Annotated in this window: 53 protein-coding genes and 1 pseudogene (2 of these 54 only partly in view); 29 read left to right on the forward strand and 25 right to left on the reverse strand. The window is 45.2% G+C overall.

Annotated features, from left to right (window positions below; translation table 11 throughout):
• The 6 genes and pseudogenes from FCL46_RS27350 to FCL46_RS27375 all read left to right on the forward strand — a co-directional run.
• Positions 1-76: the 3' end of an amylo-alpha-1,6-glucosidase gene (locus FCL46_RS27350; protein ID WP_176371630.1), read on the forward strand. The gene continues 2,090 nt to the left of window position 1, outside the view; 76 of the gene's 2,166 nt are visible here — the last part of the coding sequence; its start codon lies off the left edge, out of view; its stop codon occupies positions 74-76.
• A 138-nt stretch (positions 77-214) separates the two neighbouring features.
• Positions 215-433, forward strand: a pseudogene (locus FCL46_RS27355) (patatin-like phospholipase family protein); the annotation flags it as partial.
• A 213-nt stretch (positions 434-646) separates the two neighbouring features.
• The gene (locus FCL46_RS27360) at positions 647-844 is read left to right on the forward strand and encodes a hypothetical protein (protein ID WP_136808185.1); all 198 of its coding nucleotides are present in this window, start codon (positions 647-649) and stop codon (positions 842-844) included.
• Positions 845-948: 104 nt separating this feature from the next.
• Entirely contained in the window at positions 949-1,395 is a 447-nt protein-coding gene (locus FCL46_RS27365; RefSeq protein WP_136808184.1) for an Hsp20/alpha crystallin family protein, read from the forward strand.
• Between the two features lie 195 nt (positions 1,396-1,590).
• On the forward strand, positions 1,591-1,977 hold the full coding sequence (locus FCL46_RS27370) for an Hsp20/alpha crystallin family protein (RefSeq protein ID WP_136808183.1): 387 nt from the start codon (positions 1,591-1,593) through the stop codon (positions 1,975-1,977).
• Between the two features lie 22 nt (positions 1,978-1,999).
• Positions 2,000-2,563, forward strand: coding sequence for an Hsp20/alpha crystallin family protein (locus FCL46_RS27375; RefSeq protein ID WP_136808182.1), 564 nt, complete (start codon positions 2,000-2,002; stop codon positions 2,561-2,563).
• Between the two features lie 157 nt (positions 2,564-2,720).
• On the opposite strand, the gene FCL46_RS27380 is transcribed toward FCL46_RS27375, so the two are convergent.
• The 5 genes from FCL46_RS27380 to FCL46_RS27400 form a co-directional block, all read right to left on the reverse strand.
• The gene (locus FCL46_RS27380; protein WP_136808181.1) at positions 2,721-3,422 is read right to left on the reverse strand and encodes an ABC transporter ATP-binding protein; all 702 of its coding nucleotides are present in this window, start codon (positions 3,420-3,422) and stop codon (positions 2,721-2,723) included.
• Positions 3,422-4,171, reverse strand: coding sequence for an ABC transporter ATP-binding protein (locus tag FCL46_RS27385; protein WP_136808180.1), 750 nt, complete (start codon positions 4,169-4,171; stop codon positions 3,422-3,424). The genes FCL46_RS27380 and FCL46_RS27385 overlap by 1 nt, the downstream gene beginning before the upstream one ends.
• Before the next feature lie 2 nt (positions 4,172-4,173).
• On the reverse strand, positions 4,174-5,157 hold the full coding sequence (locus tag FCL46_RS27390) for a branched-chain amino acid ABC transporter permease (RefSeq protein WP_136808179.1): 984 nt from the start codon (positions 5,155-5,157) through the stop codon (positions 4,174-4,176).
• Between the two features lie 90 nt (positions 5,158-5,247).
• A complete protein-coding gene (locus FCL46_RS27395; protein ID WP_136808178.1) occupies positions 5,248-6,162 on the reverse strand; it encodes a branched-chain amino acid ABC transporter permease in 915 nt (304 codons plus the stop codon).
• Positions 6,163-6,259: 97 nt separating this feature from the next.
• Positions 6,260-7,423 carry an ABC transporter substrate-binding protein gene (locus FCL46_RS27400; RefSeq protein WP_136808177.1) on the reverse strand — a complete coding sequence of 388 codons (1,164 nt, stop codon included), beginning with the start codon at positions 7,421-7,423 and terminating at the stop codon, positions 6,260-6,262.
• Between the two features lie 853 nt (positions 7,424-8,276).
• Here FCL46_RS27400 and FCL46_RS27405 point away from each other — a divergent pair.
• The 5 genes from FCL46_RS27405 to FCL46_RS27425 all read left to right on the forward strand — a co-directional run bounded on the left by FCL46_RS27405 (position 8,277) and on the right by FCL46_RS27425 (position 12,211).
• A complete protein-coding gene (locus FCL46_RS27405) occupies positions 8,277-9,185 on the forward strand; it encodes a radical SAM protein (RefSeq protein WP_136808176.1) in 909 nt (302 codons plus the stop codon).
• Positions 9,186-9,711: 526 nt separating this feature from the next.
• On the forward strand, positions 9,712-10,188 hold the full coding sequence (locus FCL46_RS27410) for an RNA polymerase sigma factor (RefSeq protein WP_136808175.1): 477 nt from the start codon (positions 9,712-9,714) through the stop codon (positions 10,186-10,188).
• Positions 10,185-10,766, forward strand: a complete 582-nt coding sequence (locus tag FCL46_RS27415; RefSeq protein WP_136808174.1) for an early set domain-containing protein — start codon at positions 10,185-10,187, stop codon at positions 10,764-10,766. Before FCL46_RS27410 ends, FCL46_RS27415 begins: the two co-directional genes overlap by 4 nt.
• A gap of 8 nt (positions 10,767-10,774) precedes the next feature.
• The gene (locus FCL46_RS27420; protein ID WP_136808173.1) at positions 10,775-11,092 is read left to right on the forward strand and encodes a hypothetical protein; all 318 of its coding nucleotides are present in this window, start codon (positions 10,775-10,777) and stop codon (positions 11,090-11,092) included.
• 60 nt (positions 11,093-11,152) lie between these two features.
• Positions 11,153-12,211, forward strand: a complete 1,059-nt coding sequence (locus FCL46_RS27425; RefSeq protein WP_176371631.1) for a hypothetical protein — start codon at positions 11,153-11,155, stop codon at positions 12,209-12,211.
• Between the two features lie 491 nt (positions 12,212-12,702).
• On the opposite strand, the gene FCL46_RS27430 is transcribed toward FCL46_RS27425, so the two are convergent.
• From FCL46_RS27430 to FCL46_RS27450, 5 genes are all read right to left on the reverse strand, one after another.
• Positions 12,703-13,218: a GNAT family N-acetyltransferase gene (locus FCL46_RS27430; RefSeq protein WP_136808172.1), complete on the reverse strand. Its 516-nt coding sequence runs from the start codon at positions 13,216-13,218 to the stop codon at positions 12,703-12,705.
• A 39-nt stretch (positions 13,219-13,257) separates the two neighbouring features.
• Entirely contained in the window at positions 13,258-14,055 is a 798-nt protein-coding gene (surE, locus tag FCL46_RS27435) for a 5'/3'-nucleotidase SurE (RefSeq protein ID WP_136808171.1), read from the reverse strand.
• 74 nt (positions 14,056-14,129) lie between these two features.
• Entirely contained in the window at positions 14,130-14,486 is a 357-nt protein-coding gene (locus FCL46_RS27440; RefSeq protein WP_136808170.1) for an MmcQ/YjbR family DNA-binding protein, read from the reverse strand.
• A gap of 249 nt (positions 14,487-14,735) precedes the next feature.
• Positions 14,736-15,311 (reverse strand): rubrerythrin, encoded by a 576-nt coding sequence (rbr, locus tag FCL46_RS27445; RefSeq protein WP_136808169.1) that lies wholly within the window; start codon positions 15,309-15,311, stop codon positions 14,736-14,738.
• Between the two features lie 14 nt (positions 15,312-15,325).
• Complete coding sequence (locus tag FCL46_RS27450; RefSeq protein ID WP_136808168.1) at positions 15,326-15,517, reverse strand: ferredoxin; 192 nt, start codon at positions 15,515-15,517, stop codon at positions 15,326-15,328.
• Between the two features lie 285 nt (positions 15,518-15,802).
• Here FCL46_RS27450 and FCL46_RS27455 point away from each other — a divergent pair, with 285 nt between their 5' ends.
• Complete coding sequence (locus tag FCL46_RS27455) at positions 15,803-16,753, forward strand: hypothetical protein (protein ID WP_136808167.1); 951 nt, start codon at positions 15,803-15,805, stop codon at positions 16,751-16,753.
• A 205-nt stretch (positions 16,754-16,958) separates the two neighbouring features.
• Positions 16,959-18,209, forward strand: coding sequence for a Coenzyme F420 hydrogenase/dehydrogenase, beta subunit C-terminal domain (locus tag FCL46_RS27460; protein WP_136808166.1), 1,251 nt, complete (start codon positions 16,959-16,961; stop codon positions 18,207-18,209).
• A gap of 52 nt (positions 18,210-18,261) precedes the next feature.
• Here the strand turns inward: FCL46_RS27460 and FCL46_RS27465 are convergent, their stop codons facing one another.
• On the reverse strand, positions 18,262-21,183 hold the full coding sequence (locus FCL46_RS27465; RefSeq protein ID WP_136808165.1) for an insulinase family protein: 2,922 nt from the start codon (positions 21,181-21,183) through the stop codon (positions 18,262-18,264).
• Between the two features lie 77 nt (positions 21,184-21,260).
• Positions 21,261-21,710 (reverse strand): D-aminoacyl-tRNA deacylase, encoded by a 450-nt coding sequence (gene dtd / locus FCL46_RS27470; RefSeq protein ID WP_136808164.1) that lies wholly within the window; start codon positions 21,708-21,710, stop codon positions 21,261-21,263.
• Between the two features lie 92 nt (positions 21,711-21,802).
• On the opposite strand from dtd, the gene FCL46_RS27475 reads away from it, so the two are divergent.
• Positions 21,803-21,946, forward strand: a complete 144-nt coding sequence (locus FCL46_RS27475; RefSeq protein WP_153307126.1) for a hypothetical protein — start codon at positions 21,803-21,805, stop codon at positions 21,944-21,946.
• 153 nt (positions 21,947-22,099) lie between these two features.
• Positions 22,100-22,498: a roadblock/LC7 domain-containing protein gene (locus FCL46_RS27480; protein ID WP_136808163.1), complete on the forward strand. Its 399-nt coding sequence runs from the start codon at positions 22,100-22,102 to the stop codon at positions 22,496-22,498.
• Between the two features lie 221 nt (positions 22,499-22,719).
• Here FCL46_RS27480 and FCL46_RS27485 read toward each other — a convergent pair whose 3' ends face one another.
• The 5 genes from FCL46_RS27485 to FCL46_RS27505 all read right to left on the reverse strand — a co-directional run bounded on the left by FCL46_RS27485 (position 22,720) and on the right by FCL46_RS27505 (position 28,935).
• Positions 22,720-24,081 (reverse strand): response regulator, encoded by a 1,362-nt coding sequence (locus tag FCL46_RS27485; RefSeq protein ID WP_167505911.1) that lies wholly within the window; start codon positions 24,079-24,081, stop codon positions 22,720-22,722.
• Positions 24,082-24,358: 277 nt separating this feature from the next.
• Entirely contained in the window at positions 24,359-25,663 is a 1,305-nt protein-coding gene (locus tag FCL46_RS27490) for a sigma-54-dependent transcriptional regulator (protein ID WP_136808161.1), read from the reverse strand.
• A complete protein-coding gene (locus FCL46_RS27495; protein ID WP_136808160.1) occupies positions 25,663-27,351 on the reverse strand; it encodes an ATP-binding protein in 1,689 nt (562 codons plus the stop codon). Before FCL46_RS27495 ends, FCL46_RS27490 begins: the two co-directional genes overlap by 1 nt.
• A 293-nt stretch (positions 27,352-27,644) precedes the next feature.
• The gene (locus FCL46_RS27500; protein ID WP_136808159.1) at positions 27,645-28,085 is read right to left on the reverse strand and encodes a MarR family winged helix-turn-helix transcriptional regulator; all 441 of its coding nucleotides are present in this window, start codon (positions 28,083-28,085) and stop codon (positions 27,645-27,647) included.
• Between the two features lie 91 nt (positions 28,086-28,176).
• Positions 28,177-28,935, reverse strand: a complete 759-nt coding sequence (locus FCL46_RS27505; RefSeq protein ID WP_136808158.1) for an urease accessory protein UreH domain-containing protein — start codon at positions 28,933-28,935, stop codon at positions 28,177-28,179.
• 393 nt (positions 28,936-29,328) lie between these two features.
• Between FCL46_RS27505 and FCL46_RS27510 the strand changes: the two genes are divergently transcribed.
• The 4 genes from FCL46_RS27510 (at position 29,329) to FCL46_RS27525 (ending at position 33,054) form a co-directional block, all read left to right on the forward strand.
• Positions 29,329-30,267: a helix-turn-helix transcriptional regulator gene (locus FCL46_RS27510; protein WP_136808157.1), complete on the forward strand. Its 939-nt coding sequence runs from the start codon at positions 29,329-29,331 to the stop codon at positions 30,265-30,267.
• 4 nt (positions 30,268-30,271) lie between these two features.
• Positions 30,272-31,168: an ABC transporter substrate-binding protein gene (locus tag FCL46_RS27515; protein WP_136808156.1), complete on the forward strand. Its 897-nt coding sequence runs from the start codon at positions 30,272-30,274 to the stop codon at positions 31,166-31,168.
• Between the two features lie 166 nt (positions 31,169-31,334).
• Positions 31,335-32,039: an ABC transporter permease gene (locus FCL46_RS27520; RefSeq protein ID WP_136808155.1), complete on the forward strand. Its 705-nt coding sequence runs from the start codon at positions 31,335-31,337 to the stop codon at positions 32,037-32,039.
• The gene (locus FCL46_RS27525; protein ID WP_136808154.1) at positions 32,029-33,054 is read left to right on the forward strand and encodes an ABC transporter ATP-binding protein; all 1,026 of its coding nucleotides are present in this window, start codon (positions 32,029-32,031) and stop codon (positions 33,052-33,054) included. The genes FCL46_RS27520 and FCL46_RS27525 overlap by 11 nt, the downstream gene beginning before the upstream one ends.
• A 62-nt stretch (positions 33,055-33,116) precedes the next feature.
• On the opposite strand, the gene FCL46_RS27530 is transcribed toward FCL46_RS27525, so the two are convergent.
• Positions 33,117-33,560: a hypothetical protein gene (locus FCL46_RS27530; protein WP_136808153.1), complete on the reverse strand. Its 444-nt coding sequence runs from the start codon at positions 33,558-33,560 to the stop codon at positions 33,117-33,119.
• 443 nt (positions 33,561-34,003) lie between these two features.
• Here FCL46_RS27530 and FCL46_RS27535 point away from each other — a divergent pair, with 443 nt between their 5' ends.
• The 3 genes from FCL46_RS27535 to FCL46_RS27545 are packed head-to-tail and all read left to right on the forward strand — an operon-like array spanning position 34,004 to position 37,739.
• The gene (locus tag FCL46_RS27535; protein WP_167505910.1) at positions 34,004-34,894 is read left to right on the forward strand and encodes an ethylbenzene dehydrogenase-related protein; all 891 of its coding nucleotides are present in this window, start codon (positions 34,004-34,006) and stop codon (positions 34,892-34,894) included.
• A gap of 11 nt (positions 34,895-34,905) precedes the next feature.
• Positions 34,906-35,808, forward strand: coding sequence for a phosphate/phosphite/phosphonate ABC transporter substrate-binding protein (locus FCL46_RS27540; RefSeq protein ID WP_136808151.1), 903 nt, complete (start codon positions 34,906-34,908; stop codon positions 35,806-35,808).
• Positions 35,805-37,739 (forward strand): ATP-binding protein, encoded by a 1,935-nt coding sequence (locus FCL46_RS27545; RefSeq protein ID WP_136808150.1) that lies wholly within the window; start codon positions 35,805-35,807, stop codon positions 37,737-37,739. Before FCL46_RS27540 ends, FCL46_RS27545 begins: the two co-directional genes overlap by 4 nt.
• Positions 37,740-37,950: 211 nt before the next feature.
• Here the strand turns inward: FCL46_RS27545 and FCL46_RS27550 are convergent, their stop codons facing one another.
• The 4 genes from FCL46_RS27550 to FCL46_RS27565 all read right to left on the reverse strand — a co-directional run bounded on the left by FCL46_RS27550 (position 37,951) and on the right by FCL46_RS27565 (position 44,243).
• The gene (locus FCL46_RS27550) at positions 37,951-38,202 is read right to left on the reverse strand and encodes a hypothetical protein (RefSeq protein WP_136808149.1); all 252 of its coding nucleotides are present in this window, start codon (positions 38,200-38,202) and stop codon (positions 37,951-37,953) included.
• Between the two features lie 185 nt (positions 38,203-38,387).
• Entirely contained in the window at positions 38,388-41,513 is a 3,126-nt protein-coding gene (locus FCL46_RS27555; protein ID WP_228723299.1) for an efflux RND transporter permease subunit, read from the reverse strand.
• Entirely contained in the window at positions 41,503-42,831 is a 1,329-nt protein-coding gene (locus tag FCL46_RS27560; RefSeq protein WP_167505909.1) for an efflux RND transporter periplasmic adaptor subunit, read from the reverse strand. The genes FCL46_RS27555 and FCL46_RS27560 overlap by 11 nt, the downstream gene beginning before the upstream one ends.
• A 56-nt stretch (positions 42,832-42,887) precedes the next feature.
• Positions 42,888-44,243, reverse strand: a complete 1,356-nt coding sequence (locus FCL46_RS27565) for a TolC family protein (protein WP_136808147.1) — start codon at positions 44,241-44,243, stop codon at positions 42,888-42,890.
• 252 nt (positions 44,244-44,495) lie between these two features.
• On the opposite strand from FCL46_RS27565, the gene FCL46_RS27570 reads away from it, so the two are divergent.
• The 3 genes from FCL46_RS27570 to FCL46_RS27580 all read left to right on the forward strand — a co-directional run bounded on the left by FCL46_RS27570 (position 44,496) and on the right by FCL46_RS27580 (position 48,458).
• A complete protein-coding gene (locus tag FCL46_RS27570) occupies positions 44,496-45,932 on the forward strand; it encodes an ATP-binding protein (RefSeq protein WP_136808146.1) in 1,437 nt (478 codons plus the stop codon).
• Positions 45,933-45,934: 2 nt separating this feature from the next.
• Positions 45,935-46,618, forward strand: a complete 684-nt coding sequence (locus tag FCL46_RS27575) for a response regulator (RefSeq protein WP_136808145.1) — start codon at positions 45,935-45,937, stop codon at positions 46,616-46,618.
• A 514-nt stretch (positions 46,619-47,132) separates the two neighbouring features.
• Positions 47,133-48,458, forward strand: coding sequence for a DUF945 family protein (locus FCL46_RS27580; protein WP_167505908.1), 1,326 nt, complete (start codon positions 47,133-47,135; stop codon positions 48,456-48,458).
• Between the two features lie 204 nt (positions 48,459-48,662).
• On the opposite strand, the gene queF is transcribed toward FCL46_RS27580, so the two are convergent.
• The 3 genes from queF to FCL46_RS27595 all read right to left on the reverse strand — a co-directional run bounded on the left by queF (position 48,663) and on the right by FCL46_RS27595 (position 51,798).
• Positions 48,663-49,490 carry an NADPH-dependent 7-cyano-7-deazaguanine reductase QueF gene (queF, locus tag FCL46_RS27585; protein ID WP_136808143.1) on the reverse strand — a complete coding sequence of 276 codons (828 nt, stop codon included), beginning with the start codon at positions 49,488-49,490 and terminating at the stop codon, positions 48,663-48,665.
• Between the two features lie 153 nt (positions 49,491-49,643).
• Positions 49,644-50,303 carry a 7-cyano-7-deazaguanine synthase QueC gene (gene queC, locus FCL46_RS27590; RefSeq protein ID WP_136808142.1) on the reverse strand — a complete coding sequence of 220 codons (660 nt, stop codon included), beginning with the start codon at positions 50,301-50,303 and terminating at the stop codon, positions 49,644-49,646.
• Positions 50,304-50,787: 484 nt separating this feature from the next.
• A complete protein-coding gene (locus tag FCL46_RS27595) occupies positions 50,788-51,798 on the reverse strand; it encodes a DnaJ domain-containing protein (RefSeq protein ID WP_136808141.1) in 1,011 nt (336 codons plus the stop codon).
• Positions 51,799-52,412: 614 nt separating this feature from the next.
• Here FCL46_RS27595 and FCL46_RS27600 point away from each other — a divergent pair.
• The 4 genes from FCL46_RS27600 to FCL46_RS27615 form a co-directional block, all read left to right on the forward strand.
• Positions 52,413-54,104: a potassium channel family protein gene (locus FCL46_RS27600; RefSeq protein WP_136808140.1), complete on the forward strand. Its 1,692-nt coding sequence runs from the start codon at positions 52,413-52,415 to the stop codon at positions 54,102-54,104.
• 134 nt (positions 54,105-54,238) lie between these two features.
• On the forward strand, positions 54,239-55,450 hold the full coding sequence (locus tag FCL46_RS27605) for an ABC transporter substrate-binding protein (protein ID WP_136808139.1): 1,212 nt from the start codon (positions 54,239-54,241) through the stop codon (positions 55,448-55,450).
• A gap of 65 nt (positions 55,451-55,515) precedes the next feature.
• Entirely contained in the window at positions 55,516-57,177 is a 1,662-nt protein-coding gene (locus tag FCL46_RS27610; protein WP_136808138.1) for an ABC transporter permease, read from the forward strand.
• Positions 57,178-57,184: 7 nt separating this feature from the next.
• Positions 57,185-57,671, forward strand: the 5' portion of a protein-coding gene (locus FCL46_RS27615; RefSeq protein WP_136808137.1) for an ATP-binding cassette domain-containing protein. The gene runs 152 nt beyond the window's last position; 487 of the gene's 639 nt are visible here — the first part of the coding sequence; it begins with the start codon at positions 57,185-57,187; its stop codon lies off the right edge, out of view.

Genomic DNA, 57,671 nt, shown 5'->3' on the forward strand with positions numbered 1-57,671 from the left:
ACAGCGCAATCTGCATAAGGCTGGTGTTCATCTTATTAGAAAAACAGGAGATGTCGAAGTGGCAGTAGTTATGTGATGATTAATCCAAAGGCTGAGAACGATACATGTTCTTTGTAGAGAAAAACGACTATGTCATCTCCAAAAAACGTCGGGCTTGTTCTTGGCTGTGGGGCCTCCTGTGGCTGGGCTCATATAGGTGCCATTGAAGCACTTGAGGAAGCTGGAAACTGATCTTGAGAGAGGAGAAAAAGGTGTTCTTAAAACAGGTAGCCTTGTCGAGGCTCTCAGAGCCACAATGTCCTATCCCGGACTTTTTGCACCAGCATGCATTAAAGGACGTTGGTTTGTGGACGGTGGTGTGGTTGATCCTGTACCTGTAGGAGCCGCACGAGCAATGGGTGCCGGAGTTGTTATAGCAGTAGACCTGAATAGCAGAATAGTCTCACGTAATGCCGATTTACATCCTGTTGTCTCTATAGAAAAAGTACAAGAACCACTCCGGGGAGGAAACAAATAGAACTTCGAACTTATTGAAAAGATACTGACGTTTTACGAGCGATACGAAGAAACATTTAAGGAGAAAAGCATTACACACTTTAACCTGCATAGTCGATCATTGTATGTGATTGATATTATTCAAACAATCATGACATCAATCAGTATCATGCAAGAACGGATAACCCGTATAAATCTGGCTGTAGACCGCGCAGACATCTTGATTCAGCCACGACTTGGAGAGCTGAAAATGATGAATTTTGATCAGGTCGAACACGCTATAGAGGAAGGCTATCTGGGGGTAAAAGAGAAACTCGAAGACATTAAAACACTCATGGCATCACTTTGACCGGTGCCTTAGTGAGAATTTCCAGTGGTATTGCGATTAAGAATATGCCTACCCGTCAGGTGGTGCGTATTAAACCACCATAAAATCAATAAGGAGGTACTATCATGTTGACGCTATGGAGTGATATCAATCGAATGTTCAGGACTGTGGATCTTCTTCAGGACAGTATCAACGGGATGCTCTCCGAGCTTAACCGGTCGTATCGTCTTGGAACCGGCCTAACTTCAGAAAGGGGGATGGTGAGAACTAATCTTTACGATCTTGGTGGTAAATTTGAGATCATAGCAGAGGTTCCCGGATCTACCAAAGACGATTTGAATATTAAAATTCAGGGAAACTATCTTGAGTTGAGCGGGGAGAAAAAATCAGACATTCCAGAAGGCTACTCAACCCACCGGATGGAAAGAGAGACAGGGACATTCACCAGAAGTTTTACTCTGCCAGCCGATGTAAACGTTGATGGTGTTGAAGCAACAGTGAAAAATGGGATGCTCCGACTGGTACTGCCAAAGTCAGAAGCTGCTAAACCTCGACAGATTACTATTTCGTAGAGCGTGTAACTACATCATGTATCCGGGAGCCTGTCCGAGAATGGCCTTTATAGGGAGTTTCGCTTCGGAAATTTCAAAAAATGCTGTTGGTAATATCATTTGAATAGCAGTACGTAGTTTGTGAAAATATCCCGATTTTGACCAAAAGTCTAATTCTCGAATACCCCCTGGTAAATTTCAAATGGAGGTTGTGTCATGAGTAATACATCTGAAATAATGAAAAGAGAGGAAACAACCCCTGAAAAGACCCGTCAATTGGATACAGTCAGCCCTAATGTAGATATATTTGAGAATGATGACGAGATCCTTCTTCACGCTGATATGCCTGGAGTAAATAAAGAGAACGTATCAATTAATATCGATAATGGCAAATTGACACTCAGTAGCACGAGGCAGCTTGAAACACAAGGCGCAGCGACGTGGGAAGAGTTAGGTGATGTCGAGTATTACAGGGTTTTCTCAATACCACAGTCTATAGATATATCTCAGGTCAATGCTGTATTGAGTAATGGGGTTCTTCAACTGCACCTGCCTAAATCTGAAACTGCAAAACCCAAACAAATTGAGATCAAGGCAGCCTGAATCAGAGTATAGGAGGCTGGTTATGGACATCAAAAAACTTGCACCATGGAATTGGTTTCAACACGAAGAAGAGAAAAGCACACTTCTTCCTGACAAGGTCTCCCGGATGGGCAGCCAACCGGAAAGATCCTTCAACGATCCGTTTCAGCGTCTTGACGCGATTGATAGAATTTTCGATGAAGCACTGGGAGAATCGAGATGGCCACTACCTGCATTAAATCATCTGCTTACACCGCTTGCCGGATCGGATATGGTTAAGCCGTATATGAATATCGGAGCAAATGATAAGGAGTATACTATCACCGTCGAGGTGCCCGGGGTAAGAGAAAAAGATATAGCTCTTGAGCTCTCCGGTAACTGCCTGGTGATCAAAGGCGAAAAGAAACAGGAAAATGAAGATCGCCAAAAAAATTATTACCGTATGGAGTGCTCATACGGTTCGTTTCGCAGGACATTAACACTCCCTGAAGATGCTGTTGATGAAAAAATCGATGCAACCTTTAAAGATGGGGTACTGACGATATCCATACCGCGGAAAGATCGACCATCCAAAGAATCACGAAAGATACAAATAACAGAACGTTAAAAGAGTGGAGGCTAACCCGGATTTCTCATCAGTTCAGACGGTATCTGGTTCATGAGAAATCCGGGTTTGATCCAAAGGTATACGATGTGATCGGCAGTATTATCGAGTTGTAAATAGGTTTACCTGCATGATGTTTTTGCTGCGTGTCATGAGTATATTACACACCAAGATATCTTGAGCTTAATTCCTTTTCCACCCTAAATTCTGCAGTAGTTCCGCTCCAGACGACTTGCCCTTTTTCCATGATGTAATGACGGCCGGCAATAGCCATCAGCGATTCAAGATTTTTATCAATTACCAGAATAGCTAAGCCTTTTGATTTAAGAATGGTAAGCCCCCTCCAGATCTCTTCACGAATAAGTGGCGCAAGACCTTCAGTGGCTTCATCAAGAATCAGAAGACGTGGGTTAATCATCAGTGCCCTGCCAATAGCGAGCATCTGCTGTTCGCCGCCGGAGAGCTGATTGCCATAATGCTTCAATCGCTCTTTCAGGCGTGGAAATATCACGAAGATATCTTCAATGTCATATGGCTTTTCAGCTTTGTTCCAGTTTGAGGCTGTTGCTACAAGATTTTCATAGACTGTCAGGTTTGGAAAGATCTGTCTGCCTTCGGGGACAAGGCCGATACCAAGGCGTGCGATTTTATAACTGTCCAGTTTTTCTATACGCTTTCCCTGAAAGGTTATTGTTCCGCTCGAGGCCGGGGTTAAACCCATTATAGAACGTATAGTTGTACTTTTCCCCATGCCATTACGACCCAGAAGGGTGACGACTTCCGATGGGTTGATAGAAAGTGAAACCCCGAACAGTACCTGGCTGGAACCGTATGATGTTGTTACTTCGTTCAGTTGCAACATTATGCATCCTCCCCAAGGTATGCTTTTCGCACGAGTGGGTTGGAACGAATCTCGTCGGGTGTGCCGGTGGCGATATTTTCACCATTCACAAGAACAGTTACCCGGTCTGCAAGTGAAAAAACCACATTCATGTCATGCTCTACCAGGAGAATAGTCAACTCTCCTTTCAGGCTGTTGATAAGTTGTGCTAGTGCCACGGTTCCACCCGGTCCCATTCCGGCCATTGGTTCGTCCAGAATAAGTAACTCAGGGTTGCCGATTAGCGCCATACCCACTTCAAGCTGGCGTTTTTCACCATGAGAGAGGTGAGCGGAGATGGTTTCTGCCTTGGCAGTAAGGTCAACACGCTCAAGAGCAAATGGTAACTCTTTTCTTACCTTGTCTGCATTGAATGCTTTGCGCCAGAATCTGAAATTATGATTGTACTGGGCTAGGATGGACAGCACCATATTTTCGGCAACGGTGAGGTCATCGAAAATTGAGGTGATCTGATATGAGCGGGCCAGGCCGAGTCGGGCGCGTTGATACGGTTTAAGTCTGGTGATGGAACTATCGCCAAGCATTATGGTTCCACTATCCGGAAGTATGTCACCGCTCAATTGATTGACCGTTGTTGTTTTGCCTGCACCGTTAGGCCCGATCAGAGCATGGATATGCCCTCGCATTACAGAAAAAGATAAATCATGTGATGCCTTAACTGCGCCGAAGGATTTATTCAGGTGTTGGACATCAAGGAGTATATTGTTCATCGTTATTTTCTCCACCCGATCAGCCAGCCGATTACACCATGTTTGGCAAAGATAACAACGAGTATCAGGATCGGGCCCATAATCACCATCCAGTGTTCGGTATACATAGCCAGCACCTCTTCAAGCAGAAGAAAGAGCGTGGCACCGGCAACAGGGCCGTAGAGTGTGCCGAGACCTCCCAGGAGAACCATGACCATCAACTCTCCGGAAAGTGTCCAGTGCAATAGTCCGGGACTGACATATTCCGATTGATTGGCAAGTAGTGCACCGGCAAGCCCTGCACCTGCTCCGGCAAGAACAAAACAGGCAAGTTTATATCGGTAGGAATGTATTCCAAGTGCATTGAGTCGCCTGTCGTTATTCTTAGAACCACGCAGAACAAGGCCGAATCGCGATCGGGAGAGACGAACGGTAAACACCAGGAATAGGGCAAGAAAGATGAGGCAGAGGTAATAGAAGTGCAGATCGTCGGCCAGGTCAAGACCGGGCAGGGTGACTCTTGAATAGAGCGAAAGGCCGTCATCGCCGCCATATTTCCCTAAAGATATGAAAAAATAATAGAGCATCTGCGCAAAGGCCAGGGTGATCATGATAAAATGCATGCCGGTAGTGCGCAGGCTGAGGGCACCGAAAATCAGAGCAAATATTCCTGCTATTATGACAGCTGCAGGAAAGACAATGAGTGCATTATCGGTTCCCTGTATCAGAAAGGGCCAGGTCAGTAGTGGTTCTGCTTCAAAGCCATGCTGATAGAAAATCCCGACAACATATGCACCGATTCCTACATACGCAGCATGGCCAAGACTCACCAGACCTCCAAAACCTATAAGCAAATCAAGACTTACAGCGGCAATGGCATAAATCAGTATCCGGCTGAAAAGAGAGAGCAAATAGGGTTGATCAGTAAGATTTGCCGCGATTGGTAGAAGCGCAAAGAACAGTGCTCCGATGACGATCACAATAGTATGGCGATTGGGTAATTGCATTAGCCTGAAAATTTCATTGTAGTAGAATTCTGGTTGTTAGTAATTAATCGTTATGCTTTTGTTTATAGGTGTTTTCATGAAATATTCAGGCTAGCTATGTACGGGAAACAATCCGCGGGGTTTCCAGATGAGTATGGCCGCCATAAGGAGGTAGATTGCCATAGACGCAAGTGAGGCTGCTGCACTGTCGGCACTGGACGTTTCAAGGAATAGCTTGAAGATTGTGGGTAAAAATGCCCTTCCAAGGGTGTCGACCATCCCGACAAGCAAGCCGCCGATTACAGCACCTTTAATAGAACCGATTCCTCCAATGACAATCACCACAAAGGTAAGAATAAGAATAGATTCCCCCATGCCGGATTCAACTGCAAGGATGGGACCTGCCATAACACCGGCAAGTCCAGCCAGCAATGCACCAAGCCCGAAAACCAGGGTGTATAATAAGGAAATATTCACCCCAAGAGCCCCGATCATCTCGCGATTAGATGCACCTGCACGAATCCGCATACCAAGTCGGGTGCGGGCAAAGAGATACCAGAGCAGGAGTGCTACAGCGATCCCCGTAACGATAACTGCAAGTCTATAGATTGGATAATAGAGTCCGGGAAGCAGTTCGATGGTTCCTGCAAGCCATGCAGGAACATCCATAAAGAGCGGTTGCCGTCCCCAGATGATTCTGGCCAGTTCGTTAAAAAACATAATCAGGCCGAATGTTGCCAGTACCTGATCAAGGTGCTCACGTTTGTACAAGTGCCTGAGCACAGTGGCTTCGACAATCATACCAACTATTGCCGCAGCGAGAAGAGCAGCGACGATACCCAGCAGAAAGGATCCGGTATAGGCGGCAACAGTGGCACCAACATAGGCACCTACCATATAGAATGAGCCATGAGCCAGATTGATAACCTGCATGATGCCGAAAACCAGTGTCAAACCTGCAGACATCAGAAACAAAGTGATCCCCAACTGAAGACCGTTCAAAATTTGTTCAAGGACTAATATCATTACACTCTACGAAAAAGGAGCCTCAGATGAGGCTCCATAAAGCTTGTGTCACGTCATGTATACGTTGACGCGACGTATATATTATATCATCAGTGAGTTACATTGAGCACTCGGCTGAGTATGCATCTCCATGATTAGAAAAGACCTTTTTGACAGTCTTGTTGGTGTAACCGGACTCAGTTTGAATCACCTCACGGATATACAGATCCTGGATGGGATGCTGATTGTTGCCAAAAGAAAAGTTTCCTCTGACTGAATCAAAATCTGCCTTTTTCACTGCAGCCTTAAATGCATCGAGGTCAGAGAGGTCACCTTTTACAGCAAGAAGGGCACTGGCTATAAGGCGGGCAGTGTCGTAACCCTGAGCTGCATAGAGTGTTGGCATACGATCATATGCAGCCTGATACGCAGCAACGAATTGCTTGTTTGCAGGGTTATCAATGTCGTGGGTCCACTGGGAACCGTTGAGCACACCAAGAGCAGCAGGGCCAACAGCCTTCAGGATACGTTCATCAAATGAAAATGCAGGTCCATAGACTGGAATGGATTCCTGCAGGCCTGACTGTGAATACTGTTTGAGGAAATTAATTCCCATACCGCCCGGCAGAAAGAAAAATACCGCATCAGGCTTTGCTGCACGCAAGGATGCAATCTCTGCTGCATAGTCGGATTGGCCAAGCTTGGTGTAGACTTCTCCGGCAATTTTTCCCTTATAGTAGCGCTTAAATCCGGCGAGATGGTCTTTTCCTGCAGGGTAATTAGGAGCGAGCAGATAGACATTGGAATGCCCGGCTTCTGTAACATATTGGCCGACCACTTCATCAAGATTGTCGTTCTGGTAGGAAACACTGAAGTAGTTTGGGCTGCAGTTTTTACCTGCAAGTTTGGATGGTGCTGCGTTGGTGCTGAGATATACGACGTCATCGCGAACAACTTTTGGTACAACAGCCATAGCAACATTTGAGAAGACGATACCGGTCATGATTTTGACGCCATCTTTTTTAATGAAGCGTTCTGCGATCTGCTTACCTTTTTCAGGTTTACGTGTGTCATCTTCAACCAGCAGCTCTACGGGAATCCCCCCGAGTTTTCCGTCTTCCTGGTTTATCGCCAGCTGGAAACCGTCACGAATATCTTCACCAAGGTATCCTGCTTTGGTGGAAAGTGTTGTAACCATTCCGATTTTGACAGGATCAGCAGCAAGCGCATGCCCGGACATCAGCAGACCTGCAGTAAGTACAGCAGATACGAACTTTTTCATTGGACCGTCCTCATGAGAAAAATTGAGCTACAAAGGATTGTATTACTCGAAAAAAAGGTGGTTACTAAAGAGCGTAACTCGTCAGTAAACCATTTTGATTGTGTATAAAGTGTAGCTTGTAAGATTGTATAAACATCAAGAGACTAGAAAAACACGCGAAAAGATGCAAGCTAAAAAAAGACCTGTGTAAACGTGTCGCCCACTTTTGTTTAATATTAATAGGTAATAACTGGTCAGTTGTGAATTTATGAAGGATTTGGCGGGGTGTGGGTAAATGATGAAAAAAAAGAATGCGGGGGCTGTGATAACCGTGTTTCGGCGTATTCCAAGATGGTATAAAGTTAATCAAAAACAACGAAGTGCTCTTTGTCAGAATACATATTGAAATTGATCGATTCTGTAATCCCAAGAGATCTAACCCGGTTTATTCATCAATACAGGTTTTTGCAGGTTGCGGCACAAGCCACACCATTGTAGTAAATTGGCGCAAGTGGCTTGTAGCGCTGTAGATACTGAAAAAGTGATTAAAATGAAGGTTGGTTTATACTTGTGATTCAAAAACACCCTGTCATTTTGGGTTAATGATTTTATGTTATGAAATCATGCTGATGCTGTTTGTTGGGGAGTGATGAGCAATGTGAATACAATAGAACGAAAAATAGTAACTAATCAGCAGCACCCCACCTGCCCCCGATCGGGACGCTTCGCATAGGCATACTATAGCCAATCGTCCCGCTTGAGGCCATCTGGAGCACTGCTAAACAGTTACGGCCTACAGAAAAGGGTACGTATGAGGTCTTGACTGAATAGTTACGAAAAATATAAAATTAGTTCAGAGAGTAAGACGGATTGTATGCGAAAAATAGCGTTCGGGTATTCGACCCGCTGTAATATACGGTGTGCACATTGTGTGGCTGCAGGAGAGAAACCTGCCAGCACCAAAATGGAACTGAGCCAGGCAAAAAAAATCATCAGGGAGATGGCGGCCGCAGGTGTTGGTGGAATAAGCTTTACCGCCGGTGAACCGCTAATCTATTTTGACGATATTCTGGAACTCATAGATGTGTGCAGTGAAAAGAATATCTACACCAGAGTGGTCACCAACAGCTTCTGGGCCAAAACGCCTGAAATTGCTCTTGATCATGCTCAACAATTAAATGAAAGTGGACTCTGCCAGTTACGACTGAGTTATAGCCGATGGCATCAGGAGCATGTACCTGCTCAGAATGTTCTTAATGCTGCTTGTGCGGCAGCTAAGTCCGGAATTGACTGTTTTGTCTCTTTTGTCACAGATTTCAGCAAGGAAGATGATTCGTATGAACAGTTTCTACGTGATAATAGACTGAAATTCTTCCCGGAACCTGTCATCTATTCGGGGCGGGCGGAAGGGTTTGGCAGAAAATCAATTTTCACCGACTTTCAGGAAAACCGTTGCGCGATGAATCCTTATCTGGCACCAGATCTCACTATGTATGCATGTTGTGATGCTGGGAGTCACTTCACTGCGACCAGTTTTTTTGAGTTGGGAAATCTGGCAAATTCATCCATCGAAGATCTTTTTGCAAAAAGTGAAAATTGCCCACTCTATAACTGCATTCGCAGCATGGGTATTACCACTATTGCTTCGTATGCAGGGCTCAAATCGCGGGAGATCATAACCTATAGAAAGTGTGAACTATGCGAAAAGCTGTTTAATAATCCTGCAAACCTGAAAATGATTGAGAAAGCTGCTTCCGGTGCGTTGCAATACTGGGTCAGGTAGGTCTTCACGGTACGCTTTGAAATTGTTGTTAAGCAGATAAATGTGATAGGCTTTTGGTATATGAAATCGAATTCATCACTTATCATGAGTCGCGGTTGTTCACATATAATTATATGCTTTCATCACCACTATTTTCTCTGTCAGTTGTAACTATTTTCCTGACCAGTCGTTATACCTGTAAAGTGCAACCTATTAGTGTTTGCGATCTTCCCTCTGAAAAAAAGAAGCCGAGTCGCTCAAGGGGGGGGAGGAGAGGCGACTCGGCAAGAAGCTAATCGGGTAGGGTTGAGGTCAGGATATCAACAGGATGTGTAATTTGTATATTACCCCGATTGAAAAGCTTCTAAGATCAGCATGTTATTAATACGCTGTCTATGCATTAGTAAACGTTCGGCAGATAAAAAGGTTACAAAGTATGATGCTCTTTTTCGATTTCTCAAAAGGAAACGAGAGGATATCTGATGATGAGATCACGAGACATTCCCAGGAGGTCGGTGCAGGTGTGAGTTTTCAGGCCGGTGTTTAAGTGAAAAAGTTCACAGAGTTTTATTCTACCCATAAAGATAGGCTGTTTGGGTATCTGCTTAGAAAGACGGGTAACTATCAACTTTCTGCTGATATTATGCAGGAGAGCTTCGTTAAGTATCTGGAGATGTATAAAACCAGGGAACGAAGCACTGCCTTGTTGTTTACAATCAGCAGAAACCTGTTGATCGATCAGTTTAGGAGGCAGAGACCGGAGACGGAATTTAAAGATGAAAAGCATAGCAGCTCTAACGGTCAAGAGCAGCAATACCTCATTCGGGAAGAAGCACGAAGAGTGCTTGATGCTATCCAGCAGCTCGATAAAGAAGATGCAGATATTCTTTCGCTGGTAGTAACAAGTAATCTCTCTTATGCAGAAATAAGTAAGGTGACGAAACTTTCAGAGGCGAATGTGAAAGTACGAGTGCATAGATCGAGATTGAAATTACGAGATATTTTGAAAGAGGTGGAACGATGAAAGAATACCTGATTAGTCAGTTTTTGGATAACGGGCTTAACCTTGATGAAAAGGAGCAATTTGTAGAATCTGTCCGCCATGATGAATTCCACAAAGAGACTATTGAGCTGATACAGCAGGAGAAACTTTTACGAAGCTGTATGGTTGCAGAATACCCTGAGCCATCGAAGGTAACACTTGGACAACGGTTTAGACTGTTTTTTTTCGCCTATCATCCTGCTTGTGCAGGTTTTACTCTCGCAATGCTAATTATTGCTGCAATATTCACATCCAATAGCCGCGATCAGGTGATCATGCCAGCTGAATATTCAAACATTCAGCACAGATTCGTTCTCTATCTTCCTGATGCGGATTCGACCTCGCTTGTAGGCAATTTTTCAAACTGGGAACCGATCCCGATGCAGAAGGTGGATGACTCAGGCTACTGGACGACAAATGTAAATCTTTCGCCGGGAGAGTATCGGTACAGCTATCTCACTGAAGAGGGAAAGAAAATTGCAGATCCGACAATTCTGGATAGGGAATATGACGATTTTGGAGGCGAAAACACCGTTATCAGTATAGGGACTGCAATATGAGGATATTGATGTCTATAGCATTGATTTTTTCTGTGTATATAAGTGGCTGCTCAATGCACACAGTGAAATCCACCGCAACAAACGATGTGAGCTTGAAACTGTTTCGACCATTTGCTGATTGTGTTGATTTTTATTCTTCAGACACAGGGTTTTCTCCCCGGCGGGCAGAGAAAACTATCTGGGGGAATTGGGTTGTGCATGTTCCTGATTCTAAAGAGTTTAAATACTTTTATGTTGTTGATGGCAAGGTGGTCTTGCCTGATTGTGCATTCAAAGAACAGGATGATTTTGGGCGATTTAATTGTGTATATACTATTTCTTTGTAACCTGCAGGTTGCTTGTTCGTTATATGTGTAACGACTCTCCTAAAATCATTGAGGATAGCTATGACTTGCAAAAAAACGATATTGACTGGAATCCTGTTAGTGATGGTTACTGCCGGATCGGTTCTGGCAGATCAACTGCCGGAAAACTGGTCAAACGAGCTTAAACAAAGCACAATAACGCTGATGGCTCAAACCGGGGATCAGACGCAACCGATGCTCATGACAAAAAGTATGGTCCAGGCGCGATATCAGGAACGCCAGATCATTCAGGTCCAGAACCGTATCAAAGCCAGTATAGATGAAGGTCTGCCTGCAGAACCGCTCATGCTGAAAGTACGTGAAGGTCTAGTTAAACAGGTTAATCCTGATCAGATTCTGCAGGCCATGGAGCGCGTGCAGCATAGATATCGGGAAGCTCACAGGCACGCTAAGCACCTGGCTGACGATCAGACCAGAGAAGCCGTATCAGGCTTAATTGCTGATATTGATGCGGCAGGAATGAAAGAGCAGGATCTCGATAAAATAGTTACTTCCCTGAGGGCGCGGCATAGTAAAACAGTTCGGGTAACAACACGTCGTCAACTTAATACCGGATCTCTTGAATTGGCAAGAGACCTTGTCCGGGTTGGTGTTACACCTTCTTTGACTGCGGATGTTGTGAGTGGAATATTAAAGAAAGGTGCCTCGGTTGAAGAGTTAAATGCAATAGCGAATGATCTCAAAGCTAACCGTAATAGAAGAACTGCAAATGAACAGGTGATGCTATGCCTGCAAGCTATTAGGCAGGAGCAAACAGTAGAACAGGTTATGAGTCGCGTAAAAGAACAGACACGAACCAACAATAGTTACGGTTCTTTTTCCGACGGACAGGATAATAGTAATGGTAGTAGCAGGTCCGGCGGAAGTGGTTCGGGTAATCAGAGTGGAAGCGGAAGCGGTGGAAGCTCTGGTGGAAGTGGTGGTTCAGGCGGCTCAGGCGGCTCAGGCGGCTCAGGCGGCTCAGGTGGATCAGGTGGTTCTGGTGGTTCTGGCGGCGGTTCTGGAAGCAGCGGAGGCGGAGGTTCGGGAAGTGGTAGCGGTGGAGGAGGTAGTGCTGCTGGTGGGGGGAGGGGCCGCTAGTAGTTCTGGCGGCGGATCTACCACAGGCAATGACTCTGGCGGCGGCAAGAATTAGCCCCTTTTTTTTTGCCTGAATTTCTGATTTTCAATTATATAGTTGCATCGTGATAAGCTGCTGGAAAGAGCAATGTTTACTTTTATACACCAATGATCAGGAGGTACGCTGATCATTGGTGTTTTTTTTGGGGGGAAAGCTGATTGTTGAGTTGATGGCCCTTTTCGTATCAGGGGTGTCTGCGGCTTTCGCTGCTATATCAAGGCACTCGCACTTGCAACAATACATTGTATACGCACTACATTTTCGGATTGTCCATCTTCACCCCTCAAATTGAAGTAATAGAGATGTAGTGAAATAACATGGAAGTACAGTTTTTTAGGTGATCCCTGCCAAAACATAACAATACCTTTTGGACCTGTTTGTTGAGACGAAACGCACATTCATAAACAACTGCAGCTGTGTTGGCCTTTTTATCTGAATAGATTGAACTTATTTATGTCGAAAGTTGTTGAACAGTTGAGTTATTGGAAAAGACATAATTGGTATGGCTTTCTCCTGATAAATTAAAGTCTGCCAATCCAACGTGTTCAAACCCGATATGTTTGTAAAAGCTGATGGCTGATTCATTATGAACCCAGGTTGTTAACCATAGCGTATCTCCACATGCTTTTTGAGCAGCATTGACCAGCAATTTACCAATACCCTGTTTCTGGAAAAGATGATGAACATACAGGGTTTTTATCTCATTTCCATATCTCTCGGAATTCTCAAATTTTGATACCAGGTTGATAGTTATAAACCCGACGAGGTGATGGGCCTGAAATGCAAGATAGAGTGCATAATCATGGCTTTTATGAAATTTCATGAACTGTTGAGGGGAAAACTCTCTAAGCACATAGTGGGAAATTTTGTCTCGAATTCCAGTTTTTGCATAGGTGTTCAGCCACACCTGAATTGCCAGTGCTGAAAGATTTTCATAATCTGTATGTTCGATTTCTCTGATCTGCATCGCTCTTCTCGGGCAGCCTCCTGGCAGGTGTCTATCGTGTTAAGGAGTTAACATGGAGATGAGTGTTTGTTGCTCAACCCGTGAAGTCATATCAAGGCTGATAGGGGTGACTGATACCACCTTATCTATAGCGAGTGCGTAAATATCCGACTCAGAATTGATATTGTCCTTATCGAATTGTATATTCACCCTGCCGTCACCTAATCTGCTGTTGATTGATCCATTCTCAATGATTTTCGAATAATAATGGCTTCTGGCAAGAGTTGTCAGCTTCCACGGGGTTGAGGGTGATGCGCTGTCGGGTACATCAATTTTGAGAAGATCGACATCATCGGGCATTTTTGAACGCAATAGAGATTGGGCGAATAGGTTGAGAAAATATGAGGATGCCGACCAATCCTGGTCAGTGTAATTATGGTGCGAAGAGACGTCTGTCTGCATTGATATCGCAATTCCTGGCACCCCGAAACTCGCTCCTTCCAGAGCAGCCCCAACTGTCCCGCTGCTCGTGATATTGGTGCCCATATTTTCCCCATAATTAATTCCGGAAATCAGCAAATCAGGTTGTTTGTTGCTGAGTATTGTCCTGAAACCATGACGCACGATAAATGCAGGTGAACAATCGCAATGATAGGCTTCGATCTTTGTTCCGTTGACACTGTAGTCTCGTGCTTCAAGCGCCAGATGTTTCTTGCCGAACAGGCCTCGGCCTGTACCGGTCTGCTGAACACTCGGGGCAAGAATTATTACCTCTCCAAGTGGTAATACGGCTTCTACGGCGGCTCTTAGGCCTGGTGAATCAATACCGTCGTCATTTGTAACGAGTATTTGTGCCATAACGTCCTTTGAAAACTATCAGGTGTTGTATTATTGTTATGTTATATCGAAGATATGCGTTGTGTGTATTGTGCTTACAGTGTCTCAAGATGGGATTTATCTTTCTTTGTGAGTTTATTAACCACCAACGTGTATGAGTCGTCGACAAGATCACAAAGCATTTCCAACGGTAATTCACCCGTGAGTGATATGGTAATCCAATGTTTTTTGCTCATATGGTAACCGGGTATAACGGATTCGAATTGACTGACGAGCATAGCACCATCTTCAGGTATGCACTTAAGCGTAACCCGGGGCACATTCTCATGTTCTGCCAGAAGAGCAAACATTTTACCCATCACTTTGAATACCATAGCCTCGGGGCCAAACGGATAACTGCTCTCTGCCCCTTTAAGGCTGGCAAGATACTTTTCAACAGCTGTTATACTCATAATGCAACCTGTGTAGTGGTGTCGGATAGTAACTGTCTGCAATGTTTTTAGATGTTCTGCGGGGTGAGAACGAGCAGGAACGTTTGAAATCAGAATGTATTGAGGAGAAATCCGGACTAAGGTTACCCAGATGACCCCGGAAAGCTGGAATCATCTGAGTATAGAGCGGGCTGCCCAAAGCTACCCGGGAGTCAGTCGATGTGCAATCCCGGCAGGCGCGGAAGACAATTCTTGCTGCTGCTTGTGCACCTACCAGCTTTTTACGGATAACTCAAAATAGCCTTGTGGGCGGACACACGCCGGACATTTATCCGGTGCTTCGGTACCATAGTGGATGTAACCACATCCGAGGCACTTCCACTTCTGCTCATTATTCCGAAAAAATACCCTGTTGTTATCGATATTGGCCGCCAGTTCCCTGAAAAGCTCCTCATGATGTTGCTCTGCCACACTGATAGCATCAAAGGTGTCGGCGGCGCGGGCAAACCCTTCTTCGTTGGCCACTTTGGCAAAACCTTTGTACATAACATCATGAACATAGAGTTCAAGCTCGGCCGAAGATATCAGGTTTGAACGCGTGTCTTCGATAACGCCAGTCGGAAATGGCCACGTTGTTTCAAGCTCTCCGCCATTGAAGAATTTGAAAAACCTCAGGGCATGTTCATATTCCTGATCGGCTGTCTCATCAAAAAGTCTGGCGATCTGGATATAGCCGTCATCTTCGGCCCGACGTGCAAAAAAATTATATCGAGTTCGAGCCTGTGCCTCTGCAGAAAAAGAAATCAGCAGATTCTTTGCGGTGTTGCTTTCTTTGAATTTTCCCATGATACGACTCAGGGTTATTCGATTATTTCGATTGCATCTGCGCCGCACTCGCTGGCAGCCTTTCGTACGATATCTTCATATTTTTCAGGGATTTCATCAAACTTAACGATTGATAGGAGCTGGTCTTCATCATACTCGAATACGTCTGGACACAGTTTGTTACAGTGTCGATCGCCCATGCATTGACTCGTGATTTTTACTTTCATGTTTATCTCCTGTTGAAGTTATACAGTACATCAAAGTTTATAGAGGACTTCCTGGCGCGATAGATGATTTACCTGCGTGAATCCGGCCAGGTGAAGCCTCACGGCGTGATGTATCATCATCATTCGAAGTTATAGCCTATGGTTGAGAAAAAAGCATTATAGAACACCAATATCTGGTCAGGTTTGTTGTGAGCAGGGATAGCTGGTAATAAAAGACAGCTGGAAAAGAGTGTAGGGCGATACCAAAATAGTAGAAACTAAAGAATTCGTACATATACTATTGGCATGACCGCACTAACCATCTGTTATTCCACACATCGCCCGGAAACACTGGGCCTTACTGCCCGAATCATGCAGACTCATGACTGCATATTTTTAGAAGAACCGACTCATCCTGAATTTCAGGGGATGCTTGCGGGACGTATTGATCCTGAAGTTCACATGATGGAACTCGATCTTGGTTATCCGGTTTTTGCCTTAAAACAATATCGATTGTTACAGTTGCTCAGTCAGGCAGGAAAACAAATCGAACAAGTTGAACCGTACCTTGAGCATCTGGTTGCTATCCAGGAATTTTTTGCAGATGGAAATTCTCCAGCAGATCTGGACAGATCGTCAGAGCAGTACCTTGTGTATTGTAGTGAAAAAGAAGTTACCGGGCTGCTGATAGATTATTACAAGGTTGTGAAAGGCGATGACTTTTGTACCATTCTCAAAAAAATGCAGGAGTTCGCTATAGCAGATGCAGCGCGTTTTTTACTACGGGATTCACTGAGAGCCCGTGAGATTGTGAACCGGTTGCAGTGTGGCAATCATATCTATATAGAATCGGGTTCTATTCATTTAGCCCTGTATAAATACCTCAAAGAGATTATTCCTGATAACTGTTCATTGCATGTCGCTTTTATTGAGCGTGAGGCCATGCGTTATCTCGGCGTAACTGGAAACATGTTTAGCCCGGGAGATGAACTGACACTTTCATATATATTTGGCAAAAAACAGCGTCAGGACCGTCAGGATCTCCTTTGTGCTCAGGCGCTGATCTATTCAAAGCTTGTTCGAAAAGATGAGATACGTCCATCTGATATAGGATATCCACACACTAGAAATGACTTGGAAACCACAAAAATTGTCAGGCAGCTTTCAATAACTGACTGTCGCGAATTGTTTTACAGGATTCGTTCGCATAGCATTGAAGATTCCTGGTCTATTCTAAGAAAATCTACCAAAAATTAGAAGATCATACGATTGTTATAGAAGCAGGATGGTTGAAGAAAGTGTTTCTTGGTATGGGATCTTGAGTAGGAGAATGCATATTTTGTGAAAAACTCCTCAATTGTGACATGTTCTCTCAAATATGAAACCTGACATGTTGAGGATGTCTCTGGTCTGTGGCATTGATGTGTTTGCAGGAGAATCTTTTCTCTATCGGGATTGACTGATGAGTCGTAAGATCCACACAATTCAAGATGTAGTAGACTGGAATCTTTGTGTTGGCTGTGGTGCATGTGTTGCAATGTGCACGCATAACCATGGCACTACATTAGAAGACATTGGCAGTGTAGGAATTCGCCCGAAGTTTACCGGCGATTATTGTAAACACTGCAGTGACTGTCTTTCGATTTGCCCGGGGTACTCCATTGATGCCAGTGAAGTTCGGGACACTGAGCTCGAAACAGCCATTGAAAATCTGCTTGTTGGAACATACCACGCTCTCTATGAAGGCCATTCTGCTGACCCATACATTCGCTATACCGGTTCATCGGGCGGGGTGTTGACATCGCTTGCTGCCTATTGTCTCGAGCAGGAAGGGATGGATTTTGTGCTTCACACGGCTATGAATCCTGATGAACCCTGGAAAAACAGAACTGTAATCAGCAGGAGCCGGGAAGAGCTGATAGCACGAGCAGGTTCACGCTATTGTACATCTTCTCCGTGTGAGTGGCTGGATCGCATTGAAAATAATGATAAGCCATGTGTGTTTATCGGAAAGCCATGTGACGTTGCTGCGCTAACAAAGGCTCGCAGGGTACGACCTGAGCTGGACAGAAAGGTTGGACTTGCCATGTCTTTTTTTTGTGCTGGAACACCATGCTCCGACGCAGTGATGGAGCTCGCCAACACACTTGGAGCTGATACTCAGGATATATCCTCGGTGCATTTTCGCGGGCAGGGGTGGCCGGGGAAGTTCAGGGTGAATAGAGGTCCTGAAAGTGAGCCTATAACCAATACATATATAGATACCTGGAAAAAGCTTTCCAGAAGACGTCCCTTTAGATGTCATATATGCCCTGACGGGATGGGCCAGCTTTCTGATATCGTTTCGGGTGATGCCTGGAACCGGTACACAGGAACGGGTGAGAACCCGGGTTTATCCCATGTGATTGTGAGAACAGCTCATGGTCGTGAGATACTTAAGAAAGCCGAAGATGCGGGATATCTGAATCTTCTTACCATAGAGCCTGATGATATTATCGAGGCACAGGGGCTGGTGTTGCGCCGCACAATGGCTTTCGGTCGAATCGTAGGTATGAAACTTACTGGAGCACCGACCACCGAGTTTAAAAATTTTCATCTCTTGCAGGCGTGGCTGAAAAACAATCCTTCCACTATGCTCATAAGTATTTTCGGAACCCTTAAGAGAATGGCTTTACGAGGGTTATATCGAAAAGGTACATCCTACTACCGCTAAAAAGATGAATCCCCCCGAACCACATTGAAAATCAGATTCGGGGGGGAGTCTGCTAGATTTCAGTCAATTTATCAAAAAGATCCTTATCCGCTTCAATTTTTTTCCGATTACCGATAGTGGCTCTACAACCTTCAGGAGCCATGCGTTTAAATGCCGGAGCAAAGTTGCGGAGATCTTCAACACCGGTTGAAAGAATTTCCTCAATACGGGCATGTTTCTGGGCTGCGTCGATACCGCTTAAAAACTCGTTTCTGGCAGTTGCTCCCTTGCCAGCTGCGCTTTGGTGCGGATCAAAGTTGCCGTAGGTGCCGATAACCAATTGCTGGAGGACTTTCTCGGGGATCTCAAGATTTTCCACAACGCCTGCAACTTCATTATAGGCATCATAGGTTTTTCGTACCTGCGGATCCCGGTAGCTTATAAATGCCAGATTACCTGTTATCTGACTGAACTGAATAAAGCAGCCGTAGGCTCCGCCCATCTGGCGAACAGTGTTCCAGAGAAAATCCCGTGAAAGATAGGTTTTAAGTACCTCAAAATGGCCGTTATATCCGGCACCTCCAGGTAACAGATTTGCTCCCTGAATATTGTAAACAACTTCGGCCGAAGTGATGAATGCTTCATGTCTTGGAATATCAAGAGGTGGTAGTTCAACAGGCGTCACAGGTTTGTCTGCAAGTGCATCTGTCAGGCAGTGGCCGATCTTTGACAGATGAGCCAGCTCCTGGCTATCTGCGGTGACTGCCAGGATAAGATTATTACGGTTAAACAGAGACGAGGCTATATTCTGTAATGTTGCATGAAATTGCTCTTCCTGATTGTCGTAATTCAGTACCAGATTTTTAAGGGCCATGTATGAGGTAAGGCCGCTGAACAGTTCGTTGTAATGGCCGGCTTTACTGAGCTGGGCAAAAACCCGTGCTGAAGCGAGTGAGTAGCCTTCACTCTGTGCAGAATGCTCTGCCCAGGCAAATTCTCTGCCGACAATTTCCCGGATGCGGGCGCGATCTTTCAGAGAGAGGTCGGTGAAGATTTCTGCAACCAGATTAAGTGCTCTTTCAAGATAATCCGGTAAACATTTCATGTGGAGCCAGAAGACCGGTTTGATGGTTTCTGAATTCGTTTTTTTGGAGTACGTGGTCAGCGAGTGGGAGAAGTTACCTGTGCAGGTGGCAATTTCTTTGGCAAACTGACGGTAGTCGAGGCGTTTTGTCCCTAATTCAGTGATGATGGTTCCAAAGAGATCGAGCCACGGTAAAAGGTCAGTAGCCAATGAACTGACATCAAAACCTATATCGAGGTAAGAGATATGATTGGTTGCGAGTTCGCTGACCAGCACCTGCTGATGATTAAACAATTCACTGGGTGTTACTGTGTGAAATTTGATATCACTTGAAAGATCATCCTTGCCGAGCTGGGGAAGCAGCGAAAGTGTTTCCACATCATTAGGCTGCAGTTGAGACTTCATGAGCTCCTGGGTGTGGCTGATCAGGTCGAGTTTTTGCTGTTTAGTGAGTTTTTCGGCATATTCTTCGAGACGTTCTTCCTCAGCTATGCGGGTTAGGGCCTGTTTGTCCGGGTCTGGCACCAGGGTCACTGTTACGGTTGCCTCATTGTCCAGCAGGTATTCTTTAATCAGTTTTTCGAAGTATTTTTCCTCAAGCGCTTTTTTGCGAAGAGATATAATCAGTTCTTCACTGACAAGATTCTCGAACGGGTCAGTACCGTATTTAAGCGCTACCATTGCTTTACCGATAAGATCGAGTCCGCGTTGCGCCTTGCTGATTTCTTCACGCTGATTAAACTCAAATTTATTGAGTTCAGAAAGTACCAGATCATGATCCAGCCCTTTCTCGACCATATCTTTTAATGTGAGATTATAGAGCGTGGTGAAATCGTCGCGGTGTTCAGGCTCACTCCCCACAAGATAACTGATCATGAAGGTCTTAAATGATGAGGATGAAAGGTAAAAACCTCCGAAATCCTTGCACATGCCGCTGGAAACGATAGCGTTTTTAAGTGGAGAACCGTCTGAATTAAAGAGAATGTTGGCAATAACCTGGAAGGCTGCATTCTGTTCACGATCAAGGACAGTTGACACATGGGTGCCTACAGCGAGAAATGTCTTTTCTTTAACTTCCAGTGAATCGACAGCGTAGGTGTCTGTGATGACAACGGGACTTGTGGCCTCTCGTCCTTCTTCAATGGTGGATCGTGTGCCTTTTTCAGGATATACCGAGAGGAAGTTTTTCTGGAGGTACTGAAGTTCCTCATCTAACGGAGCATCCCCATACAGGAAAAAAATACCGTTTGAGGGGTGATAATGGTCTTTATGGAAGTCACAGAATTGCTCATATGAGAGATCAGGAATGTTTTTCGGGTCGCCGCCAGACTCATGGGCATAGGTCGACTCAGGCATCAGTCCACCGAAAATGTGATGGAAAATCAGCCGGATTGGGTCAGAAAAAGCCCCTTTCATCTCATTGTAGACGACTCCCTGGAACTCAAGTGGGGCATCGTTATCTTCCTGATGGTAGTGCCAGCCTTCCTGCTCAAAGGTGGAACGCTCAAGAAGTGGATTGAACACAACATCACAATATACATCCATGATGCTGAAATATTCTTTGAGATTACGTGTTGCGAACGGATAGTAGGTGACATCTGAGCCGGTCATGGCATTTAGAAATGTCATCAGGCCACCTTTATTAATCTCACCAAAGACATCTTTTACAGGGTATTTTTTAGAGCCCATTAATACCGAATGCTCAAGTATGTGGGCAACACCGGTTGAGTCGGTTGGAATTGTATTAAAAGCAACGGAAAACGTTTTATTGGTATCATCGTTTTTTATTGCCAGCAGGGGGCAACCGAGTACTTCATGCTCAAAAAGATACACCTCAGAGTTGATTTCCTCAATTTTTGCACATTTCTGGAGGATGAAGCCGGAATAAGTATTCCCTGTCTTAAAGTTCATAAGCATGTCCTTGTTGAGTTCCGTTAAGTATTTTTCGTACTATTCGTATTGGTATTATTGTGAAAGTGTTACAAAATTTAAAAATTCTTATGCGAATCGAGCATCAGGGTTACGGGCCCGTCATTTACAAGCTTGACCTGCATTGAGGCCTGGAATGTGCCGGTTGCAACAGTAATCCCTCGTGATTGTACTTCTTCAACGAACTGGTGATAAAGTGGTTCAGCAATTGCGGGCGGAGCTGCGGAAGAATAACCGGGCCGTCTGCCTTTTCGACAATCTCCGTACAGCGTGAATTGAGAAATAATAAGCATTTCCCCGCAGATGTCTTTGAGTGATCGGTTCATTTTGCCTTGATCATCTTCAAAAATCCGAAGGTTTATGACCTTGTCTGCCATCCAGGTGATTTCTGCAGGGCCGTCTTCTGCGTGGATGCCAAGTAAGACCACTATTCCCTGGCCGATGGCACCAACTACCTGATTGTCGATTGTTACACTCGCATCTATTGTTCGTTGAACTACTGTTCTCATAAAAGGATATATTGAGTAGATTATCGGATTTCGCACAGAGAAGCCAGACCATAGCACATCATGGTTTGCTTTTATGTATGCAGGTAATATTTTTGAATCTCAAGAAATATAAGGATGATATGGTGGTGCGCAAGACGTCGGCTGGTATACTTTTTAGGGCTGCGACTGTCAATTGCAGAGGGTATGCTGAACAATACGATTTATGGATGGGTGAAGATAAAGAGCGTGAAGAGTAATGGCTGTTGTCAAGCATGTCATGAAATATCATATGGCTGCAGCACCAATGAGGGAAAACAGCTGTTCACTTCGAACCCATACAATGGTATAGTGAGCATGGTTACGCACGGATAGGTTGTGCATTTTACGATTCTGGTAATACAGGAAAAATCATGATCAATAAAATACAAAATCTCATCGAGAGAATGGCTGGCGAGCTTCCAGGAGTCCTGGCTGTCGCAGTTGTAACAATTGAAGACGGTATGTCTATCGCTGAAGCGAGCAGTCGCGAGGGGATTGAAACTGCAGCAGCAGCAGCCTATCTGGCGTCGATTGTCAAATCCAATGCAAAAGCAATAGGGCTACTCGCTGATGATGAGGAAATTGATGATATCCTGGTAACAACCAGCCAGTATCACTTTATCATCCGCCACCAGCCTGATCAGCCGTTTTTTATATTCCTGATGACTTCCAAGGGAACATGGCTTGGAAAAGCGCGTCTGCTTATTAAGAAATATGAAGAGCAGTTTGCAAGTTTTAGTGGATTTCTCGAGAAGCATTACAGTATCTAGCCAGGATTGCTACGTAATACTGTTTTTTTGCAGGTCGAGGCCACACGCAACGCCACTGTAGTAAACTATCGCAAGTGGTTTGTAACGCTTCAACTGCTGAAAACTCTATTGGCCCGGAGGGGGAGCTTCCACGTAAGTTGTCTTGAAAATGTGGATGAGGGGTGATGAACTGGAAAGGTGCCGGAACCTCCAAGGGGGGGGAGGAGATCCCGGCTTTTTGCCTAAAGCTCTGCAGCTTCGGCAATTCTTTTAGAATTCTTCTTGATAGCGATTCGGATCCAGCCAAGATTGGTGTCCTGATCTGCAACGATTACCAGAAACGCCTCAACTCCGACTGGTGCGAACATAACTGGTCCGTTTTCGTACTCGATCATGGTCATGTTCAGGTTGCCCTGGCCCAGCTGATTACCCATAGATTCTGCAGAACCAAAGCCGGAAGATGCAATGGCACCGATCATTTCGGCATCGATGCCCGGGCGGGCAAGACTATCGAGTAAAAAGCCATCACGTCCAACCAGACAGGCAGTGTGTACTCCATCAATGTTCGTAAACTCTGCAAGTATTGCTTGAATATTCGTCATTTTAAGTTCCTCTTCTAATATTTTTGGTTCGTCATCTGATGCAGCAGGTGTGTTGACTGTATCTGATGCGATCTCTAATTCGGGTGTTATGTTTGAGACGGGTTCAGTTTCTGAAACGGGCACAATTTCACTGTCCGGTTCAACATCGGCGTCAAATACGAAATCTGCGGCTGGTTTGATTTCTTCATCAGGATTACTACTTTCTGCAGGTATCTCTGATTCTTCGGAGTCTATTTCCTGTTGTTCGCCTGTTGCGTCCTTTTCAAAAAAATCGTAGTCGAGATCCTTTATTTCGCTTTTTACAGCAGCTTGTGCGGCCTTTTCAGGTGCTATTTCGTCTGATCGGTTTGCCGCCTCAATAAGGAGAGATTCCAACCCTTTTTTTATGCTCACAACAGGTGGTTCGACACCGCGAATGTTTTGCAGTGAGCCGCCCGGGAAAGTCAAAATCTTAAAAAAGGCACTCTCCCCGCTTTCTGACTCACACATTGCGTGGACAACTTCGCCATTTTTAAAGAAGATCATACCTTCTCTATTTTCTGCTTTTACCTTCAGCGCAGCGGTAGACCTGGAAAGTCCGTTGAATTGAACGATATCCATCAGGTCAACGCCGTCGACAGTTCCCTCAAAGCCTTCCTCTGAAGAGAGGATATCCTTAACTATCTGCCTCATGTCCTTTATATCAAAGGGCTTTTCGACAAACCGTAAAGAGCCGCTCATCATTGCCTGATTCTCGTAGGAGTTTGAAGGGTAGGCGGTCATTATGATAACGCCGGTCTGCGGGTAGCTGTTACTGATCTCCACCAGCAGATCCAGACCGTTCATGCCGGGCATGTTAATATCTGTAATAACCAGATCAATTGTCTGATCACTCAGGATTGACAGCGCCCCTTCACCTGACTCAGTAGCAAGGATTTCTACATCGTCCATGCCCTTATTCAGATTTCTCTGAAGCATCCATAGCATGTCAGCTTCATCGTCAACCACCAGCACTTTCTTCACATTGGCACCTCTCTTATGAACAATTTTGCATGGCTTTTTAGAGTCACACATCGTTTTATTGACTTCAAAATACAATTATCCTATCAATAATGTGCATTTGCAAAGTAGGTGCCAGTTTGATGATCGCAGAGAGTATATGCTATAACAAGCAGAAATGATAGACAAAAGAGTGTTTGTTGGGTGGGCAGAGAAAAAAAATTGAGCAGGATGCGGTCAGATTTTGTCCAACTGGTCAGATTCTGATCAGTTGGGGCTGCTGGTCTGGTGAAAAGAAATGTCAGTTTATCTTGTCACGCAGGGTTGTTCTTGAAATATCAAGGATTCGCGCAGCTTTCGACTTGTTGTTGTTGGTATAATTCAACACTGTGCGAACATAATTGCGCTCATTTTCACGCAAGGTTACTAGAGTCTCCGGCTGTTTGGGCTTGAGTGAAGCGGACGGACGAAGACCCGTTGGTGCAAGCCGGTCACTTTTGCAGAAAATGACCTCACGTTCAATAAGGTTACGTAGTTCTCGAATATTACCCGGCCAGTCATAAGCGAGCATGGCATCGCTTGATGAAGGAGTAATTCCTTTGATCTCTTTTTTCTGGTCCCTGCTAAGGCTGCGTAGAAATGAGTTGGCGAGTACCAGGATGTCCTGGCCGCGATCCCGAAGAGGAGGCAGTTCAATAGGGATAACATTAAGCCGGTAATAGAGGTCTTCGCGGAATCGTCCTTTGTCAATTTCACGTTCAATATCTGCGTTTGTTGCTGCAATTATACGAACATTGACATGAATGTCTTTTATGTCACCTACTTTTCTGAAAATCGACTCTTCAATAAGACGCAAGAGTTTTGGTTGAAGAGAGATGGGGAGATTGCCTATCTCGTCGAGGAAGAGTGTGCCGCCATCAGCAACTTCGACAAGCCCTTTTTTTTCAGTGGCAGCATCGGTAAATGCGCCTTTTGTATGGCCAAAGAGCTCTGACTCAATAAGACTTTCAGACAGTGTCCCGCAATCAATTTTCACAAAGACACCATGCTTTTTTGAGCAGGTGTCATGAATGGCACGGGCAACAAGTTCCTTGCCTGTTCCGGTTTCGCCAGTGATGAGCACCGGCGATTCGACATCGGCGGCAGTTTTGATGGTGTCTTTCACCTGAAGCATAGGACTACATGAACCGATGAGTGTATCTATGCTGTGGTTGACGGTGGAAAGGAGTGCCTGTTTTTCGAGCAGGCGGGATTGCATCAATCTGTTCAATACCGATTTGAATTCGATGAGATCAAAAGGTTTAACTATATAATCCACGGCACCTTCACGAAGAGATTGCACCGCAGTTTTGGCATCATTGAGACCGGAGAGCATCACTATTTCGACATCTGCAGAGATTTCTTTAAATTGTGCTATAAGAGTGATGCCATTGCCGTCAGGGAGGCCTATATCGAGAAAAATCAGTTCGATGATGGCCGAGCGCATAATCTCTAGCGCTTCCCTTCCACTGGCAGCGGTACAGACCTGATACCCCTGCCGTTTTACAGCATTGGCAAGTGAAAACTGGATATCCTGCTCATCGTCAACGATCAGTACGGCGCCCATTATTCTCCAACTCGAAAGAACATATTAAAGGTGGTACCTTTTCCTTCCAGGGACTGAAGAGTGATGGCTGCGTCGTTTTCCTGAAGTGTCCGGTATACAATAGAAAGGCCGAGACCGGTGCCTGAGTTTTTGGTGGTAAAAAAAGGTTCAAATGATTTTTCTGCTATCTCAGGAGACATTCCCATGCCGTTATCTGAGAATGTTACCAGAACGTAGCGTTTGCCTGACAACTTCCCGGGGTACTTTCTTTTGAATGCTCCAAGCGCATTGCCGGTAAGATATCTACCGCTGATTTCAATGGTTCCGTCCTGGCGAATAGCATCGGTGGCGTTGAGCATCAGGTTGAGAAAGACTTGTTGCATCTGGTTCGGATCTGCCATGATATCCGGTAGATTTTCAGCAAAACGTACAATAAGCTGGATGGAATTGTTCATCAGTCTGTTGCTGATAAGTGGCCGTATCTCTGTAATAATAGTGTTGAGAGATGTCGGGCGTTTATTGGGGTCAACAGGCCGGGCGTACGAAAAAAATTCGGTTAGGAGCTCATTGAGCCTGTCCACCTGGCGGATGATCCGTTTTGAACATTCGAGCTGAGAACTATTTTCAATTGCATCTTCCTCTATTGACTGGGCCATGATTTTGATCCCGGCCAGCGGATTGCGGACTTCATGGGCAACAGCTGAGGCAATTTCAGCAACAGTGGAGAGTCTGTTCATCTTCTCCATCTCTTTGCGTACATACCGGAGCTCAGTGATATCTGAGAGAGATACTATTACGCCGACCTGATTATTGCGGGAGTCACGACGTGCAGTGGTGGAGTAGCTGAAGATTTTCTCGTCACCATCATCGGTGGCGAGGATAATTTCTTCCAGCTCTTGACCATCTGAACCATCTCCGGATATCGTCATGAGCTTTTTCGCACGAGCCGTACCTATAAGGGTATTGAGATTCTTGCCGTCAATGCTTTTGACAAAGGGTTGAAGGATCTGTCGTGCAGCGCTGTTACTTTTAAGTATGTTTCCTCCGAGATCAGTGACAACCAGGCCGTGATTGAGGCTTTGAATGACTGATTCAGAAAACATCTTCTCTTCGCGCAGGCTGATGATAGATACGCGCAGATCATCTACAAGTTCGGCAAGCTGCTGATCCATCTTCTGGCTTTCAATTACAGTTGCCAGGACATTTGCAATCGACTCAAGAAGCTGCTCGGTTTCAAGTGACAGTTCATGCTCGTTTTTGACATACAGGGAAAGTACACCAATTGATTGTTCATCCTTGATGATCGGAACACAGTAGTGAGCACGATCAATAGGATCTTCAGCCGACTCAGCAGAGAGTGGTGCAATAGATGTGAAAAAATGAATCGCACCGTTGAGCGCAGCACGCCCGCAATGGCATTGGCCGAAAGCAATATTGTCACAGCGTGATACCTGTTGTGGTGTGAGTCCGTGACTGGCCTTCAGGGTGAGGAGTTGAGATTCCTGGTTAACTAAAAAAATGGCCGCCTTTGGTGCAAGGGCAAGGGATTTTTGCGAAGTAAGATAAATGAGAATACGCTCAAGAAGTTCCTGGAAAAGATACGGTGAGAGTGATATCCGCAGGATTTCATTGATTATTATCTGATTGCGAAATTCTCTGGAGTAGGTGTCCTGTATTGAGTAATGCCTCGTGTGTATCTCGTGCTCCATAACTCTCTGCTGGCGAAAATGAAGTCCTCAAAGTCTCAGGTGTTCCCTGATGCGATTGCGAAAATCAATCGTCCCGAGAACGTATAAAGAGGTCGGTTCTGCCTGAAGAAGGCAATGGTTGAAGGTCGCAGTAGTGCCCAGAAACATACATGTTTTTTTCGCGTCTTGTCAATTGGGAAAGAGCGAGTTTATTAGAGAACCATCGAATTATACGAAACAATCAGAAAGAAATATGCGCAAAAGAGATAATCACAGGCACTATTTTGAAAGGGATTATTCAGGGGGAGGAGATCTTACATTCTATTTAGCAGTTTACTCAGAAGGGAAGAGAACATGGTGATTTCTTTGTTGGTCAGACCCTCAGAAATATCTTTTGTGAAATCGTTGTGGAAGCGATCGTGCTGGGCAAAGGCGGCCTGTCCTTTCGCGGTGAGTGCAACAAACCATGAACGTCTGTCTGAGTGATGCGGCTTACGTTCAACCAACCCTTTTCGCTCGAGTTTATCAACAGCAACAGTCAGTGTGCCTGTTGTGACGCCGAGACGCTCGGCGAGTTCTTTCATCCGCATATCCTGGTGATGACCGATTACTTCAATGGTATGCATTTGAGCCGGAGATAATCCACTCCCTTTAACCACAGAATGTTCCCAGGAATTGATTTTGTCATAAAACTCGACAAGTTGATGAGAAAGTTCTTCAACGTGGGCGACATCGTCTGGAGTGGATTGAGACATAATTAATTACCGATTAATGGGTATTACTGGTTTGGCCGGATGTATCATTTGCTTTTTATGTTTCAAGTGAAAAGCTAATGATACACCAGGATTAGGCGGCTAAAGCATTATACAGGCCGTAACCGGAAAATATTACAATAATAATACCGGCACTGCGCATTATAAGAGGTTCTACCCAGTCTTTTTGCAGTCTACCTGCCATTGTAGTGATCTTGAAGATACAGTAGATAACCATTCCTACTGAAATTGCTGTTGCAATCGCATAACTGCCAAAGACCATGGTAGCAGCATAGGTGCTGCCGGAGTTCAGAGCGTATCCATACATTACCGCCGCAGTTGGGCAGGGAATGATCATGTTGACAAAACCTATCCCGAAGAGACTGAGAGCAAGCCATTTGTGTTTCTTTCCCGGATGTTTCTGATGTTTCTCTTCTGGATGATCATGCTCGTGATCGTGCCCGTGACAGTGGTGGTGTCCACATTTATGGTGATTGTGTCCGTGCTCATGATGATCATGGTCATGTGAGTGCTTATGAAGGATCTCAGGATCGTAAAGAAGAACTAGACCAATAAGTATTAGCAGTACCGAGGTGCCGACTTCAACCCAGAAGTTGGCGGCTGGCGGCAGCAGCAGGGATATTGTGCCAAGCGTTGCACCCAGAGCCAAACAGGCGAGTGCTGTGCCTAATACAAAAGAGGCGGTCAATATGCTGACTTTCCTTCCGTTTTTTTCTCCGGTAACAAATGGCGCAAGAACAAGCCAGGAATGACCGCAGGGGTTGACTCCGTGGATAAGCCCAAGGAGGAAGCTCGATTGCAAGGCTGCAATAAACAGTGAATCCATTTCCATAAATATTCTCCATAGTAAATATTAACGGTGAGCACAAAAACACAAAATAGTTTGATAGTCAAGATGTTTGATGATCAAGGTAGTGTTTGGTGAAGGTAATGGAGAAAATCGATTCGAGATAGTTATCTTCGTAGTGGAATGGTGATTTGTGGTTTGTACATTCTTTTATATATGAAAGCAGTAAATGTGATTTTATGGACAAAGGTCGTAAGCTAACAAACCTGAATTTAATAATAAAATATACAATTCCAATTTCAGACAAAATGGATGGTGTCATTATGTGTCATTTATTGTCAGTTACGGTTTTATATTAAGGGTGATATTGACAATAATGGAGTTGTCAGGTTACTGAAGACTGTTTTTGAGATGGGTAAAAATGTAAAGGAAAACCTGATGAACAGTGTTGCATCAAATAAATTTCTGACCACCCGTGAAGTGGCACAACTGCTTAAAGTTAATGAGAAAATGATTTATTCTCTGGTTAACGATAAGGGGTTGCCTGCCACCAAGATTACTGGCAAATGGTTATTCCCGAGAAGGTTAGTGGAAGAATGGCTTGATGCCCATATTTTGAATTACGGGAGTGAGAATTCCGGACTTTCTTCAGAAGACGGAATGCTGCTGATTGCCGGGAGTGATGACCCACTTTTCCAGAAGGTGATAAATCTTTTCCACTCAATGCGAAAAGACACAGTCGTGTTTTTCTCTAATCAGGGAAGTATGGGGGGGATTACCAGCCTTCGTCGCGGGTTGTGCCATATTGGGGTCTGCCATCTTCTGCAGGATGACAATCAGGAATACAATTTTGATTTTGCGGAGCAGGAACTTGACAGAGCGCCGGTATTTGTAAATTTCAGCCAGCGGGAACAGGGGATATTGTTACCGCCGGGAAATCCAAAAGGAATCACGTCAATTGCTGATTTGGCACGAGATGATATGACTATTGCCAATCGAAGCCTGGGGACAGGAACCCGATTACTTTTTGATTATGAAGTTGCACGCTCAGATATCTCGATAAGTGAAATAAGCGGCTACCAAAACGAGGTCTCCAGGCACCTGGACGCAGGACTTGAAGTGCTCTCCGGCCGAGTGGATGCAGCGCCAGCAATTCGGGCTGTTGCCGGAATGCTCGGGCTGGATTTTCTCACACTGAGATGGGAGCGTTTTGATTTGCTGGTTAATCGTGAGCGTTTTTTTGAAAAAGGAATCCAGAATTTTATAAGTTTACTACATGAAAAGGAATTTCGTCAGCTGGCAGGTGAACTTGAAGGATATGATGTCTCCCTGTGCGGAAAGATGATGTTCCCGGATAATTTTAATGATGAGGATTAATACAATGATGATTCGTATGTTTGCAGCTGCAACAGTAGTGATTGCAAGCTGTGTTTTTGCCGCAACTGGTTTTTGTGCTGATAAAGTACTGAAAATGTCAACAACAACCAGTACCCAGTCTTCTGGTCTTCTGGATATTCTGGTGCCTGAGTTGGAAAAAGATACAGGTATCAAATTAAAAGTGATTGCTAAAGGCACCGGTGCTGCAATTCGAGACGGTCAGGACGGTAATGTTGACGTTATCTTTGTTCATGCTAAAGGGCGTGAAATTGCATTCGTTGAAGATGGCTTCGGAACAGAGCGCTATCCGGTAATGCACAACGATTTCGTTCTTATTGGACCAGCAGCTGATAAGGCTGGTGTAAAAGAGGCGAAAAGTGCAGCAGAAGCACTGAAAAAAATTGCAGCAGCCAAAGCAGAATTTATCTCCCGTGGTGATGACAGTGGAACCCACACTAAAGAACAGAATCTTTGGAATACCTGCGGGGTGCCAATGGTTGATCAGACTCTGACCATCATGAAGAAAGGTAAGAAAGCTGATATCAGTATCAAGCGCCCTGAAAATTCAAAGGATTGGTATGCTTCAATTGGCCAGGGAATGGGTAAGACCATCACCTTCGCTGATGAGAAGCAGGCGTATACTATTTCTGACCGGGGAACTTTCATAAAGTATAAATATGGAAAAACCCCGGCGATTGAACTTGAAGTTCTTTCTGAAGGAGACGAATCTCTTGCAAATCCTTACGGCGTTATTCCGGTAAACCCGAACAAGCATGCTCATGTACAGTACGACATGGCTATGGAATTCGTGAACTGGATCACCGGTCCTAAAGGGCAAAAGCTTATTGGTGATTATCGTCTGGTTGGAAAACAACTTTTCTATCCAGATGTGATCAAGTAAAGTGTAGGCTTATATGGTGTCAAAAAGGAGAAGCCATTTGCCGGCTTCTCCTTTTTTTTGTTTAATGTTAATTAGTTTTCTGATGAAAAAAAACTGTGTTATTACTGTTTTCCTGCAGAGAAAACGTGCAGAGACAGGAATACAATGAATTACTGAAGATGGTGTTATGGGGTTACTTCTTGATAGTTTACAATCCGCCTTTCTGTTGCTCATATCTTTAGATGCTGAGTTGTTACTGATTGTCGGGACGTCTTTGAAGGTGAGCGGGCTTTCGACCATTTTTGCTTCGTTGTTCGGGATTCCAATTGGTTTTATCATTGCCCAGTCCCGTTTTTTCGGGAAACGATTTGTACTTACCTGCCTTAATACCCTCCTTGCACTTCCTACAGTTGTAATTGGTCTGGTTGTCTATTCGTTTATTTCAAGGCGTGGAATCCTGGGGCCGCTTGAATTGCTTTATACTCAGAAGGCGATTGTTATTGGCCAGGTTATTCTCATCGTGCCGCTTATAACGTCTCTTACTATCGCTGCAATAAGCCGGATTGATGACCGCTACAGAAAAACTGCGCTGACACTCGGGGCAACCAGGGTGCAGATGGCGCTGATTATAATCAGTGAAGCGCGATTTGGAATCTTTGCAGCTGTTATTGCAGCTTTTGGGCGGGTGATAGCTGAGATCGGTATCTCTATGATGCTTGGTGGAAATGCCAGAGGGTTCACGCGTACGATGACTACTGCTATGGCTCTTGAGTATGATAAAGGTGAGTTTGTCCTTGCAGTTGCATTGGGCTTGACGCTGATGGCAATTGCCTTCGGGGTGAACATGTTATTCCATTTCTTTCAGGGAAGGACCCATATTGATGCTGTATGAGTTGAAAAATATAGTGCGGATTTTTAAAGGAAGAAAAGTCCTTGATATTCCTGCACTAGATATTGAAAGAGGGCAGATATACACCCTTATAGGGCCCAATGGTGCAGGCAAAACGACACTTTTGAATATACTGGCATTCCTCGATGAACCGAGCAGCGGTGAACTCTATTTTGATTCTCAGCGGGTGGCCTTCGGTTCGAGTCAGATGTTGCCTTTTAGAAGACGTGTTGTGCTTCTTGATCAGTATCCGATACTCTTTACAGGCCCAGTCTGGAAGAATGTTGAATATGGTCTCAAAGTTCGCGGGATTGAAGCTACGCGAAGACGTGAAAAAACTCTTGAGATGCTGGACCTTGTTGGTATGAGTAAATTTATAGATGCTGACGCGCATAAATTATCAGGTGGTGAAACGAAGCGGGTTGCATTGGCAAGAGCGCTGGCCATAGAACCTGAAGTTTTGCTTTGTGATGAACCCGGAGCAAATGTTGATAAGGAAAATCAGGAGATCATTCACTCAATTCTGAAAAAGAGCAATTCCCTGGCAGGAACATCTGTTATTTTTTCAACCCATTACCTCTCTCAGGGGCGACGGCTTGCTGACCAGACGTTAATGCTTGAGCATGGAAGACTTTCTGATGTGTTGAATGAAAATTTTGTCAAGGCCGAACTGGTTGAGAAACAGGGGGAGCTCGTTCAGTGCCGGATAGCGGGAAAGGTTGTACTGTCTGTTGATGCAGCTCAGGTGATTGGCGGCGATCGTGAATTCACACTGCGAATAGACCCTGAAAAAGTGCTACTTCTTATAGAAGATGATGGCCAAAAGGGACGAAACAGGATTCCGGGGACTGTCGTGCGTATTAATCAGGATAAAGAACGGATTCGCATTGGTGTGGATGTTGGATTTAAACTTCAGTTTTTTATTTCAATGCAGAAGTATCTGCAGTCTTCACCCATAATTGGTCAAAAGGTTCACGTTGAGCTACCTTTAGATGCTATTAGCTGCAATCATGCTTGAATCGATGATGTTGTATCGTTGAGTGCAGTAAATGAAATGATTTGAAAGTGCCTGAAAATGTACTAAAAAAACGAATGCATCTGTTTGACTTCATTGTGTGATTTCCCACGGCTTGGTGAGGTCTGTTCTAAGCCGTTAATCCACAGAAGTGCTTGTTCATGTGATCGGAACAAGCGTGCTGTTTTAAAGAGGTCGTCGTTAATGATGGCAAGCCACACCCTCATAACTCCATACTGTAAGTCAAGAGGAGCCACATAGGCTATCGATATCTGCTTTAGCCTGGACCGGTTCTCCTCAATATTCATGACCAGCCTTTCTAGTTCTTCATTTGTAATTCCGGATAGGTCGGCGTTAGTGAGGTTGGTAACGATCCGGTTGCAGTCCGTGCTGTCCCGGTCATTTAAAAACCGTTTAAAACAACTGCCGATATCTTCGATTCGTATATCACCGGTATACGAAAAGTAGGCAATTCTCAGAGTCTTATCTATGCGGTAATTACACACCATACACGTCCCTCCGTAGTACAGATTTTTATAGGGTAGTCTGCTGAAAAGGAGCCTGACAGGATCAGGAAGTGCTTAAAGCGGGAGTTTCAAATCTATGAGCGTAGTAAATAACAGGTAAAATACTATTACGCTATTGCACGGCTGTGATGCACTGTCGTCTGCATGTAAGATAGAATGTTGTCCACGTCGATTGAGCTTTAATTTCCGCTTATGTTTCATAAGGAGAAGGCCTGGACATGACGAACAACTATAATTGATATTGAACGAATATCAAAGCACGACCTATGTATATTTCAATTCCGGGGAAAAATATTATGTGAGTGACTGTTTTGATTGTATATAAGAAATGACAGAATCTCACTTAAATACCTTGAGGTCTCTGATGAAAAATGTTGCGGGGAATCTGCAGGCATGATTGTATCTCTGATTATGGAGAGAATCTCATGACTAAATTTCACATGAAAGCGTTTATCTGTTTGATTTCAATTAATATGCTCGTTGTCTGTTTTGTTATGACTGCTGGCGCCGCAGCACTGAAGTCTGTCAGGACCTCCGAAGCTGTCGACATAGATGGTAAAGCAGATGAACCTGGCTGGGGAAAGGCTCCTGCTCTGATTGCACGTGATTCTGTCGCGGCAGTGGATCTGGAGGTACGATCAATGTATAGCGATAAATATATCTATATGTTGTTGCGTTTTAAAGACCCGGATGAAAATCGTTTACATAAAAGCTGGGTGTGGGATCCTTCTGCCGAGGTCTACAAGGTAGGCCATGATAGGGAGGATATCTGTGTAGTTAAATGGTTCATGGAGTTTGAACCTGGAGGTGTGAGCCTGTATGCCGGTTATCCACAGGTTGCAGATATCTGGTACTGGAAAGCAGGGAGGACCGACAAAATTGGTTTTGCTGATGATAAAATACAGTATCTTGAGAGCATCACACAAAAAAGGGCTACGACGATCGTCGGTGCAAACGGTACCTCATTATACCTGACTAGAAAAGGTGATGCAGGTGATGCAGCATATATAAGTAATCTGGTAGTGGATTATACAGGTGACAGTGTTCCTCGTTTTGACAATGTACCACCGACAGGAAGTCGAGCGGATGTCATGGCAAAAGGCGAATGGAGTAATGGGGTATGGACTGTAGAGTTTAAGCGCGCTCTGGATACCGGGCATGAGGATGATCTGGCATTAAATCCCGGCACTATCTATACCTTTGGCGTTTCACGGCTGGAGATTGCAGGGAGGTCAGAGGATAAGACTTCCAGTATGCCATTATACGGGGCTGGTGATATCATATCCGCTCATACGCTGGAGTTCGATCAACAATAAAAAGGTAAGCCATGTTTCATATCAAGTGTTTTCTTGGGCTTGTTGTCGTGGTTGTACTCATGTATACGCCGTTATCGGCTCAGATCACATATGCTGCTGAGTGGCAAAGGGACGTCCTTACCATTGCGTTGGTTCCCGAAAAGAACGAGACAGATCAGTTGCGTAGGTATCGCAGCATAGCAAGTCATCTTTCGACTGAACTTGATATTCGTGTTCGATTACGTCTTGTTGACTATGATAAATTGACTGAAACAATTAACGATCAAAATGCTGATGCAGCATTTTTCGGAAGCCTGGGTTACGTGATGGCCCACAGGTCATCCGGGGTTATACCTTTGGTGCGTCCTGTCTGGGAAAATGGTTCATCCACCTATTCAGGCTATCTGTTTGTACGAAAAGACAGCGATATAGGGTCAGTTTCGGACATGAGAAATAGAAAGCTGGTTCTGGTCAGCAAGAACACTACGGCAGGATATGTGTTCCCTAAAAAGTATTTTGCCGATCGGGGTGTGATTGATCTGGAATCGCACTTCGCTAAAGTGGTGTTTGCCGGGCAGCATGAAAGTGCAGCCTGGGCAGTGTATAGTGGGGAGGCAGACGTGGGGGCGGCAAAAAATCATATATATAACAGTCTGCTAGGTAGTCATCCCGGTTTTGCCGAGCAGATGCTTATCCTTGCCGAATCCGCACCTGTTCCCTCTAACGGCCTTGCTGTGGGAGCTCATCTTGAACAGCCACTGAGAGATGCGATTAAGACCACACTGCTCAATATGCACACAACCGAAGCGGGCAGGAAAAAACTCAAGCTTATTGGTATTCAGCGTTTTATTCTGACAACTGATGCAGATTATAAGCCATGCTATGACATGCTTGAAAAAGAAGAACGTGTTAGTCAACACAGATCAATTGAATGAATCTTTCATACAGGAAATCGCGAATACTCGGTATTTCAGTACTCGTATTGCTTATCGTTGTCATCAGTCTGTTCTCATATCAGGCTATGTTCCGTACTGCCAGCAAGATCAATAACACCATACGTGTAGAAGAGCAAAAGCTGTTACTCTGGTACGATCTTTCACGGTTAATCCATGAGAGTAAATTCGCTCTTCAGCAATATGTTCATGGTGACGCCGAGGTAATTTCCCCTGTGCTGTTGTCATGTGTCAGAGTTTTTAAGGTGCTCGATAATATCGAAAAACTTGGCCAAAATGACAATGTCGAGTTGGAGTATGTGCAGGATATCCGGAGGCTTGCGAAACGTTATCGACAGGCAGTGGTAGGCTATCAAGGTGAGATGGTGGCAGGGTTTGAGGGAGGGAGTTCTGAGTTGCAGATGCGTACCATTGCAATTGACACCAGTGGTACAATTGTCGCTCAGACAGATTCCATAGTTGCTCATATAACAGAAATAATGCAGAGCAATACACAAGAGCTTGCAGCGCGCTCTCTACGTTCCAGTAAACTGCTCGGTGTATTTCTGGCATTCTCAATAGGCATAGCGTTAGCTGTTGCTTTGTGGATGCAATTTGCTCTGGTGAAGCCGCTCAATGAACTGTTGGATGCATTCAGGCGTCTTCGTAAAGGTGATTTTGATACACGTTTGAGTATTCAGGATACGGATGAAATAGGAAAACTCTTTGAGGCTTTTAACAGTACCGCTGAGAGCCTGGGTGTTCAGCGCAGCCAGTTGCGTGAAGCTGTTATCACCGCAGAAAATGCAGCTCGTGCCAAAAGTGAATTTCTGGCAAATATGAGCCATGAAATACGTACACCAATGAATGGTGTACTCGGAATGGCAGAGCTGCTTAAAGATACCGAGCTTAACGAAGAGCAGCGGGGATCTTTGAAAATTATCAGTCAGTCTGGTGAAGCACTCTTAGAAATACTCAACGATATTCTTGATTTTTCAAAAATTGAAGCTGGCAGGCTAGAACTGGAATATGTCGACTTTGATCTCAGTGATCTGGTTGAGGATGTTGCATATCTTCTTGCCCCGCGGGCATACGCGAGGGAGCTTGAGCTTTCGGTCATGATCATGGAAGAATGTCGGGCACATCTGCATGGTGATCCTGAACGACTGAGGCAGGTTCTGACAAATCTTATCGGTAATGCGATAAAATTCACTGAAAAGGGGGAGATTGTTATCCGTGTTTCCTCTGGTCAGGGCGCTATTCATACTCACAGAGTGCATATCGCTGTGACAGATACCGGGATAGGTATTGATGAGCAGAATAAAGAGCGTATGTTTTCAGCGTTTTCCCAGGCTGATGGTTCAACAACCCGTAAATATGGCGGGACTGGGCTGGGCCTTTCTATCAGCAGGCAGCTGGTTAATCTCATGGGCGGGGAGCTTTTCTGTGAGAGCACTCCCGGTGAGGGGTCGACATTTCATTTTTGTATTGAACTTGATGAAGCTCTTCAGGCAAATGATAGGTTTTATCAGGAGCAGACCAGTAGCCTCAGTGGATACAGAGTGCTGGTAATTGATGATAGTGCCACAGAATGTGCCATTATCGCAGGTGCTGCACATGCATGGGGGATGATGACTGATTACGCTGTTTCGGCAGCAGAAGGGCTGGAAAAATTACGTGAGGAAAATAGAAGCGGTAAACCCTATGACTTCGTGTTGATCGACGTGCATTTGCTGGTGATAGAGGGGCTTGAAGTCGTAACGGCTATTAATAACGACAGCGAACTACACAATCTCAAAGTCATTATTCTTACAACAGCACGGTTGCCTGGAGATGCTCAGATGTCTCAAATTCCAGGTGGAGCTGCATATTTGGCCAAACCAATACGGCGTAAGCAGTTACGAGAGACATTATGTACACTTCAACTGACTTGATAGGAGGGGAAGCCTTCCATTATCCATCAGTCCGTATCTGTAGTCAAAAAGAAATGTGATTTCAGCGTTTCTGTTGTAGAGGCGATTGTATTGAAAACGGTATTGAGGTTATATCTCTTTGAACTGATTTCAACGTCATGCCGATTTTCATATCATCCTTAACGGTAGTAAAGAGCTGCCGATAGGGATGATATGAGATGAAAACTGCGGGTTAGCAGTCGCAATCAAATTTACTGCAGGCAATACAATACACTGTGAGGTGCACGGCTTCGGCGAACATCTCGGTGCCGTTTTCAGCATCATATGTTTTTGCCAATGCCATTATTGCTTTATCTCCATCCGCTTGTGAAATGATATCGATCAGCGGTCCAAACTTCTCCTGATATTCCACCTTCTCGTGTTCAGATATGCTCTTTATGTAATCTTCGTAACAGTATTGGATTTTATTGCGTTGTCTTGCCACACCGGACCTCATTGTTAATAAAATGCGTAAGTGATACGCCGTTGTAGATTGTTGGAATATACTACTTACTCATTAGTTCCCGTAGTGGCAAGAAAAGTCAGGTATCTGTTGCCTGAAGTAGATTGTAATGAACCAGCTGTATTTCCTCCAACCGACACTCCACCATGGCTGTTTACTGGTAAGACTCATGAGATCTCCGGGTTAACAGTTACACCGCCAATAGCCTCACGGAGAAATTCCCTGATATTTTCAATAATAAGATAGAGGCACGGGACCAGGATGAGCGTTATTATTGTTGCGAAAAGAATACCGAACCCTAGAGAGAGGGCCATGGGAATCATAAAACGGGCCTGTCTTGAAGTCTCAAAAATCATCGGAGCCAGTCCGCAGAATGTGGTGAGTGTTGTCAGTATCACCGGCCTGTAACGACGCAATGCGGCTGCACGGATTGCATCAAGGGGTGAGAAGCCTTCACGTCGACGTTTGTTGGCATAATCTACAAGAACCAGTGAATCGTTCACCACGATTCCTGAAAGTGCTACTACACCCATCATTGACATCAGGCTGAGGTTGTAGCCCATCAGCAGGTGACCAAGCACGGCTCCCACCATGCCAAACGGAATGGCGATCATTACAATTATAGGCTGGCTGTAACTGCGAAAAGGTATCGCCAGCAGAAAATAGATTGAGATCAGTGAGAATATGAAACCTTGAAAAAGCGATTGAACACTCTCAACTCTACTTGATTGTCGGCCTTTGTACCCATAGGTGATACCGGGGAAAGTGTTTGCAAGTGCAGGCAGGACAGTTGAATTGAGTTTGGCTATGATCTGCGATGACTCGCCTATGGGATCAACATTTGCCTCTACCATCACAGTCCTGCGACCATCTCGTCGGGTGATGCTGGTGTAGGCACGACCACGTTCAACCTCAGCGATATCAGAAAGCGGGACGAAGGTGCCGGCAGTTGTTGCTATCAGCATTGATTCTATATCATATTCACTGACGCGTTGCTCTTCCGGCAACCGGACCCTCACGCTTACTTCATTGGCACCACGTTGCTGCCTGAGAGCAATTGTACCCTGAAAGCTGTCGCGTACCTGTTTGCCGACGTCTGTTGCGCTTAAACCAAGACTGTGGCCTCGTTCGTTAATGGTGAAATTAAACTGTGGTTTTCCTGGCGTGTAACCGTCATCGATATCTTTTACGCTGGGAAAATCCTCTAACTGTCTGGCCAGTTCGGCGCTCGCCTGATCGAGAATGTCGATGTCCCGATGGCTCAGTTCCACCGAGAGGGAGGCCCCGCTTCCGGGCCCGCCTCGATCAGATTCAAAGAGCGAAGATTGCACCCCGACAATAGGACCAACCTCTTGTCGCCAGAGTTTTGTTACATCTCTGGTGGAAAGGGGGCGAACTTCAGGAGATGTAAGATAGGCATAAACTTCTATTTTATCACCGTTGATGAGTGATGATATTCCTTCAACCAGATCTTTATCTCCATGCTCATCACGTACGCGTTCCATTGCACTGACGATCTGGTCGCGAACAGCCGCAAGTTTTGTATAAGGGCTGCCATAGGGCAGAGTGGCGGTAACTACGGCCCTGTCAGATTCAACACGGGGCATGAGGATCATGCTGATTCTGCCGCTGGCGACATAACTAAATGTTACCGCCAGTATGGCGATCAGGACTGCTACGGTCAAAAACTTCAGGTGAAGAACTTTATCGAGAAACGATCCGTATACATTTTCAACAAACCAGGTGAATGATCTGCCAAATGCCTGCTGATACCGTGCAAAGAATTTAAGTATCCGGTTAGGAGACCGTGTAGAACTGTGTGCCAGATGGGCCGGAAGAATCAGCAGAGATTCAATCCATGAAATAAGGAACACAGTGATGACCACAAGGGGAATCACTTTCCATACCTTTCCCATTGTACCCGGTACAAAAAGCAGTGGCATAAAGGCGACGATATTGGTGAGAATTGAGAATGCGATAGGCACCGCTACATCTTTGGCTCCCTCAATGGCAGCATCGACAAAGTGTAACCCGCGTTGTCTGTACTCGTAGATGTTTTCTCCTGCAATGATTGCGTCGTCAACCACGATGCCGAGCGAGACGATAAAGGCAAACATCGAGATCATATTTATTGAGACTCCAAACATCGGCAAAAAGAGTAAGCCGCCGAGAAAGGAGATCGGAATACCCATTGTCACCCAGAAGGCTAGCTTTAACTCAAGAAAGAGACCGAGAAGAACCAATACCAGTACCAGGCCGATGAGGGCATTTTTTAACAGCAGTTCTAAACGCTGCTTATAGATGTCTGATCTGTCACTGGTGATCTTCCAGTCAATACCCGGTGGCAAATCAGCCTCAATTTCAGCCATTGCTTCTTTGGTTGCATCTGAGACTCCAATGGGCGTCTGGGTGCCGACCCGATAGACGCGCAAGGTGAGAGACCGCTGCCTTTCATAGGACGCCTCACTGTTTGAGCTTTCAAATCCTTCATGCACATCGGCAATATCTTCAAGGTAGAGCGTGGTGCCGTTTGTAGTGGTGACAACGGGAATTCTGGCAAATTCGTTGGCCCAGTCTTTACGATTATCAATTCTGAGTAGAATCTCCCCTCCTGAGGTGTCCAGCTTTCCACCTGGAATCTCAACTGAGGACTGGCGTATAATATTTGCCACCGCAGAGAGGGTCAGCCCATGCATACGCAGCTTTTCCATAGGGATTTCAACTACAACTTCGAGATCGCGGGCTCCGCTGATTTCCACCTGGGTAATGTCGGATGCCTGCAACAATCTGTCGCGTACCTGCTCAACGACTTCACGTAATGAGCGTTCCTGCACATCGCCAAAAAAATTAACACGAAGGACCTGCCTTTTGTGTGAGGCCAGGGAAATGACTGCATCTTCAGCATCATCCGGGAATGTGGATATCCTGCCAACCTCCTGCTGTATATCCTGCAGAACCATCTGAGGATTGGCATCATCCATCAGCTCGGCCCTTACTGAGCCATTTCCTTCTCCGGCGGTAGAGGTGACTTCTTTTATGCCGTCAATTCCCTCAATGGCATCTTCAATAGCCAGAACGATTCCCTGCTCGACTTCTTCCGGGCTTGAGCCTGGGTAGGAGACAGATATGGACACCATATCAAGTTCAAATGACGGGAAAACTTCTTTCTTAATCTTGGTAGACATGTAGAGTCCACCGAGAATGAGAAAAATCATGAGGAGATTTGGGGTGACGCGGTTGTGGACCATCCAGCTGATGGGACCGCGTGAATTTTCAGATGTTTTATTCAGCACGTTTCATTCCCCCGCCTTTTTTCATTGTGTTCGAATCAGGCGCACCTTGCCCGGAACCGATCTTATCCTGCTTTGCATTTTTCCCGGGGCCAGGTTTGTCATCTTTAAGGCGGAGAGGGATGCCCTCAATAGGTGAAGGAAGGGACGATGTAACAATGCGCTCCCCGTCCTTTATGGAGTTTTTTATGATCAGTTGATCACGGTTGCGGAAAAGAATAGAAACTTCGTGAATATCAAGTAAACCATCCTTGTCCATGAGCCAGACGTACTTGCCATCATGAACAAAGGCGCGATTGATGCTGATTGCGGATGGAATGGACTTGCCGTCAATCTGAGCCTGCACATACGAGCCAAGAAGTAGCTGCGGTTTACCTTTATTTGCTGCCTTTAAGCTTAACGGATCTTCAACTTCTACAAGGATCTGTGCCATACGCCCCTGCTTTTCAAGAGAAGCGGCCAGCCGGACAACATGACCGATTCTGAAAATTTCCTGATTGTACCTTCCCTGAGAGTAGATGCGCACTTCAGACCCGACCTCGTCACGACTGGAGGGGATATTTACCCATTGTAACTGTTCAACGGGCAGGGAGAGTTGAAGCCAGAATACATCTGTGCCTACAAGATGGGCCAGGATTGTTGATTCGTTAACCCGGGCACCTGTATCAACATCTCTGGAGTCGATAACACCGTTAAACGGCGCGGTTACTGTGGTACGATCGAGATTAAGCTTTGCCTGGTCAAGTTTTGCATCAGCAAAATCTTTTGAGGCTTTAAGCTTAGCCAGTTGCGGTTTTCTGAGGATCAGCGCCTGTTCAACTTTACTGACAGACTCGTTAAGTATCGCAAACTCCTTCTCGGCTATGTATTGGTTACCCATTTCCAGCAGGAGATCACTTTCGGCTTTTGCCGCCTCACTCTCAAGCTGACGAACCACAAGACGATAATCTGCCTGGTCTATTTTCAGAATAGTATCCCCTTCCTGAAAATAACCGCCGGGTATAAACTCTCTGCTTATTTCTGTCACAGCTCCGCTTACGCGTGGTTTTAGGTCAATTTCACGGGCTGGAATCACTTCACCCATTCCTGTTATAACAGTTTGCTGGGTTTCATGAGTAACGCTTTGCACCTCAACCAGTGTGGCAGTGGGGGGCCGTTTTCGGGGTTTCGCTTCAGGAGAAGTCTTAATAAGGTAGATTGTGATAATTATCCCGCAGGCGAGGGCAATGACCGGCAGCAATCCATGGAGAAAAAACGATATAATGCGGTTGGGTTTCCGCTGAATTTCTCCGGGTTTTGTCTGGTTTACGTGTGGTCTCATGTTCATAGTGTTTTTTTATGTATTCGTCGAATTGTGGAGTATTTCGTGTAGTCTGGTTAATTGGCTTGAGATACAGCTTCAGGAACTGATGCATATCCGCCCAGAGCTCTGTATAAACTAATTCGATAGCTTATAAGCTGCTGCCTTGATGAGAGCAGGTTGCGCTGCAGTGATTGTTGTGAGAGTAATGCGGTGAGTACGCGCTGATAATTCTCTATCCCGAGTTTGTAGCGGTCGCGAACGTTTCCGGTTGTTTTGGTCGCAAGATCAAGCTGAACTTCAAGGCTTGCTATAAGCGCTTTTTGTTCCTTCTCTCTGACCAGAGCATCTTCAACTTCACCTATTGCCTCAATAACAGTCTGACCGTATGTGTAGAACTTTTCCTGGGCCGATGCTGTTGTTCGCTCAGCTTCGGCTTTGCGGGACCCTCCATCAAGCAGCGGGCCGACGAGATTTGCACCGAGTGAAGCAAACCAGTTGGAAAAGAGATCACTGGCAGAGCCTGAGGTGTTTAGATCGCCGGAAAGGCTGAGTTTGGGGTATCGGTCTGCGATGGCTGCTGCAACCTTTCTGTCAGCTGAGAGCAGACTGAGATAGCTGCTCTTTATGTCGGGTCTGTTACTGAGCAGATCGAGCGGAAGCCCGGTGTCGGGTAATGGCGGCAGTTCTATAAGTTGCGGTTTTTCGGTAAGGGTAAAGTTCCCGGGGGAGTGACCGGTGAGTATCGCCAACTGGTGGATAAGCAGTTGTATGGTTGCCCGTTGCCGTGCCTGTTCTCCGGACTTTGATTCGATGAGCTGTTTTTGCTGTAGCACATCAGCTATGCTGACCTGACCTGCATTGAATCGTAACTGGATAAGATCAAGCCCGACCCGGTTGACGGCCTGCTGCTGCTTAAGCAGTTCGATCTGGCTGTAACCGGTAGCAAGCTCATACCAGGTAGTTGCAATTTGTGCGGCTATGGAGAGGGCTGCGGTCTGCAGGTCCTTTTCAGAGCTTTGAAGGTCATAGACAGCACTGTCTTCTAATGCCTGCAGTCGTCCCCATAAATCAATTTCGTAGCTGGCAGCAAGACCAAGTAAGAGATTACTCGATGAGCTGGTTGAATTGCTTTTTCGCGTGCGGCTCTCTGATCCGGTTGTCCGGCCCGTAAGCGTTGGGGATAGTGCGGCACCTGCTTTGATAGCGAGTGCCTGGGCCTGTTTGAGTCGTTCACGACTGCCCAGCAGATCCAGATTGTTTGTCAGAGCCTGTTCGATAAGGGCTTGCAAGCCGGGATCATCAATATCATGCCACCAGCTGGGTGACAGAGATTGCTGGCCGCTGAGCGAAAAGTTCTCAGCTATCGGTACCGGATTTGAGCTCACATTAATGTGGGTTGTGGGGGCACAGCCATAGAGCGTGGCCAGCATGAAAGCTCCCAGAAAAAATGATGTTTTGTGTTTAATGGTCACAGGATCTTTCACTCGATTTTTGTTAAGAAAAATTCAATTGATAATAGATATGTTACACACTCTACAATAGTATTAAGGACGAATTGTGTCAGGAATGTGCAAAGAATGTGTAAATATGGAGGGTAGAGTTTTTCCGCAGGTAAAATGCGTAAATTTTGGTAGAAGAGATACAGGTCTTACCCTTTATCGTATGGAGATCCGGTCAAACCTATGAGAATAACACTGCATTACAAACTCTTCGGAGCAATCCTCATTGCGATCCTCACAGTTGTGCTCTATATGACGGTCGTTTTGCAATGGAGCTTTGATCGAGGTTTTCTCGACTATGTGAATACTGCAGAATCTGAACAGTTGCAAAAGATTGCAGTTGATCTTGAACGTTTGTATGCAGAGCGGGAGAATTGGCAGGTTCTGATCGATGATCCGCTGAAAATAGGCATTGCTATTGTCAGTAGCTATCCTGAAGGTGAACTGAAAGAACGTATGCTGAGAAAATTACGTTCACGGAATTTCCAGACGTTACAGCCTTCCAGTGGCCGACTGCCAAAAGATATTCCAGTACATTTTTTCCGTAGAGTGCTGTTACTCGATCAGAACAAAAAGGTGCTTATGGGATTTGAACCGGAAGGGAATCGACGAGATCTTATTCCCTTGCTCCATCAGAACAGTGTCATAGGATATCTTGGGGCATATCCTGCTAAACATCTCTCCGACAGTCATCATCTGGTGTTTGTTGAACAGCAGAAACTCACCCTCATTCTTGTGGCACTTGCTGGAATTCTCATCTCTGCAGGGCTTTCGCTACCTATTTCATATATGCTCACCCGGCCTATCCGCAGACTTGCAATGGCAACCAGGAACCTGGCTTCCGGAAAATATCAAACCCGTGTTGAGGTGCGATCAGCTGATGAATTAGGCCAGCTTTCTCACGATTTTAATGATCTTGCAGAAACTCTCGAGAAGAACAGGATAGCGCGGGGGCAGTGGGTGGCAGATATATCCCATGAATTACGGACGCCAATTTCAATTTTACGCGGAAAAATAGAAGCGCTTCAGGATGGTGTACATGCACCTGGAGTAGATTCATTTAATGGATTGCATCGCGAGGTAATGCATCTGGGTTTACTGGTTGATGATCTGTATCAGCTCTCACTCTCTGATATGGGGGCAATGACCTATAATCGGCGAGATGTCGATCCCTGCTGGGCGCTGGACGAGGCGCTATCTTTACTCGAATCTGAAATTACTGACAAAAAACTGCATATTGATAAGCATATAGGACTTGCTGGCGATGAGATCCTTTTTGCTGATAATGAACGTCTCAAGCAACTGTTTACCAACCTGCTGGCCAATAGTATTCGCTACACCGATTCAGAAGGTCGTATCCGTATTGAAGTCTCTGCCTCCAGTGATTCTCTGATCTATACGATCGAAGACAGTGCTCCCGGTGTATCGGATGAACAGTTGGATAAACTGTTCGAAAGATTATACAGGGTAGAAGGTTCACGCAGCAGGGAGTCAGGCGGGGCAGGGCTTGGTCTGTCAATCTGTGCAAACATCATTAAGGGGCATAATGGTACGATAGAAGCCAAACATTCAACCTTGGGCGGCCTTTGCGTGTATGTAGAGTTGCCCCTTGCAGAGTAACTATGGCTGGAAACGATACAATTCTGATTGTTGAGGATGCGCGTGAACTTGCCGGATTGCTGAGTGACTATCTGGTACAGGCCGGTTTTCAGACGCATTGCCTCCATGATGGGACCAATGTTGTTGGCTGGGTGCAGGAGAATACGCCACGCCTGGTCTTGCTTGACCTTATGTTGCCGGGCAGAGATGGTGTGGAAATCTGCAAAAGTATCCGCGAATTTTCAGATTTGCCTATTATCATGATAACTGCGAGAGTTGAAGAGCAGGACAGGCTCACAGGGCTTGATGTCGGCGCGGATGACTATATCTGTAAACCTTTCAGCCCGCGAGAGGTGGTTGCACGGGTAAAAGCTGTCCTGCGACGGGCAACCAATGGTTTTGATAGAGAACAGTCGCATAACGACTTTCTTCAGCTTGATAAAGATAAATTACAAGCCACCCTCAAAGGACATATCCTCACGCTTACTGTTGTTGAATTTCATTTGCTCTCCCTGCTTGCAGAGCAGCCCGGCAGAGTCTTTTCCCGAAGTCAGCTGATAGAAAAGATTTACCCGGATCAACGTGTGGTGAGTGACCGTACAGTCGACAGCCATGTAAAGAAACTGCGAAAAAAAATGAGTGAAGTACACGATGGTGAGATTATTCACTCAATTTACAGTGCCGGATATAAGTATGAGGTCACTTAGCCTTCATTTCTCATTTTCTGAATTGAGCTGTTTTTTCCATGCGATCGGAGGTGACAGCTTCAGGCTAGTATACCCTGATGTTACTCTGCAACAACCCTGAAATTTTCCCTGTAGTTGGTTGGTGCAAGCCCTGATGTTTATAGAAAGTGCGTCAATCGAGCGTGTGTTTTCGTAGCGATGGCAGCAGGTGATATGTTCGAAGAAATATTTGCATGTTTCAAGCATCAGTCGTGTTGTTTCCACCTTGCCCCTTGACCCGTTGCAGCTGAATTTTAGTTCGATGTTTAAAAAAATTCAAAGAGGTTTTGAGAACAGTTAACTTCCTTTAATCATATGATAATGTTTCATCAATGCTCCTTGCATAATTGTTGCTTAAGGTGCATAAGCCTGATAGGGTGCACATTCCTGGCTTTCCGTAGCCATGATGATGTATCATGATAGCAATGTAATTGCTGCCGGTCTGAACTCTACAATCACCTGCAGCAGGCATAAAAGAACCAATCGAGGAGCATGCATGAAAAAGATAGTTGCAGGACTGGTGTTTATTCTTGTTTTAGCGGGCGTTGGAATGCCGTTTGTAAGTGGCATGATAATGGAGAAAGGTTTCAACCGCTGCATGGAACAGGCTAACTCCATGTATAGTGAAACAGGAACAGGCACAAGGATCGAACTGGTAAGTTATGATAGAGGATTTTCTTCTTCAGAAATTGTCTGGAAAATACATCTTGCTGAGATGAAGACCATATATAAAGTAGATGAAATTATCTTCATCGACCGGGCAAAACATGGTCATACCGGAGTGGTTTCTCAAACGAGCCTTGAGAAAAACGGTTGGTATCAGAATATTGTGAAAGAGAAGTTGGGGGGTGTTGACCCGCTGAATATCAGAACAGATTATTCACTGATGGGTGATATCAATTCTGTAATAAATATTAATGCGTTCTCTGTTGATATTGAAGGTGAGGTATTGAACGTAAAGCCTGCCGAGTTAACTTTTGCTGCAGATCACACGTTTAAGCAGTTTATTTCAAAAGGTGCCTGGCAGGGAGCTAGTGTTGAAGGACAGGTCGATCTGGGTGAGGTTTCTTTTGCTTCAGACATGAAGATGATTTCTGCATTCATATGGGATGGTGATCTCTCTCTTGGTCTCAAAAAACTCGTGGCAAATGATAAAGAGACCCCGGTAAAAATGGAAAATTTGAATGCGAAGTATGCACTTAAATTTAATGAAAAGAACAACACTCTTTCAGTAGATGCTGCCTACGGTTTTGATAGTATCACCATCAAAACAGAATATGTTAATAACGCTTCTGCACATTTAGGGGTGAATGGACTTGATGTCGTGGCATATGAAGAGGCGATGGCACTCTATATGAAGATGGCAGCTACCCTGTTCGACGAACTAGGTAGCATGGAAGAGAATCCGGAGCAGGCTAAGGCCGTTATTGAAGCGAAAATGACCGAGATCAGCTTCCAGATGATGGCTATTTATGAGAAGTTCTTAAAAGGCGGTCTGGAAATCTATGTGAAGGATCTTAAAGCTGAGCTTCCACAGGGAAAGATACACGGGAATTTCATGCTTCGGCTTGAGAAGGACCTGACTATGGCCCAGATGTTCCCTATGATGAATCAGCCGCAGATGATTTTTGACTACATCTCGTTTGCTTCAGATTTTAGTTTGCCGAGCGTTTTGGTAAGCGGTAACCAGCAGTTAACCAACCCGATTTATCCGGGAATGAAAACCGGCCTCTTCGTAGAAGAAGGGGAAAATATGATTCATAAATCGGAGACAAAAGACAAGGCGTTCTTTATAAACGGTGAAAAACTGGTATTGAACTGATCGATCCCTGAATACCAAGAATGTTTCGCAGTACGTTTATAGCGGGATACATGTTGTACATGTATTCCGCTATTTTTTTTCATCACTATTCAAACATACAGGTTATATAATCATCTTGACATGAGTATATAACCGTTTGTATTCTTAGTCCTTAGTCCTTAGTCCTTAGTCCTTAGTCCTTAGTCCTTAGTCCTTAGTCCTTAGTCATTGCCGCGGGTCTCGAATATTTTGCCAGTTTCCTGGATCTGTTGAGCGTACCGGATTTATATCTATTCCACCGCGCCTGGTAAAGCGGGCGGAAACTTCTAACTTTTCAGGTGTGCATCGGTTCTGAATGTCATTAAAAATTCGCTCGACGCACGCTTCATGAAAACCGGTATGTTCCCTGTAGGAAACACAATAACGGAGCAGACCCTCCTGAGATATCGCTTGACCACTGTACTTCACAATAACTGTTGCCCAGTCCGGTTGACCGGTTACCGGGCAGCATGATCTGAAAAGGCGCGTGTAGAGTGTCTGGGTAGTAGAATCACCGTTAGTGGTAAGCAGTGCCGGATCGATCACGTAGCTAAAAGTATCTATTTCAAGGTCATCAAGTAAAGTTCCTGCAGGTCTAGCAGGAGATATAGTACCAAAATCATTTGCTTCGTGGATGGTCACTGAAACTTCAGCTCCGGCAGCCCCCCGCAAATCACGGACAAGTGTTTCATGAAGTGTCTCCGATGATCTGAATCGTGTCATATTTAGGGAGTTGAAATACAACTTCATCGATTTAGATTCAATGAGATTCGGTGAGCAGGCTGGAACCCTGATTTCTGCAATGGCCACTCGTGGCTTGCCTGTTTCATTTAGCCATGATAGCTCGTAATTATTCCAGATGTCCTCGCCAAACCAATCTATGGGGTCGATAGTGATTCCGGCTGCTTCACGACCGAGTGTTCGCGGTATGGGGCAGAGTAGAGAAGGGTCGTACTCGGATGTATAGGAAACCTGTTTGCCAAGTGGGATGGCTATTTCTGAATGTTGTGACATGGGTATTGTTAGATAAAAAGTAATTATTGATGAAATCGTAAAAAGGTCTTTCGAAGTTCTCGAAGTCTGCGCGTATCGAATAGCTAAGTGAAAAAACAACAACGAAGGAGAACGGATTGCTGTGCCCCTTGGGTGCTTTTTACGACGCCATCATTATTGGTGATAAATTGTTGGATCAAGCCCCTTATCTTTTCTGAGTGCAAATTTGCGTTCAACACAGGCGCTACAGGTGCCGCAGTGAATATCTCCACCTTTATAACAGGTCCAGGTTGTGGTGAAGTCGATGCCGAGTTTTCTCCCCAGGTCGCCTATTTCACGTTTGTCCATTCTGGCAAAGGGGAACTCGAGTTGCACTGCGTTATCAGTTCCGCTTAGAACAGCAGTGTTCATTGCCTCATTGAATGCAGGTCTACAGTCAGGATAGATATGATGGTCGCCGGAGTGTGAACCAAGGAGCACTTTAGAGGCGCCGATTGATTCGGCATAGCCAACCGCAATAGCAATCAGTATGCCGTTACGAAACGGGACAACCGTGGATTGCATATTCTCAGCATCGTAGGTTCCATCGGGAATTTCAGTACCCGACTGCAGAAGCGATGAAGAGAAAAGCTGGTCAATAAAGGGCAGTGCCACCTGTTTATGGTCGATACCAAATTGTTTACAACTCATTGCGGCCAATGGTAATTCTTTATCGTTATGTTTGGAGCCGTAATGAAAGCTGAGCGCCGCGACCTTTCGGCCCGAATCTATTTCATGTGCAAGCATTACTGTTGAGTCCATGCCGCCTGAAAGAATGATTACTGAATCAATCATGATGTTCTTCTTTTTTAACGCTTTGTATAAACAGCAAAAGGTTGTGGAAATTTTCCAGAGGGAAAACTGCAGTCCGGTGCTTGCAACAAAGAGAAGCAGAGAAATCTGAAAGGAAATACGAGGTATAGTGCGGGGTTGAGTGCTCTTTCATCTAAGCCACCTTTTTTCCTCTAGGAGCCTGTCGGATTATACCCTTATTCCCCATCTCGGCGTTATTTTCAAAAAATCAATGCTCGCAATATCAACTATATGGCTGTGCTTGATTTTTCGAAAATGCCTTGATCTGTGAAAAAAATGCTATAACCCGACAGTCTCCTAGAAGAGGATTAGTACTGTGAGGGAGAATTTATTATGCGGGTTGCCACTCGTCCGCAATGCTGAATACATCTGTTTTGTGTTTTGCGACTACTGTTAGACTATTCAGCCCATTTCCGTCAAGGGAATTATGTGAACCTGTATATGCTGAAATATGCTGAAGCAGCGCTTAAGGTTGTCCTTTTTGCAGGATGGAATAGATTTCGGTGAGTTCCACAAACTTTTCCTGATCACCGCCCTGGTCAGGATGCAGTTCAAGCGCTTTTTTCCGGTAAAGACGGGTGAGCGTTTTTTTATTCATTTTTTTCAGCTCATCGAAATTGTATCCGAAAATCTCAAGTATTCGCTCACTACTTACTTCGGTCCGTTTTTCCGGCCATCGAAATGTACGGTGATTGTTAATAAATTGACGGACGAAATCATTACCAAAGGTTCTGTTTCTAGGTGAAAAGTCAAAAAACATATAGAGGTAGCGGCGAAGATGCGGGTGTAATGATCCTCTTCCTTCATCGAACTGGAGAAAGAAACGGGAAGAGTTTAGCTCGCAGAGTTCCTCAAGAAAATAATCGGCGATTTGATCTTGCGGCAGCGCTTCGGGCAGAAAGGTTGCGTAAGAGACAGTGAAATGTGTGTGGAGATTAAATATCGCGTAGATGTAGTTGCGGTATTCTCCCGGTTCAAGTCGGTGTTCCATTTGGGTCAGATGATATTCGCGTTCATCACGACTTTGCCTGAATAGCGGCCTGAATACGGTTTCCCGCATGGAGAATAATTTGCTCTGGTCAATGGCCCCATAATAAAGATAATAGAGCCTTCTTCTATCGAATATGTGGATCTGTCTGGATATCTCAGCCCTGTCATTCTCACTTATAGGTTTGGGGATGTCGTAATCAGTTCTGTTAAAGCGGGATAGTCGCTCTCTGGTTTCCCACGGGAGGAAATCCCAAAGGAGTTTTTCCAGAATGGTATCCGGATCTGTTTGTGTGTATTTGCTGATAGCATTTTCAAGCTCACTACTGAAAAAAACGACAACTTCTCCCAGGTTTTCCATATAATCTGAAGGATTTTCCCCCAGATCAAATATGATACGATGTTGAAATGTATTGTTTTCAGTATTCAGATAGGATTGTCGTATCTGGTAGCTTTTTGATGCGCCGTGGGTGATTGTTGCAAGATACATAATGTGTTTTGATATACTATTACTAGAATACAGGTGGCTGATGATCAGGTGCCAGGAGGCTGTCCGAAAATGCACTTTTGCCCCAATTCTTCGTTGTTTAGAAAAGATAATGCTCGAAGATAAGCGAACGACGTGAGACTTCGATATAAAATATATGACAGCGCTTATTATTTAGAAATGCCTCGATTTGTGACAAAATCGCTATTCTGGTCAACCTCATATTAACAATACCGGTAATGCAGAACTGGATCACTTACCAGAAATGTTTTGAAGATAGGAATATAAAGCTACCTATTCCGATGCACTATACAAGAGTACGCTGAGCGTTTTATTTTGAAAAAGGGGCTGTTGTGTCATCGGCAAAATGACATTATCTGTTGAATTATACTTGCTTTTGGGAATGTTTTGAGAATTTCGTTGATTATTAAGCAGTTCCATAATAGCTTCAACCGTTTTGTTCAAAAAATGACAGATGTTCGGGCAATGCGCGGCATTAAACTTTAAATCGTAAGTGCTTACGGGTTGTTAAAACGGGTACGAGGTTGTCTTTCTATTGAATACACCTCTATCCACTTTGCACATGTTTAGCATTATTGATTTCGAATACAGGATTCATGAAATATCTACCTTCTCAACTGCTCTACTTTTTTCAGAATAAAACGACCAAGCGAAACCTTGTGTTATTGGCAAAGTTTGTCGGTTTTCTGATTGGTGTAATTACCCTCTACAGTATACTATTTCATGCACTTATGCTCTATGAGGGGCGTCAATACAGCTGGGTGACCGGTTTTTACTGGGCGCTTACTGTCATGTCGACACTGGGTTTTGGTGATATAACATTTCACAGTGATTTGGGGTTGTTATTTACAATTTTTGTTCTGGTGACCGGTGTGATCTGCATGTTGATCATGCTGCCATTTACATTTATCCAGTTCTTTTATGAACCGTGGCTTGAAGCTCAGGTAAAGAGCAGGACCCCGAAGGAACTACCGGAAGGGACTGCCGGTCATATCATTATCACCAATCTCGATCCCATCACCGAAAAGCTGATCGAGAAACTTAAGCGCAGAAATTATCAGTATGTGCTTGTTGCTGCGGATCAGCAGCAAGGTGGAGAACTACATGACGCAGGCTATAAGGTGGTGATTGGTGAACCGGATGATCCTGGGACATTTGCCCGTTTACGCATCGAGGATGCGGCGATGGTTGTTTCCACCAGCGATGACCTGATGAATACAAATATAGCGTTTACTGTGCGTGAGATTTCAGCTGATGTAATGGTTGTAACATCTGCAGATAACCATCACTCTCTTGATATTCTCAATTTCCCCGGTAATACCCATGTCTTCCAGTTCATGAAAATGCTTGGCCATTCTCTTGCGGAGAGAACCATTGGTCTGGGCAGGGCAGCAACTATTATTAGTAATTTCGATAGCTTGTTGATAGCTGAGATTTCGGCAAAGAGAACAACACTTGCAGGTCTGATGCTTATGCAAACTGACCTGCGGCAGCGTTCCGGTGCGACTATTATCGGTTTGTGGCATAAAGGGAGTTTTGATCCTCCTCAACCAAATACACTTATCAAGGAAAACACCGTACTATTGCTGGCCGGAACAAAAGAGCAGCTTGAGATTTTTGAAAATGTGTATGTGACTGCTGAAGCTGATATTGATCCGGATTCTCCTGTTCTGATACTAGGCGGTGGGCGTGTTGGTATAGCTGCTGCTGAAGAATTGGACAAACATGGAATTGATTATAAAATCATAGAAAAGCGGGCAGTTGTTGCCAGCAGCAGTGAGAAATTTATTCTAGGTGATGCAGCTGATTTAAATATCCTGAAAGAGGCAGGTATAGAGAAGGCGCGGGCTGTTATCGTGACAACACATAACGACGCAATGAATATCTACCTGAGCTTTTATTGCCGACAGTTGAGACCTGATATTCAACTCATATGCAGATCAACCAGTGAACGAAACGTGCAGAAGCTGCATATGGCGGGAGCCGATCTGGTACTGTCATATGCCTCAATGGGAGCAAATAATATTATAAACCTGTTGAAAACAGATGAAATATCGATGTTTACAGAAGGTTTAAATATATTCAGTATTCAGGTTCCAAAATCACTGACAGGTAAAACCCTTATTGATAGTAAGATCAGGCCAATGACAGGCTGCAGTGTTGTTGCCATAAAGTCAGATGGTAAACTGCTTGTCGGACCGGACCCTGCATTACCGCTGAAAAAAGGCGATGAACTTATCTTGATAGGTACCACTGATGCGGAGCAAAAGTTTGTGGAGATTTTTTAGTTAACTCTCTTGCAGAATGTGGGTAGTGAATCGATTTCACTGATTAAAATGAGCAATTGTTGTTGTGGAAAAAATGTTGAGTTGATATCGGTGGGCCGGGAAAGTGTCAACTGTATTATATGGGAGAGAAAACGATGGTGACACCTGTGCGCGGATTTTTATTGTTGCTTGCTTTTGTGTTTTTTGCTCAACCTGTATATAGCCTGGCCGGTAATCCGACCTGGCAGGATGTCGTAGCAAAAGCTAAGGGGCAGACTGTCTACTTTAATGGCTGGGGCGGATCAGATGCCATCAACGATTATGTTCGCTGGGCAGGAGACGAGGCGAAAAAACGGTACGGTGTTGAAGTAAAACACGTAAAAGTTACCGATATTGGTGATGTGATCAGCCGTGTTCTTGCCGAGAAAAGTGCAGGCAGGACAACCGGGGGCACAGTGGATCTGATCTGGATTAATGGTGAGAACTTTCGTGCAATGAAAGAACAGGGCTTGCTGTCTGCTCCATTTACTGATCAGCTCCCGAATTATGCAAAAGTTGATATTGAAAATAAACCAACCACCTTGTTTGATTTTACTGTTCCTGTAGATAACCTTGAAGCTCCCTGGGGAATGGCGCAGCTTGTTTTCATGTATGATAGTGCCATTGTGAAAGTGCCACCGAAAAACATGAAGGAGCTTCTGACGTTTGCAAAAGCCCATCCAGGACGGGTGACCTATCCCGCACCTCCCGGCTTCCATGGTACGACATTTGTAAAACAGGCGTTGCTTGAGCTTGCAGATAATACGGAGCTACTGGCACAGCCGGTGGATGATGCTGACTTCGCCAAAGTAACTGCACCGCTCTGGGCGTATCTTGATGAACTTCACCCATATATGTGGAGAAGTGGTCGCAGTTTTACAGCGAGTGGTTCTGAAATGAAACAGTTGTTTGGCGATGGAGAAATCCTCATATCTCTCAGCTTTAATCCCAACGAAGCGAGCAACGCCATTGCCAGCGGCGAACTCCCTGAGAGTGTAAGAACCTATGTTCACGATGGAGGGACCATTGGCAATACCCACTTTCTTGCAGTTGTTTTCAATTCGTCAGCAAAAGAAGGGGCGATGGTGTTTGCTGATTTTCTTTTGTCACCTGAAGCGCAGGCACGAAAGGCTGATCCGGCTATCTGGGGCGATCCCACAGTATTGGCTATGGATAAACTGAGCAGTGACGAGAAGAAACTGTTTGATGATATTAAACAGGGGGCTGCTACGCTCACACCTGCAGAGCTTGGGCGAGTCCGGCTGGAGCCTCATTCATCCTGGGTTAGTGCGCTGGAAAAAGCCTGGCTGTCCCGTTACAGTAAATAACTTCAGTGGAGCGACAAGTACCAAATTTTACGAAGAGCCGGCTGCGTGTATTTCCGATACTCACCGTGTCGGCTTTTTGTCTGCCTATCCTACTGGGGCTTGCTGGCACCTGGCTGCCCGCATGTGGCTATCTGCCGGTAATTGGTGCAACAGAACCTACCTTTAACGGTTTTCATCAGCTTTTTGACTATCCGGGATTTTCGGGAGCTATGCGGGCAACGCTCGTTTCAGGCTTAGGAGCAACAGTACTTGCTCTGGCGGGTTCACTCTGTATCACTGTCTATACTTACGGGACAGGCCTCTGGAGGTTTATTGTCCGGTTGCTTTCACCTTTGCTTGCTGTGCCGCATGCTGCATTTGCCATCGGTTTTGGCTTTCTTGTGGCTCCGAGCGGCTGGCTTGTCCGTATGGTTTCACCTGAACTTACAGGGGTTACCATTCCACCTGACTGGCTTACCATAAAGGATCCATACGGATTGAGTCTCACAGTAGCTCTTGCTTTTAAAGAGATACCCTTTGTTTTGCTCATGTGTGTGAGCGGTCTGAATCAGCTGGATGTTCGACGAACTACCTGGGTTGGCAGGTCTCTGGGGTATTCTCCTGTGCGAATCTGGACCAGATTGATCCTCCCGCAACTCTATCCTCAAATTCGGCTGCCGGTTCTGGCAGTGCTGGCATATTCTCTCAGTGTTGTTGATGTTGCACTGATTCTCGGGCCATCTGTTCCGCCAACGCTGTCTGTGCTTGTTGATCGCTGGTTTAATAACCCGGAGGTAGCACAGAGATTTGTCGGAGCGGCCGGAGCAACATTGCTCTTTGTATTGGTTGCTTTGACAATCGGCTGTGCTCTTTTTTTAGAGTGGCTGATCGTCAGGCTGACATCAGAGAGACTGGTCAACGGAAGTCGCAGTACAATGTTTGAACGTCTTCGTTGGCTCGGAAGTGGCGCAGCTATTGTTATGCTCATGATAAGTCTGCTTTCACTGCTAGTTCTTATTATCTGGTCGTTTACCCAGGTTTGGCGTTTTCCAGACAGTCTGCCTTCTGCTTTAACAGCGAAATACTGGCTTAAAGGGTTTCCGCTTGTCTCTGAGCCTCTGCTTACTACCTTGGGCGTCGGAGCGCTGGCGACGTTTGCTGGAGCTATCCTTGTTATCGGTTGCCTGGAGTATGAGGTTCATTTGAAACGGCAGGGGCGCAAGGTGAATAGTCAGTGGAGTCTCTGGCTTGTTTATCTGCCCTTGTTAATTCCCCAGATTGCTTTTCTCTTTGGTATCCAGACAGCAGCAGTGAGTATTGGTATAGAAGGGACCTGGTTGAGCATGGTTGGTGTCCACCTCATCTTTGTGGTGCCCTATGTTTTCTTGACCCTGGGAAGCTTTTACCGGAGCTATGACGATAGATTTATGCAGGTGGCGATGAGCCTGAGTGGATCGTCTCTCGGCAGTTTTTTCCGCATCAAATTGCCGATGCTGGCAAAACCGATTGCTTTTGCAATGGCAACCGGTTTTTCGGTGAGTGTTGCACAGTATCTTCCGACCCTGTACCTTGGGGCTGGGCGTTTTATGACTATAACGACAGAAACGGTTAGCATTGCAAGTGGCTCGGATCGCAGGGTGCTGGCGGTATATGCACTGTGCCAGTTTATGTTGCCGATGCTGGTCTATTGTGTGGCTATATTCTTACCCGCCTGGATATTTAGAAATAGAAAGGCTATGCAGAATTAAGGGGTTTATGTCTTTAGAACTTGAAAACCTACAGGTGAGTTATAAGGGAAATCACCTCTTCTTACCGGTTGATCTCACTATCCCGCAAGGAAGGATAGCAACGATTATGGGACCAAGTGGTTGCGGTAAATCAACGCTTCTGGCGGCTATAGCCGGTAATCTTGAATATGGATTTGAGGTGAAGGGCAAGATAATCCTTAATGGTCGCGAACTGAATTCTACCCGTATGGAAAAACGTAAGGTTGGTATTCTCTTCCAGGATGATCTGCTTTTTCCGCATTTTGATGTGATGGGGAATCTGCTCTTTGGAATATCCGGTCATTTGTCGGTAAACGAAAAGCACTCCCGAATAATGTCGGTACTTGAACGTGCCGGACTGCAGGATTTTGCACGGCGTGATGTAGCAACCCTGTCTGGTGGCCAGAAGGCCCGGGTAAGTCTGCTCCGTACACTGTTGTCGGAGCCGGAGGCCGTGTTGTTTGATGAGCCGTTCT

Origin of the sequence: Desulfosediminicola flagellatus (genome assembly GCF_005116655.2) — a bacterium.
GTDB classification, from domain to species: Bacteria; Desulfobacterota; Desulfobulbia; order Desulfobulbales; family Desulfocapsaceae; genus Desulfopila; species Desulfopila flagellata.

Bases quoted from the DNA above. Each gene is read 5' to 3' on its own strand.
- FCL46_RS27360 (WP_136808185.1), top strand. From the start codon at position 647: ATGACATCAATCAGTATCATGCAAGAACGGATAACCCGTATAAATCTG.
- FCL46_RS27365 (WP_136808184.1), top strand. From the start codon at position 949: ATGTTGACGCTATGGAGTGATATCAATCGAATGTTCAGGACTGTGGAT.
- FCL46_RS27370 (WP_136808183.1), top strand. From the start codon at position 1,591: ATGAGTAATACATCTGAAATAATGAAAAGAGAGGAAACAACCCCTGAA.
- FCL46_RS27375 (WP_136808182.1), top strand. From the start codon at position 2,000: ATGGACATCAAAAAACTTGCACCATGGAATTGGTTTCAACACGAAGAA.
- FCL46_RS27380 (WP_136808181.1), bottom strand. From the start codon at position 3,422: ATGTTGCAACTGAACGAAGTAACAACATCATACGGTTCCAGCCAGGTA.
- FCL46_RS27385 (WP_136808180.1), bottom strand. From the start codon at position 4,171: ATGAACAATATACTCCTTGATGTCCAACACCTGAATAAATCCTTCGGC.
- FCL46_RS27390 (WP_136808179.1), bottom strand. From the start codon at position 5,157: ATGCAATTACCCAATCGCCATACTATTGTGATCGTCATCGGAGCACTG.
- FCL46_RS27395 (WP_136808178.1), bottom strand. From the start codon at position 6,162: ATGATATTAGTCCTTGAACAAATTTTGAACGGTCTTCAGTTGGGGATC.
- FCL46_RS27400 (WP_136808177.1), bottom strand. From the start codon at position 7,423: ATGAAAAAGTTCGTATCTGCTGTACTTACTGCAGGTCTGCTGATGTCC.
- FCL46_RS27405 (WP_136808176.1), top strand. From the start codon at position 8,277: ATGCGAAAAATAGCGTTCGGGTATTCGACCCGCTGTAATATACGGTGT.
- FCL46_RS27415 (WP_136808174.1), top strand. From the start codon at position 10,185: ATGAAAGAATACCTGATTAGTCAGTTTTTGGATAACGGGCTTAACCTT.
- FCL46_RS27420 (WP_136808173.1), top strand. From the start codon at position 10,775: ATGTCTATAGCATTGATTTTTTCTGTGTATATAAGTGGCTGCTCAATG.
- FCL46_RS27425 (WP_176371631.1), top strand. From the start codon at position 11,153: ATGACTTGCAAAAAAACGATATTGACTGGAATCCTGTTAGTGATGGTT.
- FCL46_RS27430 (WP_136808172.1), bottom strand. From the start codon at position 13,218: ATGCAGATCAGAGAAATCGAACATACAGATTATGAAAATCTTTCAGCA.
- surE (WP_136808171.1), bottom strand. From the start codon at position 14,055: ATGGCACAAATACTCGTTACAAATGACGACGGTATTGATTCACCAGGC.
- FCL46_RS27440 (WP_136808170.1), bottom strand. From the start codon at position 14,486: ATGAGTATAACAGCTGTTGAAAAGTATCTTGCCAGCCTTAAAGGGGCA.
- rbr (WP_136808169.1), bottom strand. From the start codon at position 15,311: ATGGGAAAATTCAAAGAAAGCAACACCGCAAAGAATCTGCTGATTTCT.
- FCL46_RS27450 (WP_136808168.1), bottom strand. From the start codon at position 15,517: ATGAAAGTAAAAATCACGAGTCAATGCATGGGCGATCGACACTGTAAC.
- FCL46_RS27455 (WP_136808167.1), top strand. From the start codon at position 15,803: ATGACCGCACTAACCATCTGTTATTCCACACATCGCCCGGAAACACTG.
- FCL46_RS27460 (WP_136808166.1), top strand. From the start codon at position 16,959: ATGAGTCGTAAGATCCACACAATTCAAGATGTAGTAGACTGGAATCTT.
- FCL46_RS27465 (WP_136808165.1), bottom strand. From the start codon at position 21,183: ATGAACTTTAAGACAGGGAATACTTATTCCGGCTTCATCCTCCAGAAA.
- dtd (WP_136808164.1), bottom strand. From the start codon at position 21,710: ATGAGAACAGTAGTTCAACGAACAATAGATGCGAGTGTAACAATCGAC.
- FCL46_RS27480 (WP_136808163.1), top strand. From the start codon at position 22,100: ATGATCAATAAAATACAAAATCTCATCGAGAGAATGGCTGGCGAGCTT.
- FCL46_RS27490 (WP_136808161.1), bottom strand. From the start codon at position 25,663: ATGGGCGCCGTACTGATCGTTGACGATGAGCAGGATATCCAGTTTTCA.
- FCL46_RS27495 (WP_136808160.1), bottom strand. From the start codon at position 27,351: ATGGAGCACGAGATACACACGAGGCATTACTCAATACAGGACACCTAC.
- FCL46_RS27500 (WP_136808159.1), bottom strand. From the start codon at position 28,085: ATGTCTCAATCCACTCCAGACGATGTCGCCCACGTTGAAGAACTTTCT.
- FCL46_RS27505 (WP_136808158.1), bottom strand. From the start codon at position 28,935: ATGGAAATGGATTCACTGTTTATTGCAGCCTTGCAATCGAGCTTCCTC.
- FCL46_RS27510 (WP_136808157.1), top strand. From the start codon at position 29,329: ATGAACAGTGTTGCATCAAATAAATTTCTGACCACCCGTGAAGTGGCA.
- FCL46_RS27515 (WP_136808156.1), top strand. From the start codon at position 30,272: ATGATGATTCGTATGTTTGCAGCTGCAACAGTAGTGATTGCAAGCTGT.
- FCL46_RS27520 (WP_136808155.1), top strand. From the start codon at position 31,335: ATGGGGTTACTTCTTGATAGTTTACAATCCGCCTTTCTGTTGCTCATA.
- FCL46_RS27525 (WP_136808154.1), top strand. From the start codon at position 32,029: ATGCTGTATGAGTTGAAAAATATAGTGCGGATTTTTAAAGGAAGAAAA.
- FCL46_RS27530 (WP_136808153.1), bottom strand. From the start codon at position 33,560: ATGGTGTGTAATTACCGCATAGATAAGACTCTGAGAATTGCCTACTTT.
- FCL46_RS27535 (WP_167505910.1), top strand. From the start codon at position 34,004: ATGACTAAATTTCACATGAAAGCGTTTATCTGTTTGATTTCAATTAAT.
- FCL46_RS27540 (WP_136808151.1), top strand. From the start codon at position 34,906: ATGTTTCATATCAAGTGTTTTCTTGGGCTTGTTGTCGTGGTTGTACTC.
- FCL46_RS27545 (WP_136808150.1), top strand. From the start codon at position 35,805: ATGAATCTTTCATACAGGAAATCGCGAATACTCGGTATTTCAGTACTC.
- FCL46_RS27560 (WP_167505909.1), bottom strand. From the start codon at position 42,831: ATGAGACCACACGTAAACCAGACAAAACCCGGAGAAATTCAGCGGAAA.
- FCL46_RS27565 (WP_136808147.1), bottom strand. From the start codon at position 44,243: ATGCTGGCCACGCTCTATGGCTGTGCCCCCACAACCCACATTAATGTG.
- FCL46_RS27570 (WP_136808146.1), top strand. From the start codon at position 44,496: ATGAGAATAACACTGCATTACAAACTCTTCGGAGCAATCCTCATTGCG.
- FCL46_RS27575 (WP_136808145.1), top strand. From the start codon at position 45,935: ATGGCTGGAAACGATACAATTCTGATTGTTGAGGATGCGCGTGAACTT.
- FCL46_RS27580 (WP_167505908.1), top strand. From the start codon at position 47,133: ATGAAAAAGATAGTTGCAGGACTGGTGTTTATTCTTGTTTTAGCGGGC.
- queF (WP_136808143.1), bottom strand. From the start codon at position 49,490: ATGTCACAACATTCAGAAATAGCCATCCCACTTGGCAAACAGGTTTCC.
- queC (WP_136808142.1), bottom strand. From the start codon at position 50,303: ATGATTGATTCAGTAATCATTCTTTCAGGCGGCATGGACTCAACAGTA.
- FCL46_RS27595 (WP_136808141.1), bottom strand. From the start codon at position 51,798: ATGTATCTTGCAACAATCACCCACGGCGCATCAAAAAGCTACCAGATA.
- FCL46_RS27600 (WP_136808140.1), top strand. From the start codon at position 52,413: ATGAAATATCTACCTTCTCAACTGCTCTACTTTTTTCAGAATAAAACG.
- FCL46_RS27605 (WP_136808139.1), top strand. From the start codon at position 54,239: ATGGTGACACCTGTGCGCGGATTTTTATTGTTGCTTGCTTTTGTGTTT.